The 43,794-nt window shown below is 63.5% G+C and carries 39 protein-coding genes; 23 read left to right on the top strand and 16 right to left on the bottom strand.

The window, feature by feature from the left end; all coding sequences use genetic code 11:
* Nucleotides 1-23: 23 nt before the first annotated feature.
* Complete coding sequence (locus ACTOZL_RS04540) at nt 24-1,544, bottom strand: YifB family Mg chelatase-like AAA ATPase (RefSeq protein WP_482476921.1); 1,521 nt, start codon at nt 1,542-1,544, stop codon at nt 24-26.
* 254 nt (nt 1,545-1,798) lie between these two features.
* Here ACTOZL_RS04540 and ACTOZL_RS04545 point away from each other — a divergent pair, with 254 nt between their 5' ends.
* Nucleotides 1,799-2,647 (top strand): patatin-like phospholipase family protein, encoded by an 849-nt coding sequence (locus tag ACTOZL_RS04545; protein WP_482476922.1) that lies wholly within the window; start codon nt 1,799-1,801, stop codon nt 2,645-2,647.
* A 13-nt stretch (nt 2,648-2,660) separates the two neighbouring features.
* A complete protein-coding gene (locus tag ACTOZL_RS04550) occupies nt 2,661-3,542 on the top strand; it encodes a MaoC/PaaZ C-terminal domain-containing protein (protein WP_482476923.1) in 882 nt (293 codons plus the stop codon).
* Nucleotides 3,543-3,624: 82 nt separating this feature from the next.
* Here the strand turns inward: ACTOZL_RS04550 and lexA are convergent, their stop codons facing one another.
* From lexA to rlmB, 3 genes are all read right to left on the bottom strand, one after another.
* Nucleotides 3,625-4,218 carry a transcriptional repressor LexA gene (gene lexA, locus ACTOZL_RS04555; RefSeq protein WP_482476924.1) on the bottom strand — a complete coding sequence of 198 codons (594 nt, stop codon included), beginning with the start codon at nt 4,216-4,218 and terminating at the stop codon, nt 3,625-3,627.
* Between the two features lie 182 nt (nt 4,219-4,400).
* On the bottom strand, nt 4,401-6,872 hold the full coding sequence (locus ACTOZL_RS04560; protein ID WP_482476925.1) for a hypothetical protein: 2,472 nt from the start codon (nt 6,870-6,872) through the stop codon (nt 4,401-4,403).
* 22 nt (nt 6,873-6,894) lie between these two features.
* A complete protein-coding gene (gene rlmB / locus ACTOZL_RS04565) occupies nt 6,895-7,653 on the bottom strand; it encodes a 23S rRNA (guanosine(2251)-2'-O)-methyltransferase RlmB (protein WP_482476926.1) in 759 nt (252 codons plus the stop codon).
* Nucleotides 7,654-7,821: 168 nt separating this feature from the next.
* Here rlmB and ACTOZL_RS04570 point away from each other — a divergent pair, with 168 nt between their 5' ends.
* The 3 genes from ACTOZL_RS04570 (at nt 7,822) to ACTOZL_RS04580 (ending at nt 10,852) form a co-directional block, all read left to right on the top strand.
* Complete coding sequence (locus ACTOZL_RS04570) at nt 7,822-8,964, top strand: DEAD/DEAH box helicase (RefSeq protein WP_482476927.1); 1,143 nt, start codon at nt 7,822-7,824, stop codon at nt 8,962-8,964.
* Between the two features lie 21 nt (nt 8,965-8,985).
* On the top strand, nt 8,986-9,897 hold the full coding sequence (locus ACTOZL_RS04575) for a DUF2156 domain-containing protein (protein WP_482476928.1): 912 nt from the start codon (nt 8,986-8,988) through the stop codon (nt 9,895-9,897).
* 79 nt (nt 9,898-9,976) lie between these two features.
* Nucleotides 9,977-10,852, top strand: a complete 876-nt coding sequence (locus tag ACTOZL_RS04580; protein ID WP_482476929.1) for a GNAT family N-acetyltransferase — start codon at nt 9,977-9,979, stop codon at nt 10,850-10,852.
* Between the two features lie 92 nt (nt 10,853-10,944).
* On the opposite strand, the gene ACTOZL_RS04585 is transcribed toward ACTOZL_RS04580, so the two are convergent.
* The 8 genes from ACTOZL_RS04585 to rpmH all read right to left on the bottom strand — a co-directional run bounded on the left by ACTOZL_RS04585 (nt 10,945) and on the right by rpmH (nt 17,219).
* The gene (locus tag ACTOZL_RS04585; protein WP_482476930.1) at nt 10,945-12,090 is read right to left on the bottom strand and encodes a PSP1 domain-containing protein; all 1,146 of its coding nucleotides are present in this window, start codon (nt 12,088-12,090) and stop codon (nt 10,945-10,947) included.
* A 58-nt stretch (nt 12,091-12,148) separates the two neighbouring features.
* A complete protein-coding gene (locus ACTOZL_RS04590) occupies nt 12,149-12,877 on the bottom strand; it encodes a hypothetical protein (RefSeq protein ID WP_482476931.1) in 729 nt (242 codons plus the stop codon).
* Nucleotides 12,874-13,821 carry an alpha/beta hydrolase gene (locus ACTOZL_RS04595; protein ID WP_482476932.1) on the bottom strand — a complete coding sequence of 316 codons (948 nt, stop codon included), beginning with the start codon at nt 13,819-13,821 and terminating at the stop codon, nt 12,874-12,876. Before ACTOZL_RS04595 ends, ACTOZL_RS04590 begins: the two co-directional genes overlap by 4 nt.
* Before the next feature lie 266 nt (nt 13,822-14,087).
* On the bottom strand, nt 14,088-14,978 hold the full coding sequence (gene jag, locus ACTOZL_RS04600) for an RNA-binding cell elongation regulator Jag/EloR (RefSeq protein WP_482476934.1): 891 nt from the start codon (nt 14,976-14,978) through the stop codon (nt 14,088-14,090).
* 14 nt (nt 14,979-14,992) lie between these two features.
* A complete protein-coding gene (locus ACTOZL_RS04605) occupies nt 14,993-16,303 on the bottom strand; it encodes a YidC/Oxa1 family membrane protein insertase (protein ID WP_482476936.1) in 1,311 nt (436 codons plus the stop codon).
* A 58-nt stretch (nt 16,304-16,361) separates the two neighbouring features.
* Nucleotides 16,362-16,580 (bottom strand): membrane protein insertion efficiency factor YidD, encoded by a 219-nt coding sequence (gene yidD / locus ACTOZL_RS04610; RefSeq protein ID WP_482476937.1) that lies wholly within the window; start codon nt 16,578-16,580, stop codon nt 16,362-16,364.
* Entirely contained in the window at nt 16,577-16,954 is a 378-nt protein-coding gene (rnpA, locus tag ACTOZL_RS04615; RefSeq protein WP_482476938.1) for a ribonuclease P protein component, read from the bottom strand. The genes yidD and rnpA overlap by 4 nt, the downstream gene beginning before the upstream one ends.
* A 130-nt stretch (nt 16,955-17,084) precedes the next feature.
* Entirely contained in the window at nt 17,085-17,219 is a 135-nt protein-coding gene (gene rpmH / locus ACTOZL_RS04620; RefSeq protein WP_482476940.1) for a 50S ribosomal protein L34, read from the bottom strand.
* Nucleotides 17,220-17,499: 280 nt separating this feature from the next.
* On the opposite strand from rpmH, the gene dnaA reads away from it, so the two are divergent.
* The 15 genes from dnaA (at nt 17,500) to ACTOZL_RS04695 (ending at nt 33,448) form a co-directional block, all read left to right on the top strand.
* Entirely contained in the window at nt 17,500-18,816 is a 1,317-nt protein-coding gene (dnaA, locus tag ACTOZL_RS04625) for a chromosomal replication initiator protein DnaA (protein ID WP_482476942.1), read from the top strand.
* 18 nt (nt 18,817-18,834) lie between these two features.
* Nucleotides 18,835-20,814, top strand: coding sequence for a DNA mismatch repair endonuclease MutL (gene mutL, locus ACTOZL_RS04630; protein WP_482476943.1), 1,980 nt, complete (start codon nt 18,835-18,837; stop codon nt 20,812-20,814).
* Nucleotides 20,815-20,898: 84 nt separating this feature from the next.
* On the top strand, nt 20,899-21,840 hold the full coding sequence (miaA, locus tag ACTOZL_RS04635) for a tRNA (adenosine(37)-N6)-dimethylallyltransferase MiaA (protein ID WP_482476945.1): 942 nt from the start codon (nt 20,899-20,901) through the stop codon (nt 21,838-21,840).
* 31 nt (nt 21,841-21,871) lie between these two features.
* A complete protein-coding gene (gene hfq / locus ACTOZL_RS04640; RefSeq protein WP_482476946.1) occupies nt 21,872-22,126 on the top strand; it encodes an RNA chaperone Hfq in 255 nt (84 codons plus the stop codon).
* 33 nt (nt 22,127-22,159) lie between these two features.
* The gene (locus ACTOZL_RS04645; protein WP_482476947.1) at nt 22,160-23,389 is read left to right on the top strand and encodes a biotin/lipoyl attachment domain-containing protein; all 1,230 of its coding nucleotides are present in this window, start codon (nt 22,160-22,162) and stop codon (nt 23,387-23,389) included.
* A gap of 2 nt (nt 23,390-23,391) precedes the next feature.
* A complete protein-coding gene (locus ACTOZL_RS04650) occupies nt 23,392-24,123 on the top strand; it encodes a YggS family pyridoxal phosphate-dependent enzyme (protein WP_482476949.1) in 732 nt (243 codons plus the stop codon).
* A 52-nt stretch (nt 24,124-24,175) separates the two neighbouring features.
* Nucleotides 24,176-24,691 (top strand): cell division protein SepF, encoded by a 516-nt coding sequence (locus ACTOZL_RS04655; RefSeq protein ID WP_482476951.1) that lies wholly within the window; start codon nt 24,176-24,178, stop codon nt 24,689-24,691.
* Between the two features lie 83 nt (nt 24,692-24,774).
* Entirely contained in the window at nt 24,775-25,485 is a 711-nt protein-coding gene (locus ACTOZL_RS04660; RefSeq protein WP_482476952.1) for a DivIVA domain-containing protein, read from the top strand.
* 166 nt (nt 25,486-25,651) lie between these two features.
* Complete coding sequence (ileS, locus tag ACTOZL_RS04665; protein WP_482476953.1) at nt 25,652-28,408, top strand: isoleucine--tRNA ligase; 2,757 nt, start codon at nt 25,652-25,654, stop codon at nt 28,406-28,408.
* Nucleotides 28,409-28,480: 72 nt separating this feature from the next.
* The gene (lspA, locus tag ACTOZL_RS04670; protein ID WP_482476954.1) at nt 28,481-28,993 is read left to right on the top strand and encodes a signal peptidase II; all 513 of its coding nucleotides are present in this window, start codon (nt 28,481-28,483) and stop codon (nt 28,991-28,993) included.
* Nucleotides 28,990-29,907, top strand: a complete 918-nt coding sequence (locus ACTOZL_RS04675) for an RluA family pseudouridine synthase (protein WP_482476956.1) — start codon at nt 28,990-28,992, stop codon at nt 29,905-29,907. Before lspA ends, ACTOZL_RS04675 begins: the two co-directional genes overlap by 4 nt.
* 95 nt (nt 29,908-30,002) lie before the next feature.
* Entirely contained in the window at nt 30,003-30,812 is an 810-nt protein-coding gene (locus tag ACTOZL_RS04680; protein WP_482476957.1) for an HAD-IIB family hydrolase, read from the top strand.
* Between the two features lie 282 nt (nt 30,813-31,094).
* On the top strand, nt 31,095-32,351 hold the full coding sequence (locus tag ACTOZL_RS04685; RefSeq protein WP_482476958.1) for an acetyl-CoA C-acetyltransferase: 1,257 nt from the start codon (nt 31,095-31,097) through the stop codon (nt 32,349-32,351).
* Between the two features lie 181 nt (nt 32,352-32,532).
* Complete coding sequence (locus tag ACTOZL_RS04690) at nt 32,533-32,718, top strand: hypothetical protein (RefSeq protein ID WP_482476959.1); 186 nt, start codon at nt 32,533-32,535, stop codon at nt 32,716-32,718.
* Nucleotides 32,719-32,740: 22 nt separating this feature from the next.
* The gene (locus ACTOZL_RS04695; RefSeq protein ID WP_482476960.1) at nt 32,741-33,448 is read left to right on the top strand and encodes a carboxymuconolactone decarboxylase family protein; all 708 of its coding nucleotides are present in this window, start codon (nt 32,741-32,743) and stop codon (nt 33,446-33,448) included.
* 69 nt (nt 33,449-33,517) lie between these two features.
* On the opposite strand, the gene ACTOZL_RS04700 is transcribed toward ACTOZL_RS04695, so the two are convergent.
* Both ACTOZL_RS04700 and ACTOZL_RS04705 read right to left on the bottom strand, forming a co-directional pair.
* Entirely contained in the window at nt 33,518-34,867 is a 1,350-nt protein-coding gene (locus ACTOZL_RS04700) for a glycosyltransferase family 2 protein (RefSeq protein ID WP_482476961.1), read from the bottom strand.
* A gap of 167 nt (nt 34,868-35,034) precedes the next feature.
* Nucleotides 35,035-36,261, bottom strand: a complete 1,227-nt coding sequence (locus ACTOZL_RS04705) for a class I SAM-dependent rRNA methyltransferase (protein WP_482476962.1) — start codon at nt 36,259-36,261, stop codon at nt 35,035-35,037.
* Nucleotides 36,262-36,633: 372 nt separating this feature from the next.
* Here ACTOZL_RS04705 and rny point away from each other — a divergent pair, with 372 nt between their 5' ends.
* Complete coding sequence (gene rny / locus ACTOZL_RS04710) at nt 36,634-38,181, top strand: ribonuclease Y (protein WP_482476963.1); 1,548 nt, start codon at nt 36,634-36,636, stop codon at nt 38,179-38,181.
* A gap of 460 nt (nt 38,182-38,641) precedes the next feature.
* On the opposite strand, the gene ACTOZL_RS04715 is transcribed toward rny, so the two are convergent.
* Both ACTOZL_RS04715 and ACTOZL_RS04720 read right to left on the bottom strand, forming a co-directional pair.
* On the bottom strand, nt 38,642-39,448 hold the full coding sequence (locus tag ACTOZL_RS04715) for an S-layer homology domain-containing protein (RefSeq protein ID WP_482476965.1): 807 nt from the start codon (nt 39,446-39,448) through the stop codon (nt 38,642-38,644).
* A gap of 940 nt (nt 39,449-40,388) precedes the next feature.
* Nucleotides 40,389-41,957, bottom strand: a complete 1,569-nt coding sequence (locus tag ACTOZL_RS04720) for a cellulase family glycosylhydrolase (protein WP_482476967.1) — start codon at nt 41,955-41,957, stop codon at nt 40,389-40,391.
* 397 nt (nt 41,958-42,354) lie between these two features.
* Between ACTOZL_RS04720 and ACTOZL_RS04725 the strand changes: the two genes are divergently transcribed.
* Both ACTOZL_RS04725 and ACTOZL_RS04730 read left to right on the top strand, forming a co-directional pair.
* On the top strand, nt 42,355-42,651 hold the full coding sequence (locus ACTOZL_RS04725) for a hypothetical protein (protein ID WP_482476968.1): 297 nt from the start codon (nt 42,355-42,357) through the stop codon (nt 42,649-42,651).
* A gap of 1 nt (nt 42,652) precedes the next feature.
* Nucleotides 42,653-43,794: V-type ATP synthase subunit I (locus ACTOZL_RS04730; RefSeq protein WP_482476969.1), on the top strand; the 1,142-nt coding region annotated here is incomplete at its 3' end.

Here is a 43,794-nt window from a genome sequence, read left to right on the forward strand (position 1 = left end):
GCCTTTTTCCACGCACTGAGCGATTACCGCTGGAAATACTCTGATTCCCGATATTGGATGGCCTCCGCCAGGTGGGCGGCCTGGATGGCCTGGGCCCCGTCCAGGTCGGCGATGGTCCGGGCCACCCGGAGGATGCGGTCATAGCTCCGGGCGGTGAGGCCCATGTGGGTATAGGCCCCCTTCATCACAGCCTGCCCCGCCTGGTCCAGGGCGCAGAACTGCCGGAGCGCCTCCTGGCCCATCTCCGCGTTGCAGGCGGGGCCGTCGGGGCCGAAGCGGGCGGCCTGCCGTCCCCTGGCCGCCGCCACCCGGGCCCCCACAGCGGCGGAGGACTCCCCAGGGCTGCGGTCGGCCAGGTTGGCGAACTCCAAGGGGGGCACCTGCGCAAAGAGGTCGATGCGGTCCAGCAGGGGGCCGGAGAGCTTGCCCAGGTATTTTTTAACCTCCCCCGGCGAGCAGCGGCAGCGTCCCGAGGGATGGCCATACCAGCCGCACTTACAGGGGTTCATGGCGCACACCAGCATGAAGCGGCTGGGGTAGCGCTCCGTCCCGGCGGAACGGACCACGGAGATGGCCCCCTCCTCCATGGGCTGGCGGAGCACCTCCAGCACGTCCTTGTGGAACTCCGGCAGCTCGTCCAAAAAGAGAACCCCGTGATGGGCCAGGGAGATTTCCCCCGGCTTGGGGTAGGGGTTCCCACCCCCGGCCATCCCCGCGGAGGAAATGGTGTGGTGGGGGGCACGGAAGGGCCGGGCGGTAAGTAAGGGCCGCTCCTGGGAGGTCAGGCCCATGACAGAGTGGACCTGGGTGGCCTCCAACGCCTCCCGCCGGTTCAGGGGCGGCAGGATGGAGGGCAAACGCCGGGCCAACATGCTTTTCCCAGAGCCCGGCGGGCCAATCATGGCCACGTTATGCCCCCCGGCGGCGGCGATTTCCAGGGCCCGCTTCACCTGCTCCTGGCCCCGGACCTCGGAAAAGTCCGGCAGGGGCTGCTCCGCCGCTGTCCCCTGCCAGGGGGGCGCGGGGGAAATGGGGGCCTCCCCAGCCAGATGGGCGGCCAGCTGCGCCACGGTTTCCACCGGGTAGACCGCTAGCTCTCCGGCGATGGTGGCCTCCGCCGCGCTGCTCTGGGGCACATACAGCCGCTTCACCCCCGCCGCCTTGGCCGCCAGGGCCATGGGCAGCATCCCCACCACCGGGCGCAGGGCGCCCCCCAGGGAGAGTTCCCCCACAAAGGCACAGTCCGGGTCCTCCCAACACAGCTGCCCACTGGCAGAGAGGATGCCCACCAGGATGGGCAGGTCATACACCGTGCCGGATTTGCGCAGGTTGGCCGGGGCCAGGTTTACCGTAATCCGCCCCACGGGGAAGCTGAAGCCGCTGTTCTTGATGGCCGAGCGCACCCGTTCCCTGGCCTCCTTCACCGCCGCGTCCGGCAGGCCTACAATGTCGAAGTTGGGCAGGCCCCCGGCCAGGTCGCATTCGGCGGTGACCTCGTAGCCATAGATGCCCTGGAGGCCCAGGGAGCGAATCTTGTGGAGCATGGTACGCCCTCCCCTCTTGTGGTTTGTTCTATCATGCCACAAATCGGGCTGTGTGGCAAGGCAAAGGGGAAAGTTTTCCCGCCCCCAGGCAGAAAAAGGGCCGGCTCCATGGCGAGCCAGCCCTTTCGTCCCCCTCCTCTGCCCCCATTATACCCGATGCCTCCGCCCTTCCGCAAGCCCCGCTTTTCTCAGCTTTACAAATTGCCCATGAGGTGGTAGGATAGTACAAAAATCCCACAGAGGAGGGACTGGCAATGAAGCGTGGTCTGGTGTTAGAAGGCGGCGCCATGCGGGGGATGTTCTCCGCCGGGGCGATGGATGTGATGATGGAGCGGGGCATCTCCTTTGACGGGATCATGGGGGTCTCCGCCGGGGCGGTGTTTGGCTGCAACTACAAATCCAACCAGCCGGGGCGGGTGCTGCGGTATAACCTGCGCTTTTGCCAGGACCCCCGCTATTGCAGCTTCCGCTCCTTCCTGAAAACCGGGGACCTCTACGGGGGGGAATTTTGCTACCGGGAGATCCCCAACAAGCTGGACCCCTTCGACCGGGCGGCCTACCGGGCCTCCCCCATGGACTTCTACGTGGTAGCCGCCGACGTGGAGACCGGGCAGGCGGTGTACCGCAACTGCCTAGAGGGCGGGGAGGAGGACTTGCAGTGGTTCCGGGCCTCCGCCTCCATGCCCCTGGCTGCCCGGGTGGTGGAGGTGGGGGGCCTGCGCCTGCTGGACGGGGGCATGGCGGACTCCATCCCCATCCAAAAGATGGAGTCCTTGGGCTATGACCGGAATGTGGTCATCCTCACCCAGCCCCTGGGCTTCGTGAAGGAGAAAAATTCCGCCCTGCCCCTGATGCGCCTGGCCCTGCGCAAGTACCCCAAGCTGCTGGACACCATGGCCCGCCGCCACCAGCGCTACAACGAGACCACCGCCTACATCCGGGAGAAAGAGCGCCGGGGGGAGCTGTTCGTCCTCCGGCCGGAGGCCCCCTTGGACATCGGCAAGGTGGAGCATAACCGGGAGAAAATCCAGGCGGTGTACGACATGGGGCGGCGGGTGATGGAAAAGCGGCTGGACGCGCTGCGGGCCTATTTGGAACAGTAAAAGGAGCTAGTTTATGTCGACACAATACAACGATCTCATCGGCCTGTCCACCGGCTGGCGGACCATGGCCTACACCTGGCGGGATGCCGTCCTCTACGCCCTGGCGGTGGGGGCAGGCTGGGAGGAACCCCAGTACACCTACGAAAAGGACTTGCAGTGCATCCCCACCTTTGGGGTTACCCCCTATTGGAGCACCCTCAACGTCAGCCCCAAGCCCCCGCGCCCCTGGTCCATCCCCGCCATCCTCACGGACAAGCTCCAACCGGAGCGGCCCTTTGTGAACTACGACTATGAATTCCTCTACCACCGCCCCATCCCGCCGATGAAGGGCAGCTTCCTCTCCCGGGACGTGCTCACCCACCTCTTCGACCGGGGGGAAGGCCGGGGTATGGTGGCCCGCTCCCAGGTGGAGGTCTTTGACGAGGGGGGCAACCTGCTGTGTACCAACCGCTGCGCCACCCTCTTCCCCTCCCTGGGGGGCTACGGCGGGGAACCCCTGCCCCGGCGGGAGAGCCGCATCCCTGACCGGACCCCGGACTTCACCGCCGACGGCCAGATCGCCGGCAACCAGCACCTGCTCTACCGCCTCACCGGGGACACCAACCTGGTCCACATCGACCGGGACACCATCCAGCGCCAGGGCTTAGCGGGGCCGGTGGTCCATGACCTGTGCGCCTTTGGTTTCGCCTGCCGCCTGGCGGTGGAAACCCTCTTCCCCGGTCAGCCGGAGCGCCTCACGCGGATGTACGCCGCCATGAAAACCGTCCTCTACCCCGACACCCCCATCCAGCTGCAGCTTTGGACGCTGGACGCGGGAAAAGCCGCCTTCCGGCTCCTCAACCGGGACAGCGGCAAGGCCATCCTGGACCGGGGGGAGCTGGACTGGCGGGTCTGAGCCCATGAAAAAAGCTGGGAGCCTGTTGCCAGGTTCCCAGCTTTATACTATCTGTCCCCAGCGGGACACAAAAGGCGCCCATTCAATACCGCCGTACCAACCCCACCACCTTCCCGATGATCTGGGCCATCCGGCCGTCGATGGGCTCGTAGTCCGGGTTCTCCGGCAGCAGCCAGAGGCCGCCGTCCCGGTAGGACAGGGTCTTGACTGTGGCCTCGTCCTCGAAGAGGGCCACCACGATCTCCCCCCGGCGAGCCTCCTGTTGGCTGTGAACCACCACCAGGTCCCCGGGTAAAATCCCTGCCCCCAGCATGGACTCCCCCCGCACCCGCAGGGCAAAATACTCCTCTGGGCGGCCCCCGGTGTCAAAGGGGATGTATTCCTCAATGCACTCCTCCGCCAGGATGGGGGACCCGGCGGCTACGTTGCCCAGCAGGGGGATCTGCCCCTCTGGGGGCAAGGCCTCCTCCACCAGGGTGATGGAGCGGGTCTTTCCCGGCTCCATGTAGACAATGCCCGCGTCCAGGAGCTTTTTCAGGTGGAAGTGGACGCTGGAAGTGGAACGCAAGCCCAGGTGCTCCCCGATCTCCCGGACAGTGGGGGGATAGCCCCGCTCCTGGGTGAACTGGCGCAGGAAGTCACACAGCGCCTGCTGTTTGGGGGTCAGTCTGTCCATGCTCTCACCCTCCTTGGGGAACGGCGTTTGCTTTGCCCGTAGTATACCACACTTTTCCTAGGAAATCAAACAGATGTTCGTCAAACAACCCCCGGTCTTTGGGACCGGGGGTTGTTTTTGGGCCTGGATTTTTCTTTGTATTACTGGGGTTCTGGAAAAAACGCCGTCCTCCATCTTGCCCTTCAATACTGCGTCACCCAGAGGGACAGGAACAGCAGCGGCACGAACCACAGCAGCAGGTACATAGACAGGGTCCAGGCGGTGAGGGCCACGGTGGCCCCGCCGCTGGACAGGGTGGCGGTGAGGAACACCCCCACGCAGGCGCTGGCACACACCAGGATGGTGTTCAGCCAGTGGGCCCTCCGGATGCGGCGGGCGCTGATGAGGGCATCGGAGAAGGGCGGCAAGCCCTCCCGGCACAGCACCGCCACCAAGGTGTTGTCGTGCTTCTGGTTGGGGCCAGAGAGCAGGAAGCGCTTTTGCAGGTCCGGGAAGTTGATTTTATTGGCCGGGAGCTGCCCACTCAGCCGCAGCCGGTGGGGGCTGAGGTTGAAGTCCCGGGTCACCAGCAGGGGGTTGAGCCGATGGGCAAACATGGCCCGCAGGGCGGGTAGGATGGTGGGATGGAGGGTATAGCGCAGGGTAAAGGCCCCGGCTAAGTCCCCGTCCACGGCACAGAAAATGGCGTCCTTGGCCTTGATCTCCGGGGGGATGGTGTGGCCCAGGCGGCTCATAAAGCCGCTGTTGCCCACGTGGACCTGCAGCCCGCCGATCTGCCCCGCCAGGCCCCCGGGCTGCATCAGCAGCCGTTCCACGGCGGAGTAGTTGCCGTGGTATTCCTGAAGGAGGCGGTCGAAGGGGTAGGCCAGCCCGGAGGCGGACACCCGAACCACCGAGGCGGCCAGGGACACCACCCGCTCGGCAGAGAAGGCCCCCAGGGGGGTGGCCTTGGTGATGACCACGGAACCAGGGGGGTAGAGGTCGTAGTCCCCCAGGGCGGCGGTGCGGCAGCCCCGGCTGTTGTCGATCCCAGGCCAGCCTGCCAGGGCCACCCCCAGGCGGGAGAGCTTCTTGCTCAGGAGCTTTGCCGGCAAGCTCAGCATCATAGGCGCCCCCAGGGTGGCGGCGGCGGTGAACAGGGCCGACAGGGACCAGAACACCAGCTTGGGCTGGTGGTGGGCCACGGTGGTCAGCAGGCCTAAGCCCAGGCAGGCCGCCAGCAGCACAATGGTCAGCCGCTGGAAGCGCAGGGCCCCCTGGCTGGTGCTGCGGATTTGGCTGCCGAAGCCAGCGGGGGTGCCAATCCACTTGCGAAACGCGCTCTGGCTGCCGTAGATTTCCGGGTCCTTGGTGACCACGTAGGGTTGGGCCACGGTGGCGGCTGTCTTGCAGGCCTCCCAGCGGGTGGAGATGGTGAAATAATGCCCCAACAGGTGGAAGGCCAGCACCAGGGCGCAGGGGGCCAAAAACGGCACCGTAAAGGGCCGGAACTCCATGGTCATCATGGTGGCGGTGTCCACCACGGTAAAGAGGGTGGCAAACAGCGCCAGGCTGTCCTCATTGGGCCGCAGGTGGATCAGGTGCATCACACCCTCCTCCAACACCTCTAAGGCCAGCACAGCGCACACCCCAAAGAGCACCAGCCCCACCGGCAAGAGCAGCTTGTCCGGGATCAGGCCGTTTAACATGGGGAACAGGCCGCTGACCTTGGTGTAAGTGATGGCCAGCAGCACCACCGCCACCACCATGGAGAAGATGCAGCGGGGCTGCAAGCCCCCCAACACCTCCTCATACTCCTTGGCCAACTGCCCTGGGGGGGCGTCTGGCGGCGGCTCCACGGGGGCCTTGGCCTGGCGCTCCCAGGGGAAGTGGAATTTACGTCCGGCCTCCGCCCCCTCGGCCTGGGCGGTTTCGCCCCCCTCTGGCGGCGGGGACGCCTTAGGCGGTGGCGGGCCCTGGACCTGCCCGGCCTCCCCCGGCTCCTTCTCGCCAAAGACCAACAAGTCCGGCCCGTCAGAGGTGGGGACTTCTTGGGGTTCCCCTTCCTCCTCCTCATCCTCCTCGTCGCTGTCCTGGGGGGCGTTGGATGCCGGGGCTGCCTGCCCCTCCTCCTGCTGGGGGGCGGCCCCCTCCGCCGGGGCTTCTGCCTCTGGCGGGGCAGGGGAGGTATCCCCCTCCTCTGGGCCGCTTTCCGGGGCAGCCTGGGACGGCCCCGGGGCAGCGCTGGGCTGGCCCCCCCCTTGGGGGGCCGCAGGGGCCTGCTGCTGCGCCGCCTGGACTGTCTTGGCAATCTCCTCCACCACGGGCCCCCCTTGGGCCGGTACGGTGGCCTGGGAGGCGGCCCCTGCCTGGGAGGCAGCCCCTGCCTGGGGGGTGGCCTGAGGCGGCGCGGGGGGTGGGGCCTGGACTGGTGGGGGGCTCCCCGCTGGGGGCTTGGAGCCAGGGGTAAAGCGCCGGGTGGCCTCCATGGCCTGCCCCTCGGGCTGGGAGGCCTCCCCCTTTGGAGGCTGGGCCGCCGGGGCCTTCTCCGCCGGGGGCTTGGCCACCGACAGCTCCGGCGCCTGGGGCGCCAGGGGGGCAGGGCCTTTGCCTGGGGGGGGGAAGTCGGAATACTCCCACAGTATGTCCTTTAAGCTGTAGTTATCATCTGCCATAGGATAGCCTCATCAATCAAAGTCACAGCCGCTGCCGCACGGCTTCGTAAAGCAGCACCGCCGCCGCCGCGCTGGCATTGAGGGAGTTCAGCTTCCCCCGCAGGGGAATGCTCACCAGCACGTCGCAGCGCTCCGCCACCAGGCGGCTCATGCCGCTGCCCTCGGAGCCAATGACAATGGCGGCAGGGCCTTTCAAGTCCGCGTCATACAGGGGGGTGGCAGCCTCGGCGGCGGCGCCGAAAATCCACAGCCCCTCCTTCTTCAAGCGCTCCAACAGGGAGGCCAGGTTGGCCACCCGGGCCACCGGCAGGTGGCTCACCGCCCCGGCGGAGGTCTTGGCCACCACCGCGGTGAGCCCCGCGGAGCGGCGCTTGGGAATGACCACCCCGTGGGCCCCGGCACACTCGGCGGTGCGGATCACCGCCCCCAGGTTGTGGGGGTCGGTGAGCTCGTCGCAGATCACCACCAGGGGGGCCTCCCCCTTGGCCTTGGCGGCGGCCAGGATGTCCTCCACACTGGCGTATTCCCGCACCGCCGCCACGGCAATGACCCCCTGGTGGGCATGGGTGCGGCTCATGGCGTCCAGCTTGCGCCGGTCGGCGTGGGACACCACAATCCCCCGCTCCCGGGCGGCGGAGGCAATGTGGCCCAGGGCGCTGTCCCCCTCGCCTTTGAGCAGGTATATCTTATCTATGGCCGTCCCCGCCCGCAGGGCCTCGGTGACGGCGTTGCGGCCCTCGATGATCCCATCGGGGGCGGACGCTGGAAGGTTCTCTTTCATCACAATGCTTCGTTCCTATATCTATAAATTTTGAAAGTACATTATACCATAAAGCCACGGGAAGAAAAAGTACTTTTTGTTACCGTTTTCACTCTCTCAAACCCAGAGCTTGATTCCCCCACCCGCTTGTGGTAAGATAGAGAAAATGGAAAAAAGGACGTTATTTGCATGGAAATCAACGGCACCACAGTGGAACTCGATTTACGATACAGCGAAATGAACCTCTCCCCTGGCCTGCTGCGGGCCCTGGATGAAAAGGGCTTCACCCTGGCCACCCCGGTCCAGGCCGGGGCCATCCCCTGCTTCAAGGACTGGAAGGACGTCATTGCCAAGGCCCCCACCGGCTCCGGCAAGACCTTTGCCTTTGGCATCCCCATGGTGGAGCACACCAACCCCCAGGGCCTGGACGTCACCGGCCTGATCCTAGCCCCCACCCGGGAGCTGGCCATGCAGATTCAGGACGAGCTGCGCCAGCTGTGCGCCTTCCTCCCCGGCATCCGGGTGGCCTGCCTCTACGGCGGGCAGCCCATTGAACGGCAGATCAACCTCTTGAAAAAACGCCCGCAAATCGTGGTGGCCACCCCGGGGCGGCTGATGGACCACATGAAGCGCCGCACCGTGCGCCTGCATAAGGTGGAAACCGTGGTGCTGGACGAGGCCGACCGGATGCTGGACATGGGCTTCATCAAGGATGTCACCCACATCCTCAAGCAAATCCCCAACCGCCGGAACCTGGGGATGTTCTCCGCCACCATCTCCCGGGAGGTCATGGATATCTCCTGGGTCTACCAGCGCGACCCTGTGGAAATCGTGGTGCGCCCCCTCCAAGAGAACCGCCCCAAAATCAGCCAGTACCGCCTAAAAGTGGACCTGGGGGGCAAGGTGGACCTGCTCACCACCATCCTGGAAACCCAAAAGCTGGACCGGGTGATTGTGTTCTGCAACACCAAGAACAACACCGACCGCATCACCGGCCTGTTGCGCATGCGGCAGATCTCCGCCCAGTGCATCCACGGGGACCTGGGGCAGAAGGTCCGGGAGCAGGTGCTCACCGCCTTCCGCAAGGGGGAGCTGCGGGTGCTGGTGGCCACCGACGTGGCCGCCCGGGGCCTGGACATCGACGATGTGGACGCAGTGATCAACTATGACATCCCCGAAGAGGGGGAATACTATGTCCACCGCATCGGCCGCACCGGCCGGGCCAAGCACCAGGGGGCGGCTTACAACCTCCTCTCCTCCATCACCGAGGAAATCCGCCTGGACGAGATTGCCCGGAACAACAAGTACGAAATCAAACCCATTACACTATAAGAGGAACCGGTTGCAACGATTATGATACGCTTTCAAGCACCCACCCCCGCCCAGCGCGGTTGGGCCCAGCCCCTGCTGATGGCGGAGGGGCTGCCCCTGTGCGACTACAGCTTCCCCCTGCTGTGCTGCTGGCGGGACGCCTATTCCACCGAGATTGCCCCCCTGGAACAGCGCCTGCTGGTGCGCCTGCACAACAGCCAGGGGACGGTCTATCTCTGGCCTGCCGGCCGGGGGGACCCCCGCCCCGCCCTGGACGCCATCCTCCAAGACGCCCACCGTCTGGACGAACCCCTGCGTTTGGCCTCCCTGACGGCGGAGCACCAGGCCTGCCTGGAAGAACACTACCCCGGCCGCTTCTCCTTCCAGCCCCTGCGGGACGGCTTTGACTACCTCTATGAGGTCCAGCGCCTGGCGCAGCTGCCGGGGAAGAAGCTCCACGCCAAGCGCAACCACATCCACCGCCTGGACGAGAACTGCCCCGGCTGGACCTGGGCCCCCATGACCGACGCGGACCTCCCCCTGTGCCAGGCGCTGGACCGGAACTGGCTGAAGGCCGCCAAGGAGCGGGAGACCGCCCAGGGCCTGCGCTCCTTAGACCGGGAGCACCGGGCCCTGCAGCGGGCCCTCCAAGACCGGGCCCTGCTGGGCATCCACGGCTTGGTCCTGCGCTGGCAGGACCAGCTTTTGGGCTTCACCCTGGGGGCGCCCCTGAGCCCCACGGTGTTCGACGTGAGCTTTGAACGGGCCCGGGAGGATATCCAGGGGGCCTACCCCGCCGTCACCCGCTCCTTCGCCCGCTGGGTCCGGGAACACTACCCCGACATCCGCTACCTCAACCGGGAGGAGGACATGGGCCTGCCCGGCCTGCGCAAAGCAAAACAGTCCTACTACCCAGACTTGATGGGGGAAAAAATTTACGCGGTGGAACAATAAGCACAGCGGGAAACCCGCTGTATCTCATGGATTCTCCACTATGATTGTATATTTTGTATATCTATAGGAGGTATGCTCTATGATAACCATTCGCAGCTCCACCCAGGCAGACGTCCCCCTGCAAAAAGAGCTCTGGAAAAAGTGTTTCGGGGACGCCAGCGCCTATATCGACGTATTCTACCAAAAATTCTGCACCCCGGATCAAGTCCTGGTGGTGGACGAGGACGGGGAAATCAACTCCATGGCCGCCATGCTCCCCAGCACCCTGGCCTTCCCCGACGGCACAGAAGTCCCCGTGGGCTACGTCTACGCCCTGGCCACCAACCCCTACGTCCAGGGGAAGGGCCACGCCCGGCAGCTCCTCAGCTACGGCGACCAATACCTAAAGGAAAAGGGCATGAAGGCCATGGTCCTGGTGCCCGCCTCCCCCTCCCTCCACCGCTTCTTCGAGGCCATCGGGATGCAGGAGTGCTTCGCCACCCGGAAGGTGGAGGTACTCACCTCCAACCTCACCGGGAACACCGGCGGCGGCACCATGGCCCCCATCTCCCCCAAGGAGTACAATGAGATTCGGGAGACTTATTTGAAAGGCACCTTCCACATGACCTACACCGACCACATGGTCCAGTTCCAGCAGATTGGCAGCCACCTCTTCGGCGGCGACCTGTTCAAGCTGGAGTTTGGGGACACGGTGGGCTGTGCGGCCATTGAGTATGTCCAGCAGCGCCGCCTTTTGGTGAAGGAGCTGATGCTCCCCCAGGAGAAGATGCTCCAGGCGGTGGAGGTCATCAGCCAGGAGCTGGACGCCATCCGCTACCACATCCGCACCCCAGCCTTCTGGGACGGCATCAACGGCAGCTATGTCCAGCCCTTCGGCATGATTACCTGGTATGACCAGGAGCTGAAAGCCAAGTACCACAAGCAGGAGGGGTACTTGGGTCTGGCCTTTGATTGATTTGTAAGCCTATGAAAAACGACACGGGACCGCCACCAGCTTACGCTGGGGCGGTCCCGTGCCTTTTCTCTCTCTATATATGGGGCGGCGGCTCAGTCCATAGGCGGCTTTCGCCGTCCGCCGCCCCGGCGGCGCCAATGGGAACGGCCTTTCTTGCCGTCCCGGCGCTCTGGTGGCTTGTCTCCCTTGCCGCCGCGGCTGCGGCTGCTGCGGTGGTGGCGGCGGCGGTTGCCCTCGCCCCCACGCTCGTGGGTGCCAGCAGGCTGGGCAGGGCTGCCTGCCTCCTCAAGTGCCTGGTAGGTAGACATATACTGGTCCAGGGCAGAGGCCAACTGGCTGGTGCTGGGCTCTGTCCCCGGGTCGGGGGGCCGGCGGAGCTTTTCCAGCTCTGCCTTGGGGGGCTCCACGTAGCCCTCGGGGCGCTTGCCCTTGCCGTTGCGGACAACCCGCAGCTCACTGTTGTGATAGGTGCTCAGGCTGTCCGGGGCGCTGTCCAGGCGGACCCGGCAGGTCTCCCGGAGGGTGTTGACGCTGATGATGGTCCCCGCCCCGTCGGGGGTCTCCACGAAGGAATCCGCCCGGGGACAGGTTTTGGCCAAATCCTCATAGGCATGCTGCTCATAGTTCAGGCAGCACATCAAACGGCCACAGGTGCCGGAAATTTTGGTGGGATTCAGGGACAGGTTCTGGGTTTTCGCCATCTTGATGGACACCGGCTGGAAGTCCTTCAAAAAGGAGGCGCAGCAGAAGGGGCGGCCGCACACACCCAGCCCCCCCAGGAGCTTGGCCTCGTCCCGGATGCCAATCTGCCGCAGCTCAATGCGGGTGTGGAACACGGCGGCCAGGCTCTTCACCAGGCCCCGGAAGTCCACCCGCCCCTCGGAGGTGAAGAAGAAGAGGATTTTCGTGCCCTCAAAGGCGCACTCCACCCCCACCAGCTTCATTTCCAGCTTGTGTTCCAAAATCTTTTCCTGGCAGACCCGGAAGGCGTACTTCTCCTTCTCCCGGTTGCGCTCCACGATGAGCAGGTCCGCCTGGTTGGCCAGGCGCAGCACCGGGCGCAGGGGGTTGACCAGGGTTTCCGTGGGGTGCTCAAAGTTCCCCCGGACGCAGGTGGCATACTCCATGCCGGCGGCAGTTTCCACCATCACCCCGTCCCCTGGCCGGTAGGTGGCACCCTGGGGGTCAAAATAGTATTGCTTCCCTTCACTGCGGAAGCGAACGCTGATGATTTCCATAAAATTTAGTTACTCCTTAGGTTGAAAAGACCCGATGGCTTCTTTTCAACTGCGGCGGCTATAACACCGCCATGATCCACCCCGCCAGATGGCCGGGGCTGATGTTGAAGGCACTGGCGGCCCGGATGGGTTCCAGGCGGTCCACCGCTTCCAGCAGCTTGGGCTGGCGGCTGGCCTCCTCCACCAGGCGGTTGTGGGCCTCCTCCAGGAGCAGGGCCAGCTCTTCCCGGCTCTTCTTCTCCAAGGAGACCAGGAAGGGCAGGGCTTCCAGGGTGGAGGCCGCCCCCATAAAGCAGGAGGCCAACACGGCCCCCTGGGCGCTGGCCTCCGCCTCCGCCTCCCCCCCGGCCCGGAGGGTCTCGCAGCGGGAGCGGATGGTGGGCAGCAACAGGTCCGGGTTGGGGGTCAGGAAGAGGAAGCGGGCGTAGGCCGGCCCCTCCTCCACCAGCTTTAGGAGGATATTCTGCCCTGTGGGGTTGAGCAAATGGGCGTGGGGGAGGACATACACCTTGGCGGGGGCCTCGTTGGGGCGGATATAGGCGTCGGACCGCAGGGCCCGGACCTGCTCCGCCTTGAGCCCCTCCCCTTCCGGGTCTGCCAGGATGATATCCGGGTGGATGCCCTGGGCGGCTTTCCGGCAGCCGGAACAGCCCCCGCAGGGGGGCGTGGCCCCGGTACAGACCCAGGCGGCGGCCAACTGCCCCGCCAGGGCCTCCCGTGCCTCCCCGGTGACCAGGTAGGCATGGCTCAGCCTCCGCCGGGCCATGCGCTGTTCCAGGGGGGTCATGGCTGGGCCCCGAAGGCCCGCCGCAGGGCGGCGTAGCTCAGAGCATAGGCCACTTGGCTGGGGTCCGCGTCGGGGACGCTGAGCTCAAAGCAGTGGTAGCAGCCAGGGAATACGTGGTACTCCACGGGGACCCCCGCCGCCATCAGCCGGCTCCAATACTGGATGTTCTCGTCCCGGCCTGGGTCCAACTGGCCGATATAGGAGAAGAGGGGGGGCAGGCCCGTCAGGTCCTTGGCCAAGGCGGGGGAGACATACTGGCTGGGCAGCCCCCCCGGCCCCAGGAGCTTCTCCCAGGATACTTGGCAGTTGTCCAGGCACCAGACCTTTTTGTCGGTGATCTCCTGGGCGGAGGGGGTATCCAAACGGTAATCCAGCTCCGCGTACAGGGGCATTTGCAGGCAGAGGGCGGGGCCCTTCTTATCCCGGGCGTACAGGGCCACCGCCGCCGCCAGGTTCCCCCCGGCGGAGAGGCCGGACACCGCCAGCCGTTCCGGGTCCACCCCCAGCGCCTGGCCGTGGGCGTGGACCCACAGCAGGGCTTCGTAGCAGTCCAGCAGGGCGGCGGGGGCGGTCCACTTGGGGGAGAGGCGGTACTCCACAGAGATCACCACACAGCCCACGTTTTTCACATAGCGCTGGCACAGAGCCTCCTGGCGGTAGACGCTGCCAAAGAGGAAGCCACCCCCGTGGAAGAACAGCAGGCCGGGGAGGGTGTCACCGGGGCGCTCTTTGGGCTCATAGATGCGCAATTTCACCTCCGGGGCCCCTTCCGGGCCGGGGATCCTCTGGTCCCGGACGCTGACGGCGGGGTCCTCCTTGAGGTTTTCCAGCTCTTGGGCGTTGCAGCGGGCCACGAAGTCCTCCAAGTGGTCGAAGTCGAAGCCAGGGGAGGCGTCGTACCAGGCTTGCAGCTGGGGGTGGATGCGCGGGCGCAGATCAGACATGTGGGTCATCTCCTTCGTTCAAACGACGGTTAGGTTGGGCTCCGCCCAAACCCGGCAGGGGCGCTGCCCCTGCACCCTGCCACCTTTTGGTGTCACGCTACGCCTATTCGCGACGCGGTTCTAAGCCCCTCCGACTCCGGCGAACCCATCCGGGGCCTATGGCCCCTCCTTGGGCTTCGCCTGCGCTCCGGGGCTTAGCCCGCTGCTCATGACGGCTTCGCGCTTCGACTGAAAAAGGTGGACGAAAACTTTAATCTACATTCATCTTAATAGGCATGTTTTCCACGGGAGAATGCGATAACTGTGCGGCGGTTGGGTTCTGCGCCGGTGGAATAGGTGACGATGTCGGGGTAGTCCTGCAAGGTCTCGTGGATTACGTGGCGCTCGTAGGCGTTCATGGGCTCTAAGGTGATGTTGCGGCGGTATTTGACCACCTTCCCTGCCACCTTGGTGGCCAGGCGTTGGAGGGATTCCTCCCGCCGGGCCCGGTAGTTCTCCGCGTCCACGTGGATGCGCACCCGGTGGCTGCGGCCCCGGTTCACGGCGTAGTTGGTCAGCTGCTGGATGGCGTCCAGGGTATCCCCCCGGTGGCCGATGAGGGAGCCCAGCTTTTCCCCTTCCAGGGTAACCTGCACCCCCCGCTCTCCCTGGGGCTGGACCTTCACCTGGGCGCTGACGCCCATGTGTTCCAGCAAGCCCAGAAGGAAGCCCTGGACCCGCTGTTCCAGCTCTGCCCCCTCCAACGGGGGGTCCTGGATGGCAGCGGCGGGTTGGGCGGCCTCTGGGGCAGCTTCCTCAGCGGGGTGGGGTGCCGGGGGGGCTTCCGGGACGGGTTTTTCGGCGGGGGGCGCTGTCTGGGCCTCTTGCTCCGGCTGGCGGCTGCCCTTGGGGGCCCGCCGTTTGGGGGCGGCGGGTGTCTCCGGCTGGGGGGCGGCAGGGGCAGGCTGGGGGACGGGTTCCTGGGCCGGGGGGGCTTCGTCGGGGGCCTCGTAGGTCACTTTCACCTTAGCGGGGTTGCCGCCAAGGCCAAAAAAGCCGCTCTTGGCCCGCTCCAAGACCTCCACGGAAACACTGTCCCGGTCCAGCCCCAGTTGTTCCAGGGCGTTTTGGATGGCGGCATCTTCGTTCTTGCCGGTGGCTTCTATCCATTTCAACATAAGGCCATCTCTCCTTATTCTTCTTCCTGTTCAGCCTGGATATTCTCCAAGGTCTGGGCCTCCAGCTCCTGGGTGGTCAGGGGTGCCGGGATGGCCTCCTCCTCCGCCGGGGCGGTGTCCACGGGGGCGGGATCGGCGGGGGCGGCAGGTGGGGGCGGCATGGCGGCGTCCTTCTTGCCCTTCCCGGCGGCCTTTTCCGCCATCATACGCTCCCGCTGCGCCTCCTGCTCCTGGACGATCTCGGCGATCTCCCGATAGGGGTAGCTGGGGTAGCGGTCGGGGTCATAGCTGCGGCCGCGGGCATAGGTGCGCATGCCCACCCGGCTGGCGGCGGCAAGGCTCTTGTTGACCTTGCGCTCCATCTGGATGCGGCGCATCTCCTCGGCGGCCTTTTTCTTGGCCTCGGCCTGGGCCTTCTTCTCCTGCTTGACCCGTTCCTTTTCCTCTTCCCTCCGCTTGACCTTGTCCTCTTCCAGCTTCTTCTGGTGCTTGCGCAGGAAGGGGATGTTCATGTACTCCTGGAGGATAGCAAAGACGCTGTTGGCAATCCAGTAGATGCCCAGGGCGGCGGGGAGGGTGAAGCAGATCCACAGGGAGAACAGGGGCATCATGAACATGGTCATTTTGGTGTTCTGGTCCATGGTGCGGCTGGCCCCGGTGATCTTGGCGTTGACGCTGGTGGACACCCGGGTGGTGACGATGTTCAGCACCGCGGAGACCACGGGGATCATGAACAGCACAAAGGCTGGCAGCAGGTCCTCCTGTTTCCAGAACATGAAATGAGGGGTGCTGCTGAGGTTTGCGCCCAGGAAGGAGAAGTCGATCATGGGCATATCCGACAGCTCCGGCACGGCGGAGGTGATGCGGTCGTGGTTCAAGAACACATCCTGGGCCATTTGCAGCTGCTGGTTCTTGTAGTCCAGCACCTCGCCATAGAGCAGGTTGGACACGGAGTTGAACATATCCTCCGACATCCCCATCAGGTAGGTCAGGGGGCGGCGGATGACCAGGTAGAGCAGCATGAGGAAGGGCATGGGCAGGAACGACCACAGGCAGCCCCCGGAGGGCTTGACCCCCTCCTCCTCGTAGAGCTTTTGCAGCTCGATGCTGTAGCGCTGTCTATCGCGCATGTACTTTTGTTGCAGGACCTTTTGCTTTTCCGCCAGGCCGCTCATGGCCAGCATACTCTTGCGCCCTTTCAGAAAGACGGGGAAGAGGATCATACGCACCACCAGGCCGAAGAGGACCAGGGCGATGGCGTAGCTGCCGGTGATCTCGTAGAACCACAGGATCAGCTTGGCGAATGGGGTGAGAATCATGGTCATGGAATCATTGCCTCCAAGTTTCTTGGGTCCCGGCGAACCGGGCAGGCGCGCCGCCCCCTCAGGGCACAGGGTCGTAGGCGATGCTGTCCTGTTTGTGGAAGGGGTGGCAGCGCAGGATGCGCCGCAAAGCCAGCCACCCGCCTTTTAAGGCCCCGTATTTTTCAATGGCCTCCAGGGCGTAGGCGGAGCAGGTGGGGATGAAGCGGCAGCAAGGGGGGCGCAGAGGGGAGATGCCGCGCTGGTAGAAGCGGATCAGGGCCAGGAGCAGGGCTTTCATGGGGCGCCCTCCTTTTTGGGGGCCTTGCCCCCCGTCTCCTCCCGGGTCAGGCGCAGCTTTTTGGCCAGGCGCAGGAACTGCTCCTCCATCTGGGCATAGGGCCGCTGCACCGCCTGCATCCGGGCCACAATGACGATGTCGAAGCCCGGGCGCAGCAGGGCCTCGTGGGTGCGGTAGATGGCCCGCAGGCGGCGGCGGACCTTGTTGCGCACCACGGCATTGCCCAGCTTGGTGCCGGTGGTGAGCCCCAGGCGGTTTTCCCCCCTGCCGTTGGGGCGGCAATAGAGGACCATGGTGGGGGCCACGGCGCTGCGGCCACGGGCGTAGAGCCGGCGGAAGAGCCTGTTTTCTTTTAAGGAGACGGTATACTTCACGGTGTTTCTCCCCTGGGAGTACGGCGGGCAAGGGCATACCGGCGGCGGGTTTCCCGCCAAGCCAATAAGGGCGGTGGAAGCTGTTTCCCCGCCCTTTCTGGTGATCTGTCGATATGCGATTGCCCTGGCATCAGTGGGTCAGGCGGGCACGGCCTTTGGCGCGGCGACGGGCCAGGACCTTGCGGCCATTGGCAGTGTGCATCCGCTTGCGGAAGCCGTGCTCCTTGGAGCGCTGACGCTTTTTGGGCTGATAGGTACGAACCATTCCGATACACCTCCTGTATCTATTTCCAGCGGGACAGGCCCGCCCACCACAACGGCCGAGGGCAGCCCGGCCGCGGTTGTCAAAAGAAATGCGCAATTACATGAACGCTATTATAAGGGAAGGGGGGGCGCTATGTCAAGAGAAAATTTGCGATGGGGGCGGGTGCCCCAAGACAACCCCGCCAAATACCTTGCTATACCGCGAAAAATCTGGTATACTGAACTACTCAATAGAATTGTGGCAGAAAAAAGAGGCCCAGGGGCCAAAGGAGAGCAAGTATATGAATCCCGCCATCGGAGTATGGGAAAAAATCCTGGATATGTTACGCAACCACCTCACGGAGACCGCCGTGAACACCTGGTTTTCCGAAGTGGAGCCTGTGGCTCTGGAAGAGACCCGCTTCGTGCTGTACATCCCCTCCCCTATCATCCAAAACATCGTGCAAAACCGCTATGTGCCCGACATCCAAAAGGCGCTCTATGAGCTCTTCGCCTCGGAGATGGACGTGCTGATCCTGGGGGAAGGGCAGCGGGAGAAGTACACCCACAAGGACTCCTCCTCCCGCTTCCTCCCCGGCACGGAGGACTACACCTTCGAGCGCTTCGTGGTGGGCAGCTCCAACAAGTTCGCCCACGCCGCCGCCCTGGCGGTGTCCCAAAAGCCCGGGGAGAGCTATAACCCCCTGTTCATCCACGGGGAGTCCGGCTTGGGCAAAACCCACCTGCTCTACGCCATCGCCCACGCCATCCACAACGCCCACCCCGACTACCGCATCGTCTACATCCGGGGGGACGCCTTCACCAACGAGCTCATCCGGGCCATCCAGAAGGGCAAGAACCAGGAGTTCCGGAACAAGTACCGCTCGGCGGACGTGTTCCTCATGGACGACGTGCAGTTCATCGCCGGCCGGGACTCCACCCAAGAGGAGATGTTCCACACCTTCAACACCCTCTTTGAGGAAAAAAAGCAGATCGTCTTTACCGCCGACCGTCCCCCCAAGGAGATGCTGCGCCTAGAGGACCGCTTGAAAACCCGCTTTGAATGGGGCCTGCTGGCGGACATCCAGCCCCCGGACTACGAAACCCGTATGGCCATCATCAAGAACAAGTCCATCCGCATGGGGGTGGAGCTGCCGGAAGAGGTTTTGCAATATGTGGCGGAGAACATCACCGCCAACGTGCGGCAGATCGAGGGCACCGTGAACAAAATCCTGGCCTACCGGGACCTGCTGGACAGCAAGGTGGACGCCACCTCCGTGACCCGGGCGGTGCGGGACATGCTCAAGGACACCACGGACATCCTCCCCACCCCCGACGTGATCATCGACGAGGTGAGCAAGTTCTTCAACATGACCGAGACGGCCCTCCGGGGCCAGGCCCGGGCCAAGGACACCACCTTCCCCCGGCACATCGCCATGTACCTGATCCGGGAGATGACCAAGCTCTCCCTCACGGACATCGGCAAGGAGTTCCAAGGCCGGGACCACTCCACCGTCATCAACTCCATCCGCCGGGTGGAGAAAAAATGCAAGGAAGACCCCGCCACGGCGGAGATCATCAAGGACATCCGAACCAACATCAACGACCGCTACGGCTAACAGATCGGAGGCACGCCCATGGCAGACATCCAGGTATTAGACCCCCATGTGGCGGACCTCATCGCCGCCGGGGAAGTGGTAGAGCGCCCCGCCTCGGTGGTGAAGGAGCTGTGTGAAAACGCCATCGACGCCGGGGCTACCAGCCTCACCGTGGAAATCCAGCGGGGGGGCATGGCCCTGATCCGGGTGACGGACAACGGCTGCGGCATCCCCGAGGGCCAATGCCAAACCGCCTTCCTGCGCCACGCCACCAGTAAGCTGCGCGCCGCCCAGGACTTGGAGGCCATCGGCACCTTGGGCTTCCGGGGGGAAGCCCTGGCGGCCATCGCCGCCGTGGCCCGGGTGGAGCTGTTCACCTGCCCCCAAGGGGCCACCCTGGGCACCAGCCTGGTCTTGGAGGGGGGGCAAGTCCTCTCCCAGGAGCAGGCTGGCTGCCCCCCCGGCACCACCCTGGTGGTGCGGGACCTGTTTTTCAACACCCCCGCCCGGCTGAAATTCGTGAAGCGGGACGCCTCCGAAGGGGCCGCGGTACACACCCTGGTCCAGCGCTTGGCCCTGTCCCACCCGGAGGTCACGGTCAAATTCCTCCGGGAGGGAAAGCAGGAGTTCATCACCCCCGGGGACGGGCAAATCCGCTCCGCCCTCTATGCCGTCCTGGGCCGGGACCTGGCCCTGGGCTTCCTCCCTGTGAAGGGGGAGGGGGAAGGGGTCACTGTGGAGGGCTTCGTCTCCCTCCCCGCCTGCTGCCGGGGGAACCGGAACTATCAACACTTCTTCGTCAACGGCCGCCAGGTGAAGTCCAAGCTCCTGATGGCCGCCCTGGAACGGGCCTATGAAAACCAGAAGATGGTGGGGAAATTCCCCGGCTGCGTCCTCCACCTGACGGTAAAGCCCAACGAGGTGGATGTGAACGTCCACCCCGCCAAGACGGAGGTAAAATTCCTCTTTGAAAACAAGGTCTTTCAGGGCCTTTACTATGCCGTCCTCTCCGCCCTCAGCGGCGACACCCCCCACCCCACCGCCAGCTTTTCCGCCCCCAAGGCCGCCAAGCCCGCAGGCACTTCCCGCCCGGCGCAGGCCGTCCAAACCCTGACCCCCACCCCGGCCCCCCTGGTTCGGACGCCCACCGTCGATCTCCTGCGGCCGGAGGCCAAGGCAGACCTGCCCCCCGCCCCGCCGGAACCGGCACAAGGGAGGGAACCCGCCGGGGAAGCCCCGGCTCCCAAGGCATCCCCGGCGCAGGGGGCACAGCCCAAGCCGGAGCATTCCAGCCCCCAATCCCCACCGGCCCCCAAACAGGCGGAACCGGCGGAAGAGGCAGGCCCCCCCATCCAGGAACGCCTTCCCGTCCCCCCGCCAGAGCCGGTGGTGGAACCCCTGCCGGAGGCCCCCCCTGGGGACCAAAGCGCCCAGGACCCCCCCACCCCAGAGCCCGCCCCCTGGCGATTGGCCGGGGAGGTCCTGCAAACCTACCTCATTGTGGAGCTGGACGGCGAGGTCCTCTTCATCGACAAGCACGCCGCCCATGAACGGCTGAACTTCGACCGCATGAAGGCCCAGGGCTACACCCCCATGTCCCAGGCCCTGCTGGAACCCCTGGTCCTCACCCCGCCCCCCCAGGAGGCGGCGGTGCTGCTGGAACAGCAGGATTTGCTGTCCAGCTTCGGCTTTGCCTGCGCCCCCTTTGGGGGGGATTCCCTGGTCATCCGGGAAATCCCGGACTATCTCAGCCCCGGCCAGGTGGAGGGCACCCTGGGGGAGCTGGCGGAGCAGCTTCTCAGCGGCGCCGGGGCGGACCCCGCCGCCGCCCGGGACGCCGTCCTCCACACCATGGCCTGCAAGGCCGCCATCAAGGGCGGCCAGCGCAACAGCCCGGAAGAGCTCCGGGTGGTGGCCCAGGCGGTGGTCAGCGGCCAGGTGAAATACTGCCCCCACGGCAGGCCCGTGGCCATCCGGCTGGGCAAGGGGGAGTTGGAGCGGCAATTCAAGCGGACATAACGCCGTTCACAATTTATTCTTTTTTTCGTCATGTCTCATCTGCATTTTTCTGCTACATTTTCTGGAATAGAAAGGAGCTCTGCCATGGCCCCCCCAATTATCGTGGTCTGCGGCCCCACCGCCACAGGGAAAACCAAGCTGGGGGTGGCCCTGGCCCAGCGCTTCCACGGGGAAGTGGTCTCCGCCGACTCCATGCAGCTCTACCGGGGCATGGCCATCGGCACGGCGCAGCCCACCCCGGAGGAGATGGGGGGCATCCCCCACCATATGCTGGCGGTGGCCGACCCCAGGGAGCCCTACAGCGTGGGGCGCTATGTGGAGGAGGCCGGGCGCTGCCTGGAGGACATCCTCCGCCGGGGGAAGCAGCCCATCCTGGTGGGGGGCACAGGGCTGTATATTGACAGCCTCCTCTCCGGCCGGGACTTCTCCCCCAAGCCCCCGGGAAACAGCCGGGCCCGGCTACAGGCCCGGGCCGCCCAGGAGGGCTTGCAGGCCCTTTGGGCTGAGCTCCAAGGCATCGACCCGGCGGCGGCAGCCCGGGTCCACCCCAACGACGAAAAGCGCATCCTCCGGGCCCTGGAAGTCTGGTACGACACCGGGGAGACCATCTCCCAGCACAACCAGCGCACCCAGGCCGTGCCCCCCCGCTACCAGGCGGTGACCCTCCTGCTCAACTACCGGGAGCGCCAAGACCTCTATGCCCGCATCGACCAGCGGGTGGACGAGATGATGGCCCGGGGGCTGCTGGACGAGGCCAAGGCCCTCCTGGCCAACCGGGTCCCCCAGGACGCCACCGCCATGCAGGCCATCGGCTACAAGGAGCTCCTCCCCGCCCTGGCGGGGCAGTGCCCCCTAGAGGACGCGGTGGCCCTGGTGAAGCTGCGCTCCCGGCAATACGCCAAGCGCCAGCTGAGCTGGTTTCGCCGGAACCAGGGCGGCAAGTGGTTTTATTTGGAAAAAATACCCAATTTTCCCGCCCTCCTCCAAGATTCGACCGATTTCGTCAGGGAAAAAGGGGTAGGATAGACGCATCCCAAAGAAAAAGGAGTGCGTCACCATGCAGACAGCAACACAAGTTAAGAAACGGAACCTACAGGACAACCTTCTCGCCAAGCTCCGCCGCAGCCGGATGGGGGTGACCATGTTTTTGGTCAACGGCTTCCAAATCCGGGGGGAAATCCGGGGCTACGACGCCTTTGTGGTCATCATCGACAGCGACGGCAAGCAGCAGATGGTGTACAAGCACGCCATCTCCACCATCATCCCGGAGCGGCCCCTGAGCTGGGACAGTGAGGAGGGCGACGCCGAGTAAGGGGCCTGTATCCAGAAGAGGAAACTTACATCTATGGAAGAAAAAAAGCCGGGCGAACTGTATACCCGCATCCTCATCCCCGCGGTGATCGTGGCTTTCGTGCTCTACCTGATCTTCTCCGTGTGGATTGGCCTGCGCAACCCCTATACCTTCACCGCCGCCTATACCGACACCATGGAGAGCAGCGCCCTGGCCCAGGGCTGGGTGGTGCGCTCGGAAATCCCGGTGGCCTCCGGGGAGGGCCTGGTGCAGCGCAACCGGGAGGAGAACGAACGGGTGGCCAAGGACTCCACCATCGCCGTGGTCTACCAGGACGAGGAGTACGAAAAGCACCAGGCGGAGCTGCTGGAAACCGGCAAAAAGCTCACCGCCCTGCAATATGCCATCCACAATGAGTCTCCCTCCGGCGTGGCCCTGGAAAACCAGATGCGCGGGGCCATGGTGGCCCTGCGCACCTCCGCGTCCAGCGGCAACTACACCGACCTGGCCCAGCAGACGGAGACCTACCGCAAGCTGGTGCTGCGCCGGGAATACCTGGTGTCCAGCGAAGGGGCCGGGGCCATGAACCAGGCGGCGGGGGAGCTGGGGGCCCAGTACCGCGCCCTGCAAAGCAGCAACAGCGGCGTCACCACCATCACCGCCGCCGCCGCCGGGGTGTTCTCCACCCAGCTGGACGGCTATGAAAGCCTGCTCAACCCCGACAGCCTGGACGGCATCAGCGTCCAGGGCCTGGCGGAGCTGGCAAACCTGACGCCCCTGGACAACAGCGGCTACCTGGGCAAAATCATCACCAACACCACCTGGTATTACGCCGTGGCCATGGACGGCACCTCCGCCCAGAACTTCTACGCCGGCAAGCAGGTGCAGGTCTACTTCGACGCCCTGGCCACCACCCTCACCATGACCGTGGCCTCCGTGGGCGAAACCGTGGAGGACCAGGCCCTGGTGCTGCTGCGCTCCTCCCAAAACGCGGAGGAGGCCGCCGGGCTGCGCCAGGAGAGCTGCCGGGTGGTCTTTCGTACCAACGAAGGGATCCGGGTCTCCAAAAAGGCCCTGTATATCAACGAAGAGGGGGAGACGGGGGTCTATGTGGCCGTGGGCTACACCGCCCGCTTCCGGCCGGTGCGCATCCTCGCCGAGGACGACGACTTCTACCTGGTCCGGGCCGCCCCCAAGGACGTGGACGACAAACGGGTCCTGAAAACCGGGGACGATGTGATCGTCTCCTCGGTGGAACTCTATAACGGAAAGGTGGTACGTTAGCTATGCCAGAAACCAAGAGCTATGAGAGCATTGCCGCCAACGTGGCAGCGGTGCGGGAAACCATGCAGCAGGCCGCCCAGCGCGCCGGACGGGACGTCTCCGAAATCACCCTGGTGGCCGCCACCAAGGTCCAGACCTCCGACACCATCCGCAACGCCATCCAGGCGGGGATCACCGTGTGCGGAGAGAACCGGGTCCAGGAGCTGGTGGCCCATTTGGAGGACAACGCCTATGAGGGGGCCCGGGTCCACTTCATCGGCCATCTCCAAACCAACAAGGTGAAATTCGTGGTGGGTAAGGTGGACATGATCGAGTCCATCGACTCCACCCGCCTGATGGACGCCGTGGAAAAGCAGGCCGCCAAGCTGGACATCGTCCAGGACATCCTCCTAGAGGTGAACATCGGCGACGAGGAGAGCAAGGGCGGCGCAGGCATCGATGAGGTGCTCCCCCTGGCCCAGCACGCCCTCTCCTGCCCCCACCTGCGCCTGCGGGGATTGATGTGTATCCCCCCCGCCACGGCGTCAGAGGAGGAAAATCGCGGCTTTTTCCAAGAAACTTATCAGCTTTTTGTTGACATGAAGGACAAATTAGAGGATAATAACTCTACGATTGACTGCCTCTCCATGGGTATGAGTGGAGATTATCCGCTGGCAATTGAGGGCGGCTCCACCATGGTGCGTGTGGGCACGGCCCTCTTCGGCGCCCGTCCCCCCTGGCATCCCCAGGGCTGAGGCCGCGGCCCCGCGGGCGCCGCCAGGAGAGTATAGGGGGTTACCAGATACCATGGGATTTTTTGACGAGATCAAACGCCTGGCCCATCCGTATGACGACGAGATGGAGGACGACGAGGAATATGAAGACGACGAATATGACGACCGGGAGGAGGACGTGGAAGAGGACGAGCCCGCCCCTCCGCCTCCCCCCCGAGATGAGCCGCCCCGGCGGCAGAATTACGCCACCAACGACTTCCCCGGCGCTGCCCAGCCCCGGGGCAACGGCAAGGTGGTGAACATCCACACCACCGCCCAGCTCCAAGTGGTCCTGGTGAAGCCCGAGCGCTTTGAAAACGCCTCGGACATCGCCGACCACCTGCGGGACAAGCGCACGGTGGTGCTCAACCTGGAAAAAGCCGACCCGGCCATCGCCCGGCGGCTGCTGGACTTCCTCTCCGGCGTGGCCTACGCCCAGGAGGGGCAGATCAAAAAGGTGGCCATGCAGACATACATCGTCACCCCCTATAATGTGGACATCATGGGGGATCTGATCGACGAATTGGAAAACAACGGGCTGTATTTCTAAGCTAAGGCCCGTTGGGCTGGTGGGTGTTCCCATATTGCAGGTTAGGCCCACAAAGACAGACAGGGATAGGAGTGACCCAAGATATGATGACACCCCAGGAAGCGGAAGGCCATGTCTTCCCGAAAGCCTCCTTTGGCGGCTATAACATGCCCCAGGTGGATGCCTTTCTGGATAACCTCATTGCCAACTACCGGGAGCTTTTCCAGGAGAACGCATCCTTAAAGGGGAAGCTGAAGGTGCTGGTGGATAAGGTGGAGGAATACCGCGCCACGGAGGAAGCCATGCGCCGGGCGCTGCACTCCGCCCAGAAAATGGCCGAGGAGCTCATCCGGGAGGGTGAGGCCCGGAAACAGGCCACCATCAACGAAGCCGTGGTGGAGCTCCAGCGGCGCAGCCAGGAGACCCGCAGCGCCCTGGCCCAGGAGGAAGCGGCCATCCGCGCCCGGATTGAGGACGCCAAGGCCGCCCTGGCCAACGAGGAGCTGCGCCTGGAAACCGCCCGCAGCTCAACCACCACCTTTGTGGACCGGCTCAAGGAGCTCTACGCCAAGGAGCTGACCTTCATCGGCAACCTCTCCGAGCTCCAAGCCCAGGTGGCCCCGCCCCCCACACCGGCCGCCCCGGCTGCCCCAGCCACCGCCGGGGGCGAACAGCGCATGGCCCAGGACATCCAGGCCAACATGGCCAAAATTTTGGACGAACCCGCCCCGGTTCCCGACGCCGCCCCAGACGGCCCAGGGGACACCCGGGTGTTCGACCAGATTGAATTTGGCAAGGACTATGAAATAGAGTGACGCAAAAAATGCAAGCATTTTTTGCCGGACTGGGTGTACCCTCCGGGGGCGCCCTCAGCGAGGCTGAAAATAAACGATGTTCATGCTTCTTACATTCGGCGGCGGGATGACCGCCGCCGAATGTCTTTCCAGCGGGAGAGGAAGCAGAGAGGAAGGATACACAGTTATGGCACAGGATTACAACGCCACCATCAACCTGCCAAAAACCGACTTCCCCATGCGGGCAGGCCTGCCCCAGCGGGAGCCGGACATGCTGGCACATTGGAAGAAGATCGACGTCTATGGGGAGCTGCTGAAGAAGAACAAGGGCAAGCCCCTCTACTCCCTCCACGACGGCCCCCCCTTCTCCAACGGGGCCCTGCACATGGGCCACGCCCTGAACAAGTCCATCAAGGACTTCATCGTCCGCACCGCCGCCATGCGGGGGTACTACACCCCCTACATCCCCGGCTGGGACAACCACGGCATGCCCATTGAGTCCGCCATCATCAAGCAGAACAAGCTCAACCGCAAGGCCATGAGCGTGCCGGAGTTCCGCACCGCCTGCCGCGACTTCGCCCAGCACTACATCGACGTGCAGATGGAGGGCTTCCAGCGCATGGGGGTCATCGGGGATTGGGACCACCCCTACAAGACCATGGACCCCGGCTTTGAGGCCGAGGAGGTCAAGGTCTTTGGGGAGATGTACAAGAAAGGCTACATTTACAAGGGCCTAAAACCTGTGTACTGGTGCCCCAGCGATGAAACCGCCCTGGCGGAGGCGGAGATCGAGTATCAGGACGACCCCTGCACCACCGCCTATGTGAAGTTCCAGGTGAAGGACGACCAGGGCAAGCTGGGGCAGTATGGCGACCTGTCCAAAATGTACTTCCTCATCTGGACCACCACCATCTGGACCCTGCCGGGGAACCTGGCCATTGCCGTCCACCCCCGGGAGACCTACCTGCTGGTGAAGGCCAGCAACGGGGAGCAGTATATCCTGGCGGAAGCCCTGTGCAAAAAGGTCATGGAGGCCGGCGGCTTTGCCGACTACGAGACGGTGGCCAGCTTCCAGGGCCAGGACTTTGAATACATGCAGGCCCAGCACCCCTTCCTGCCCAAAACCTCCCAGCTGTGTACCGCCGAGTACGTCACCATGGACTCCGGTACCGGCTGCGTCCACACCGCCCCCGGCTTTGGCGCCGACGACTACGAGACCTGCAAGCGCTACAAAATCGACATGGTGGTGCCCGTGGACGACCGGGGCCGCCACACAGACTATGCCGGCCCCTACGCCGGCCTGAAAACCGAAGAGAGCAACCCCATCATCCTAGAGGATATGAAGAAGAGCGGGGCCCTCTTTGCCAGCGAGGAGATCGTCCACAGCTATCCCCACTGCTGGCGCTGCAAGAAGCCCATCATCTTCCGGGCCACCCCCCAGTGGTTCTGCTCCGTGGAGTCCTTCAAGGAGGAGGCCGTGGCCGCCTGCGACGACGTGCGCTGGGTCCCCGGCTGGGGCATTGAGCGCATCAAGTCCATGATCCGGGAGCGGGCGGACTGGTGCATCAGCCGCCAGCGCCGCTGGGGCCTGCCCATCCCCGTGTTCTACTGCGCCCACTGCGGCAAGCCCATCTGCACCGACGAGACCATCGCCGCCGTCAGCAAGCTCTTTGGGGAGAAGGGCTCCAACGCCTGGTATGAGATGGAGGCCGCCGATATCCTCCCCGCCGGTTTCTCCTGCCCCCACTGCGGCAAGTCCGCCGGCTTCACCAAGGAGGAGGATACCCTGGACGGTTGGTTCGACTCCGGCTCCTCCCACTTTGCCTCCATGCAGAAGGACCAAAACTTCTGGCCCTCCACCGTCTACATGGAGGGCTTGGACCAGTACCGGGGCTGGTTCCAGTCCAGCCTGCTCACCGCTGTGGGCGCCCTGGGCAAGGGGGCTCCCTTCCAGGTGTGCATCACCCACGGCTGGACCGTGGACGGCAACGGCAAGGCCATGCACAAGTCCCTGGGCAACGGCGTGGACCCCGCCGACATTTTTAACAAATACGGCGCGGACATGATCCGCCTCTGGGCCGGCTCCGCCGACTACCATGTGGACGTGCGCTGCTCCGATAAGATTTTCAAACAGCTCTCCCAGAACTACCTGAAATTCCGCAACACCGCCCGGTACTGCCTGGGCAACCTGGACGGCTTCGACCCCAACAAGCTGGTGCAGCCGGAGGAGATGGTGGGGCTGGACCGCTGGGCCATCACCAAGCTAAACCAGCTCATCCAACGCTGCTTCACCGCATACGATAACTTTGAATATCATGTGGTATCCCACGCCATCAACGACTTCTGCGTGGTGGAGCTGTCCAGCTTCTATCTGGACATCATCAAGGACCGGCTCTACTGCGAGGAAAAGGACGGCCTGGGCCGGCGCAGCGCCCAGACGGCCCTGTGGCTGATTTTGGACAGCCTGACCAAGCTCTTCGCCCCCATCCTGGCCTTTACCTGCGACGAAATCTGGCTGGCCATGCCCCACCGCAGCCAGGACGACGGGCGCAACGTGCTCTTCAACGAGATGAACCAGCCCTTCACCGCCTACGCCCTGGACGACGCCGCCATGGGCCGCTGGGCGGAGGTGATCCGGGTGCGGGACACCGTCAACGGTGTGCTGGAAACCGCCCGGAAGGAGAAGAAGCTGGGCAAGAGCCTAGAGGCCAAGGTGACCCTCACTGTGGCCGACCCAGACAGCTTCCTGCTGCCGGAGATGGACGAGGATGCCTTGGCGGATATCCTCATCGTCTCCCAGGTGGCCCTGGCCAAGGGCCAGGGGGCGCTGGAAGTCCAGGCGGAGAACGCCCAGGGGGAGAAGTGCCAGCGCTGCTGGAAGGTGCTGCCCTCAGTCAGCGGCGACCTCTGCCCCCGCTGTGCCCGTGTGATTGGGCGCGGCTGATATCCCTACCATACCCCATCTATGCGGCCGGCCCTGCGCCGGCCGCATGGCCATATAGAGAGGAGGAGTTCCATGGACAAACAAAAGCAGCCCAAATTCCGCGCCCCCAGGCGCTATCTGATCCTGGCCATCGCCTGGGTGGTGGTGGACCAGCTGGTAAAACTCCTGGTGCGCCACACCATCTTATACCGGGACCTCCACCCCTTCCTGCCAGGGCTGGACCTGACCTACGTGCGCAACACCGGCGCGGCCTTCTCCATGCTCAGCAGCCACACCTGGTTCCTGGCCCTGCTCTCTGCCGTAGTGGGGGCGGCGCTGGCGGTGGCCCTGGCCCGGGACTTCCTGCCCCACTGGCGGGGCCGCCTGGCCCTGGCCCTGATGCTGGGGGGGGCTGTGGGGAACCTCATCGACCGGGCCCTGCTGGGCTTCGTCACAGACATGTTTGCCACCAGCTTTATCAACTTTGCCGTGTTCAACGTGGCGGACATCGGGGTGGTAGGAGGCGGCATCCTCCTGAGCATCCACCTGATCTTCCTCTGGAAGGATGAGCCCTCCACCAAGGCGAAGAAGGGGGCGAAGAGATGACTGTCACCCTCACCGTCCCCACCTCCGGCCTCCGGGCAGACCAGTTCCTGTCCCAGGCCCTGGACCAGCTCACCCGCTCCGCCGCCCAGCGCCTGCTGGAGGAGGGGCGGGTCTTTCTGGATGGAAAGGCCCTGAAAAAGAACCACCGGCTGCAAGCGGGGGAGCAAATCCAGGTCCACATCCCCGACCCGGAGCCGGTGGCCAACCTGCGGCCCCAGGACATCCCCTTAGACGTGGTGTATGAGGACGACGACGTGATTGTGGTGAACAAGCCTGTGGGGCTGGTGGTCCACCCCGCCCCCGGCCACCCTGACGGCACCCTGGTAAACGCCCTGCTCCACCACTGCGGGGACAGCCTTTCCGGCATCAACGGGGCCCTGCGGCCAGGGATTGTCCACCGCATCGACCGGGACACCAGCGGCCTGCTCATCGCCGCCAAACACGATGCCGCCCACCTGGGCCTCACCGCCCAGCTCCAAGACCACTCCCTCTACCGGGGGTATGAGGCCGTGGTGGTAGGGGGCTTCCGGGAGGACCAGGGGACCATTGCCCTGCCCATCGCCCGCCACCCCACGCAGCGGAAGAAAATGGCCGTGAACCACTACAACGGCCGGGAGGCGGTCACCCACTGGCAGGTGTTGGAGCGCTTCCCCGGCTACACCCATCTGGCCTGCCGCCTGGAAACCGGGCGCACCCATCAAATCCGGGTCCACCTCTCCGCCCAGGGGCACCCGGTGCTGGGGGACCCGGTGTATGGCGGGGTGCGCCGGGGCTTCCCGGAGCTGGCGGGGCAATGCCTCCACGCCCGGACCCTCAGCTTCCGCCACCCCCGCAGCGGGGAGGCGATCACCCTGGAATGTCCCCTGCCCCCCTACTTTGCCGCGGTCTTGACAAGGTGCCGCCATATCCGTTAAAATACGTAATATCTCCTTTATTTTATGGAGATATTACCCGTTTACGAGCAAATATAAGGGGCTGCCGGCCCCGGACAGGTGAGGAGGGAGCCCCCATGTGTAAATTTTCCGGCGTGCTGCTGGCCAGCGACTACGACGACACCCTATACGACCAAAGCATTTCCCGGGAAAACCGCGCCGCCATCCGCCACTTTGTGGAGCAGGGGGGGCTGTTTACCATCTCCACCGGGCGGTCCTACCGCAACTTCGCCATCCAGATGGAGCAGGAGGACCTGCCAGTAAACGCCCCGGTGGTGCTGGCCAACGGGGCCACCATCTACGACTTCCAGGCGGAAAAGCTCCTTTGGCAGCGGCCCCTGCCCCTAGAGGCCTCGGAACACCTGGCCGCCCTGTGCCGGGCCTATCCTGAGGTGGGGGTGGAGGCCTACCACGGGGACCGGATCTACACCTACCGGGCCAATGACGTCACCCGGCGGCACCTAAAGCGGTGCAGCCTCATGGCCCAACCCTGTGAACTCCAAGAGATGCCCCTGCCCTGGATCAAGGTGATCCTCCAACACCCGGAGAGCGCTTATCTGCAACGCATCCAGGCAGAGCTGTTGGCCACCTGGGGGGAACTCTATGAGGTCACCTTCTCCAACCCCATGCTCCTAGAGGTCACCGCCAAGGGGGCCAACAAGGGCACCTCGGTGCTGCGCCTGGCGCAGCATTTGGGCATCCAGGGGGAGAACCTCTACTGCGTGGGCAACGGCCTCAACGACCTGCCCATGCTAGAGGTGGCCGCCGTGCCCTTCGCCCCGGCGGACTGCTACGCGGAGCTGAAGGACTGGGGGGCGGTGATCCTGCCCCCCAGCAGCGAGCACTGTATTGCCAGCTTGATTGCACACTTGGAGGCGCGGTATTGAGACATGCCAAAGTTTTCCCCGTTGACAACTCTGCTGTGAAAACTCGATATCTTCTGAAGAACGTGCCCCGGCGTAGGTCAGGGCACGTTCTTATCTTTCATACTGCAAAATCCAACGGATTCCGTATACTTGACTGCCGGGAAATCACGAAGCGAAGAAAGTTCCGGGAATTTAGAAAAAGCGGTTGATTTTTGTGGACTTGCCCGGTATAATATTTCGGTAAATGTATCGTCCATTGTGCGGTCCCAGCGGCCGCAAATATTGTTTGGAGGTTCGATTCACATGAGAGAAGTATATGTCATCAGCTCCTGCCGTACCGCAGTGGGTAAGTTCGGCGGCAGCCTGAAGGATATCCCCGCCGCTGACCTGGGCGCCACCGTGATCGCCGAGGCCCTCAAGCGCGGCAACGTCAAGGGTGAGTGGTTAGACGAAGTCATGTTCGGCAACGTCCTCTCCGCCGCCCAGGGCCAGAACGTGGCCCGCCAGTGCATGGTCAAGGCCGGCGTGCCCCTGAAGGTCCCCGCCTACACCGTGAGCATGGTCTGCGGCTCCGGCCTCAAGACCGTCATTGAGGGCGCCCGCGCCATCCAGGCTGGCGACGCTGACCTCATCATGTGCGGCGGCACCGAGAACATGTCCGCTGCCCCCTACGCCATCCCCTCCGCCCGCTGGGGCGCCCGCATGAACAACACCACCCTGATCGACACCATGATCAAGGACGGCCTGTGGGACGCTTACAACAACTACCACATGGGCACCACCGCCGAGAACATCTGCGACATCTGGGGCATCACCCGGGAGGAGCTGGACGCCTTCGGCCTGAACTCCCAGCAGAAGGCCGTGGCCGCTGTCCAGTCCGGCCGCTTCAAGGACGAGATCGTCCCCGTCACCGTGAAGCAGAAGAAGAAGGAATTCGTCTTTGACACCGACGAGGACCCCCGTGACACCACCCTGGAAAAGCTGGCTTCCCTGAAGGGCGCGTTTGCCAACTCCGACGACAACACCAAGGACAAGGTGGACATGACCTTCGAGGCCACCCACATGACCCCCTCCGCTGACAACATCGGCGTCAAGCGCGTCACCGCCGGCAATGCCTCCGGCATCAACGACGGCGCTGCCGCCATCATCCTGGCTTCCAAGGAAGCTGTGGACAAGTACGGCCTGAAGCCCCTGTTCAAGGTCATCTCCTGGGGCCAGGGCGGCGTGGACCCCAAGATCATGGGCACCGGCCCCATCCCCGCTTCCCGCCAGGCCATGGAGAAGGCCGGCCTGACCATCAAGGATATGGACCTCATCGAGGCCAACGAGGCTTTTGCCGCCCAGTCCATCGCGGTTGCCCGTGAGCTGGAATTCGACATGTCCAAGGTCAACGTCAACGGCGGCGCCATCGCCATCGGCCACCCTGTGGGCTGCTCCGGCGCCCGTATCATCGTCACCCTGCTCCACGAGATGATGAAGCGTCCCGACGCCAAGAAGGGCCTGGCTACCCTGTGCATCGGCGGCGGCCTGGGCGTGGCTGCCATCTTTGAGAAGTGCTAAGGCACACCCGTAAGGGATTCGTCCATTAAACTGCGGCAAGGCCGCCTTTCCAAGCTGGAAAGGCGGCCTTGTTTTTTCTACCCATGCGTTTTTACCATAGGAGCCCATAAAAAATAAGTATTAGACATTTCCCCAGCCCTTCAGTATACTGATTACAACCAAACAAAAGGAGCGATGGAGCATGAAAACCACAGATGGCGCAGCCTTTGCCCGGGAGAACGTCTTTGGCCTGGGTCAGGAGAACAGCGCATATGCGCAGTATTTCACCGGCAAGTCTTACCTAAACCCCCTCACCGTCCCCGGGGAGGAGACCTCCAATGAGTGGCTAGAGCCGGTGGACGACGAGACCTACGGCACGCTGTCTTGATACATGGAAAGGAGCACATACCATGGACCTTTACAAAACTGACCCGGAATTTATGGCCCGCCTGGACCACTTCCGCTTAGAGGAAGTCCCCCAGGAGCCCAGCCAGCAGCTTCCAGAGGATACCCGCCAGTTGGCCATCCTGGCCACCCTCCTGGGCTGCCAGGGGCAAGAGGTATACCGGGACCAGCTCCCCCAGGCCTTAGCGGCAGGCCTCACCCCGGTGATGGTAAAAGAGCTGGTGTACCAGGCGGTGGACTACCTGGGCTGGGGACGGGTCAAGCCCTTCCTCCTGGCCACCAACGAGGTTTTGGCGGCTCTCGGCGCAGCGCTCCCCCTGCCGGGACAGGCCACCACCACCTTGGAGAACCGCCTCCAACGAGGGGCGGAGACCCAGGCGGCCATTTTCGGCCCCCATATGCTGGAGGCCTGGAAGGAAAACCACATCAACCGCTGGCTGGCGGCCAACTGCTTTGGGGACTACTACACCCGCACAGGGCTAACGCTAAAACAGCGGGAGCTGATTACCTTCTGCCTCCTGTCCGCCCAGGGGGGATGTGACCCCCAGCTCACCACCCACGCCAGGGCAAACATGAACCTGGGGCAGGACAAGGACTTCCTCCTCAAGGTGGTCTCCCAGTGCCTGCCCTACATCGGCTACCCCCGGAGCCTGAACGCCATTGCCTGCGTGGAGCGGGCAGCGGAGCTATGGGCCCAGCAGCAGACGAAGTGAAAGGAGCAACCCCCAAAGTGGACAGGACAAAGGGCCACCCTACCCAGGGTGGCCCTTTTGTGGATTGGATCACTTGCTGATTGCCTGCCGGTCTGCCGGCAGCACCCGGCGGGGGACAGCCCAGTTGTTGCTGGCCACCCGCTCCTCGCTGGCCACAGGGGCGGCGGGGGTGCTGGGGGCCAGGTCGTTGATGGTCACATTCACCTTGTGCTCCACCGGCAGCCACTGGACCCGGCGCTGGAACAGGGCACACAGGGCGATGGGGATATAGGTGAGCATAAACAGGGGGAAGGTAAAGGTGTAGGCCACCTTCTTCCAGGTGGGGGTATTGATGTTGCCGCGCTGGGTGATGGTGGTCACCACGCCGATGAAGAACAGCAGCAGATACGACTGCCCCAGCCCCAGCAGGGACGCCACCAGGGCCTCGCTGCCGCCATACACCCCCGTGAGGGCAAACACGGTGTTGAGCCCGATGCACACCACCGCCAGCAGCAGGGCGGGCATGATGGTCATGAGCATGTCGAAGCAGGCGAAATTCCCCGCGCCCTTGCGGAAAATGTTGCGCAGGAGCTTGGTGCCGTAGTGGGCAAAGACCTGCAGGTAGCCCTTGGCCCAGCGCATCCGCTGCCGCCAGGACTGGCGGAAGGTGATGGGCTGCTCGTCAAAGAGCATGGCCCCGCTGCAATAGCCAATGCGCACCCCGGAGGTGACGCTGTGGATGGTGAACTCGATGTCCTCGGTGAGCAGGTAGAAGTTCCAGCCGCCGTAGCGCCGCAAAATCTCCCGGCTGAAGAGGAAGCCGGTGCCGGAGATGGCACAGCTGGTGCCCAGGAGCATCCGGGCGTGGTTCAGGTACTCCGCCTCCCGGAGGAACCACAGGGAGTACCCGGCGGTGATCCAGTTGTCGCCATAGTTCTTGGAGTTGCGATAGCTGGTGAGGACGTCATAGCCGTCGGAGAAGGTCCGGTTCATCTGGCTGATGTAGTCCTTCTTCAGGAGGTTGTCAGCGTCAAAGACGAAAAAGCCGTCGAAGCTGTCCAAGCTATAGTCCTGGTCGATGTGGTCCAGGAGGAAGTTCAGGGCGTAGCCCTTGCCCACCTGTTCCTTGTTCTGGCGCTCATACACCACTGCCCCGGCGTGCCGTGCCGTGGCGGCGGTGGTGTCTGTGCAGTTGTCTGCCACCACGAATACTGTCACCAGCTCCGTGGGGTAGTCCTGGGCCTTGATGCTGTCCACCAGGTTCCCAATCACCGCCTCCTCGTTTCGTGCCGCGATGAGGACGCCATAGCGGTGCAGGGTCTCTGGCTTGTGGGGCTGGTCCTTCTTTAGGAAGGGGACGGCCAGGTAGACAAACTGGTAGGCGTAACACATGAAAAAGATAATGGATAGGACAATATTGACAAGTTGTACAATTTCCATTTTTAACACCTTCTTTTGCTTGGCAGGGCCGGAGGGCCCTTATTTTTCTATATGGACTATTTTACATTATAGGCATTATACCAGTACAATTATTAAAATGAAACAGGGGTAAGATTAAGCTTTCTTTAAGAACTCTTAAGAAATCAGAAAGAAATCTTAAAATTTCATTAAATTACCTGGAACAGCCAAAACTTCAAATACTCCGTCTCCGGCACGCCCCACAGGATGGGGTGGTCCGGGGCCTGGCGGCGCTCCTCAATCTGCCGCAGCTGCACCGCCGCGTCCGCCGCCGCCTCCTGGAGCATTTGGCGCAACAGCGCCGCCGTCATGAAGTGGGAGCAGGAGCAGGTGGCCAGGTAGCCGCCCCGGGGCAAAATCTGCATGGCCCGGCGGTTGATCTCCTTATACCCCCGGAAGGCATTCTTTACCGTAGTGCCGCTTTTGGTAAAGGCCGGGGGGTCCAGGATGATATAGTCAAAGGGCCGCTGCTTGCCCTCCCCCAGCTGGGTGAGGAGTTGGAACACGTCTGCCTGCTGCACCGTCACCTTGCCCTCCAAGCCGTTGAGGGCGGCGTTGCGCCGGGTCTGTTCCACGGCGGTTTGGGACACATCCACTGCCGTCACCTCTGCCGCCCCCCCTTGGGCGCAGTTCAGGGCGAACGCCCCGGTGTGGGTGAAGCAGTCCAGCACCCGCCGCCCAGGGGCCAGGGCCGCCGCTGCCCGGCGGTTGTATTTCTGGTCCAGGAAGAAGCCAGTCTTCTGGCCGTTGATGTAGTCCACGTCATAGACAATGCCGTTCTCCCGGATGGTCACATGGCCGTCCAGGTCCGTGGCAAGGCCTGGAAGTGGGTAGAAGCCCACCTGGCGGGGGAGGCCCTCCTTCTCCCGCAGGGGGGCGTCGCTGCGCTCATAGATGGCCCGGATGGGCTGGCCCATGGCCGCTAAGCACTCCACCAGCAGGGGATACAGCAGGTCCCGGCGCTGTTCCATCCCCAGGGAGAGCACCTCCGTCACCAGGATGTCCTGGAAGAGGTCCACCGTCAGCCCAGGGAAGGCGTCCGCCTCCCCGAAGATCAGGCGGCAGGCGGGGAAGTCCGGCCCCATGACTGCTTTCCGGTAGTCCAGGGCATACTGGACCCGCCGCCGCCAAAAGGCCTGGTCGAAACGGTCGTTGGTGTTCCGGGAGAGGATGCGCACCCGGATTTTGGAATGGTCGTTGAGAAACCCCGTCCCCAGCCAGCGGCCCTTGGGGGAGACCACATCCACCAGGTCCCCGTTCTCATAGGGAGTCCCGGGCCCGCTGGTCTCCGCGCCGTACACCCAGGGGTGGCCGCTGCGCAGGGCGCGCTCCCCCTTGGCGTTGACCCGGAGGACAGGATAGGGGCGTTGTGTCATGGCGTCAGCCTCCTTTGCTCATCAGGGGCGATGATATATCAAAACACTTGAAAACAACCTTTTCAAGCGCGCCTTGATTATAGCCCCTTTTCGCCAGTATTTCAAGCCGAAAAACGACGAGTTTTGATCCGGGGCCCCTTTCCGCCTTTTCCCGCCGGATTTCCCCTGCATTTGTGCGCAAATTCTCTTGACAGAGAGCGCTTTGGGACGTAAAATAAATTCAGTATAAATATACGAACAGTGGGCCAGGCCCCCAGCCTGGTTCCGGGTCATTTGTTCGTTTCCTCCGGCGGGCTGGTCCTCGCTGCCCCCGCCGTCGTGAGTTTATGTTTATGCGAAATTTTAGAGAAATGGAGGTGTGTCCCGACTGTTATGCCGCAGTACATTTTAATTGGCGTGATCGCTTTCCTGGTCGCGCTTGTGATAGGCATCCCCGTGGGGATCCTCTACCGCAAGAAGGTTGCGGAAAAGGAGATCATCAGCGCGGAGGAAGAAGCCCGGCGTATCATCAACGAGGCCATCAAAAGTGCCGAGAACAAAAAGCGGGAAGCCCTGCTGGAAGCCAAGGAAGAAATCCTGGCGGAGCGCACCAATCACGAGCGAGAGGTGAAAGAGCACCGCAACCAGTTCCAAGAACAGGAGCGGCGGCTCCAGCAAAAGGAGGAGACCCTAGAACGCAAGCTGGAAAACGTGGAGCGCAAGGAGGAATCCTACAACGCCCGCCTCGCCAACCTGGAAGAGGCCCGGGCGGAGACCGCCCGGCTCCAAGCCGAGCAGATGGAGACCTTGGAACGGATTTCCGGCTTCACCGCCGAGGAGGCCAAGGCCTACCTCATCAACAAGCTAGAGACCGAGGTGACCCATGAGGCCGCCATGAAGCTCAAGGAACTCGAGGCCCACTACAAAGAGGAGGCCGACAACAAGGCCAAGGAAATCGTGGGCTTGGCCATCCAGCGCTGCGCCGCGGACCACGTGGCGGAGGCCACCGTCTCGGTGGTGCCCCTGCCCAACGACGAGATGAAAGGCCGTATCATCGGCCGGGAGGGGCGGAATATCCGCACCTTGGAGACCCTCACCGGCGTGGACCTGATCATCGACGACACCCCGGAGGCAATTACTGTCTCCTGCTTCGACCCGGTGCGCCGGGAGATTGCCCGGCTGGCCCTGGAAAAACTGATCCTGGACGGCCGGATTCACCCTGCCCGCATCGAGGAGATGGTGGAGTCCGCCAAGCGAGAGGTGGACGCTACCATCAAGGCCGAGGGGGAACGGGCCGTGCTGGAAACCAACGTCATGGGCCTGCACCCGGAGCTCATCAAGCTCCTGGGCCGCATGAAGTACCGCACCAGCTATGGCCAAAATGTGTACAACCATTCCATCGAGGTGGCCCAGCTGGCTGGCCTCATGGCCGCCGAGATCGGCGAGGACGTAGCCACCGCCAAACGGGCGGGGCTGCTCCACGACCTGGGCAAGGCTGTGGACCACGAGGTGGAGGGCTCCCATGTGACCATCGGCGTGGAGCTGGCCCGGAAGTACCGGGAGAGCAAGGATGTGATCCACGCCATCCACGCCCACCACAACGATGTGGAACCCCAGACGGTGATCGCCTGCCTGGTCCAGGCCGCCGACGCCATCTCCGCCGCCCGACCCGGCGCCCGGCGGGAGAATTTGGAGAACTATATCAAGCGTTTGGAAAAATTGGAGGGGGTTACCGCCTCCTTCCGGGGCGTGGAGAAGTCCTACGCCATCCAGGCCGGCCGTGAGGTGCGCATCATCGTGAAGCCCGAGGTGGTCAGCGAGGATGAAATGACCCTCCTGGCCCGGGACATCGCCAAGCAGATCGAGGACGAGCTGGAATACCCCGGCCAGATCAAGGTGCATCTCCTCCGGGAGGTCAAAGTGGTGGAGTACGCCAAGTAACGCAAACAACACAGACAAAGCGGTATCCAGAGGGTTCTGGATACCGCTTTTATGATACAGGGGCTGTGGTTGACTGTGTGCAGGTTTTCCTTGACAAATGGGGCCAACGCGGTATAATAGACGCAGAAGGGCACTGCCGGTTGCGGTACAGCCCTACATGGGTTTAAGGTTTACTCGGAAACCGTCACCGTGCAGGGTGGCGGTTTCTGCCTTTTATCTTAATCGTTACGGTATATCCGAAGATATGTAACGTAAGCGTTATTGGCATGTGCCTCACCTCCTTTCGGAGGATTGGCTGTACCGCCCACCGTTTATGGCAGCGCCTCTTCTGCCCAAACCCCTACCAATGGGCTTGGCTGTTTTATTATACAACAGCCAAGCCCGATGTGGCAAGAGTATTCGACAATTTTTCATCAATTTGGCCCCCAGGCGCTTTGCCTGGGGGCCATTTGTCAAGGCTTTATTTCAAGTTCTGGAACATCCGCAGGGCGATGGCCAGGGCCTGTTCGCCGGTGGTGTTCCCCTGGGGGTCGAAGCGGTTATTGCCTACGCCGCCTACGATGCCCTTGCCGGACATAAAGGCCACAGCATCCTTGGACCAGCTGGAAATGGAGGCGTCGTCGGCAAAGCTGGTGCTGCCGCTGCTAGGGATGCTGTCGTGGACTTTTTCGTAGACACGGGCCAGGATCACCGCCGCCTGCTCCCGGGTCAGGGGGGCGTTGGGGGCGAACTTGCCCTCGCCCACGCCGTTGATGAAGCCCAGGGCGTAGGCCTGGCGGATGATGATGTCGCTGGCATCCTCAAAGGGGTCTACCTGGGTCACATCGGGGGCACTCTGGCCGGACATGGCCTCGTAGAGCTTTACGGAGGCTCCGGCAAAATCACTACGGGTGGCGTTCTGGGTGAGGTCTGCGCCCCAGAGGTAGTCGGGGACCAAGTTGGCGGTCTCGGCGGCGTTGATGGTGCCCACCGCCCAGGCGCTCACCACTGCGCCGGCATTGGAGAGGGATACGTTGTCCTTATCCAGGTCGGCGGGGTCAATCTTCTCGTCGGTGAGGAAGAAGTAGTAGGTGAAATATTCTACCGGGTCAACAGAGACCACATAAGAAAGCTCAATGAGTGTGTCGGAGCCAAAAGTTTTGGCAAGATAGGCGGAGCTTATCTTGGCGTTGTTCCCAGGTTGGGGGTTCGTATAGGTAAAGTCAACACTGTTGTGCCCGGCCACGGGCCAATGATCCAAATAAGTCACGTATTCTTGGTCCATCATCAATGGCCCGGTGTGAGAATCGGGGAAAAGGAGAGATGTTACACCCAGGGTCTCCTCATCCAAAACACTATATTCGATTTCATTGACACGTCTGTCATAAACGCCGTCACCATCTGAGTCCGACCAGGCAGAGATGTAGAACGAATCGTCGACTCCCCCAGTGGCGAGGCGTAGGCTTACACCAAGAGGGAGACGGTAAACGAACTCAGGGGAAAAGCTTTCCTCTGGCAATTTTGTAACAGAAATTTCCTCTGAGTATAAATCCCAATTTCTCACTTGGAAGCTGGGCTCGCTGAGCAACAGAGCTTCTGAGTTCTTTACATTGAACTCTACGCTGGGGGTATCTGCCGCAGACGCCACGGGAACTGCCAGGGAAAGGGAAAGTGCCAGGGCAAAGGTAGTTGCTAAGACTCTTTTCTTCATGGTTGGTTCCTCCTATAAAGATATTGGTTTTCTACGGTAGGGCTCACCGGAGAAAACCTGCGCTGCACCCTTGACAAATGGGGCCAGTGGGGTATAATAGACGCAGAAGGGCACTGCCGGTTGCGGTACAGCCCCAACTAGTTTAGCGTTTCATTGCAATGAAACCGTCACCGGCCAGGGTGGCGGTTTCTGCCTTTTATCTTAATCGTTACGGTATATCCGAAGATATGTAACGTAAGCGTTATTGGCATGTGCCTCACCTCCTTTCGGAGGATTGGCTGTACCGCCCACCGTTTATGGCAGCGCCTCTTCTGCCCAAACCCCTACCAATGGGCTTGGCTGTTTCATTATACAACAGCCAAGCCCGGTGTGGCAAGGGATTTTGACAAGTTTTTCATCCAGCAAACAAGCGGTATCCAGTGGCGTTCTGGATACCGCTTGTTGTTTATGTGGCTTAGATAAGCCGTCAACCTTGGCAGCCTGAAACCTTCCGGCTTTGCCGGAGGGCAGCACCCCCTCACTTGCCAAACCGGGAGAACACAAACTGTCCCGACTCCGTCAAGTCCCCCAGCCCCCACAGGGCGTTGGGGCTGGTGCCCGGGCGCAGGGCGGCGGAGGTCTCGTCCTTGTCACACAGGGACCAGTTGCACCAGCTGATCCCCCGCTGGTCCAGGAAATCCAGCCACTGGGCGGATTCGTTCAAGAACACCCCGCCGTTGCCGTCGGCCCGGCTGGTGCCCCACTCGGAGACGAACACCGCTAGGCCCTGGGCCCGTACCGCGTCGATGCGCTCACGCAATGCCTGGCCGTGGGTGCCGGCGTAGAAGTGGAGGGTATACATCAAATTCTCCCCCACCACCGGGTCTGCCGCCGCCTGGTGGATATCCTGGCTCCAAGTGGGGCTGCCGATGAGGATGACCCCCTTGGGGGACTGGGCCCGGATGGCGTTGACCACCTGCTGGGCATAGGGCTTCACGTTGCCGCTCCAACTGATGCCCCCGTTGGGCTCGTTGCATATCTCATAGAGGACAGCGGGGCAGTCCTTGTAGCGCTGGGCCAGCTCCGTGAAGAACGCCACCGCCTCCTGGGTGTGGGCGCTGGGGTCCCCGTCGGAGAGGATGTGCCAGTCCAGAATCACGTACATGTCCTGGGCGATGGCGGCGTCCGCGGCGGCGATGAGCTGTTGCTTCACCTGGGCGGGCTGGGAGAGATAGCCCCCCTCCCCGGTGTACATGGCCACCCGGAATACATTGGCCCCATAGCGGGCGGTGTTTTGGATGCTCTGGGCGCTGGTGAACTGGCCGAACCAGTGCAGGCCGTGGGAGCTCATCCCCCGCAGGGCCACAGGCTGCCCCGCCTGGTTGCAGAGCTGGGCCCCCTTCACCTGCAGCCAGCCGTTCTCCGACACGCCCCCCCGGATGGCAGGCCCCGGCTCCGGAGGCTGGGGGGCTGGGGGCGTGGGCTCCTCCGGCTGCCCTGGCCCCTCGCCCTGGTTGGACAGGGCTTGCGCCCGCTGGATGAGGATGCAGGCCTCCGCCCGGCTCAGGCCGCTGGTGGGACGGAAGGCGCCGTTGGCGTCCCCCTGGACCACACCGCAGGCGTAGGCGGCCAACACCGCCTCATAGTAACGGCCGTTGAGCTGGGAAAAGTCGCTGATTTTGGCGCTCTCGGTGTTGTAGTCCCCCCGGACTTCCGGGAGCAGGGCTTTCATCAGGACTTTTACCGCCAGCTGCCGGGGGATGGGCTGGTCAAAGGTCTCCCCGGTGGGGGGGAGCTCATCCCAGTCGTACCACCCCCCTTGGAGGGCGCTTTGGAGATACCCCGCCGCCCAATGGCCCCCCTGGCCCTGGCCGGGGGCGGCACCGGCGGTGCGGGCGGTGATGGTGACAAACTCCGCGGCGGAGATGGTCTGGTTGGGCCGGAAGCTGCCGTCGGCGTAGCCAGTGAGGAGCTGCTTTCCCGCCATCTCTGTGACGGCGCTTTCATACCAGCTCCCCGCCTCCACATCGGTGAAGGCGGCGCCGGCGCTGGCACAGCCCAGGAGCAGGCAGAGGCAGAGGGATAGAACGGCTTTGTATGCTCTCATGCTGAGGGCCTCCTTCCAGGAGATGATTTCCCCTCCATTTTAGCAGATACAAAAGAGAAAAGAAAGGGCTTCCTCCCCCGGAAAACGCCTGTTAACAGCCCTTTGTGTGGGTTTTTTGTGCTGTAAATCACCAAAACAGAGAGACCGGGATTGACTTTCCCATGATAAAAGGTATAATGGTACAATAGGTAGAAATAGCATTCTTTCCCATAGCACTGCCAGGTACGTCCTTCCCAAAGGAAGAAAGGGGGGCGCATCTCGCGCTGATTTGCGGGGTTTCCCCCCCATCCTGTGCTATAGTGGATATGTTATTAGGAAAACGCGAAACATGCCCAACCATGGGCGTCCCCCCACCGGGGGGAGAGAGAAAGAGGGTGAAGCAATGTCGTTGGAAGCCATGGAACAGGTGACAAAGGTGGAAGAGGCGCTGCGGCAGCGCAAAAGCGAAGCCGCCGCCCAGGCAAAGCAGCTGGTGGCCCAGGCGGAGCGGGAGGGCAAGCAAGCCCTGGAATCCATCCGCGCCCAGGTGGAGGCCCAGGCCAAGGAACAGATGGCCCAGGCAGAGGAACGGGCCAACCGCCGGGCTGTCCAGCTCCAAGAGGAGAGCCAGGAGGCCTGCGCGGCCCTCCGGGCGGCAGCCCGGGAGCGCTTGGACCAGGCCGCCAGGGAGATCGTGAGAAGGGTCGTGAACTGAGATGGCCATTGCAAAAATGAAACGGCTGCGGGTGATCAGCCTGGCCCGGCAGCGGGACGAGCTCTTAGCCCGGCTCCTCAGTGCCGGCTGTGTGGAGATCACCGAACCGGCCACGGAGCTGGCGGACCCCGCCTGGACGGCCCTGCTCCACCGGGACGGGGCCTCCCTGAACCAGCTGCGCAGCCAGCAGGGGTCGGTGGCCAGCGCCTTGGAGGCCTTGCAGCAATACGCGGGGCTGAAAAAGGGCCTCTTCCTCCGCCGCCGGGGGGTGGAAGAGCGGGTGTTCCTCCGGGACAGCACCCTCACCAAGGCCCTGAAAAAGGCCGGGGAAATCAACAGCTATGTGGAAAAGCTCCGCCAGAGCCAGGCCCAGAGCAGCCACTTGCAGGCCCAGCGCCTGAGCCTGGGCCCCTGGGCCTCCCTGGACCTGCCCCTGGAAACCGGGGAGACGGCCTATGCCCAACTGAACTTTGGCGTGTGCCCCGCGGGGGTTGTGCTGGCAGAGCTGGAAGCGGCCCTGGCCCAGGCCGCCCCCACCGCCACCCTGACAGAAGTTTCCACAGACAAGGAGCTGCACTACCTGCTCCTGCTGTGCCACAAGGAGGAGGGGGAGGCGGCGGTGGCCGCCCTGCGCCGCCACGGCTTCAGCCTCCACAGCTTCAAGGAGTTCACCGGCACGGCAGGGGAGAACATCGCCCGTATTGACGCCCAGCTCTCCGCCCTGGAAGCGGAGCAGCAGGAATTGAAAGAAAGCCTGGGGAAGATGGGCAGCGCCGGGTGGAGCCTGCGCCTGTGCGCCGACCGGCTCAACGGGGAGCTGGCCAAGGCCGCCGCCACGGAGCGGCTGCTCACTGACGGTACGGTGGTGTTCCTCCAAGGCTGGGTGCCCTCCCGGGAGCGGATGCGGGTGCTGGCGATTTTGGAGGAGCAGGGCTGTGCCTGGGAGCTCACCAATCCCCCGGAGGGGGAGGTGCCCCCGGTGCTGCTGCGCAACAACCGGCTCATCGCCTCCATGAACATGGTTACGGAGATGTACTCCCTCCCCGCCTACGGGGGCATTGACCCCAACCCCCTGATTTTCCCCTTCTTCGCCCTGTTCTACGGCTTCATGTTCGCGGACATGGGCTATGGGCTGGTGATGTT

The sequence above is a fragment of the Evtepia sp. genome, from assembly GCF_056797215.1.

Bases quoted from the DNA above. Each gene is read 5' to 3' on its own strand.
- ACTOZL_RS04570 (WP_482476927.1), top strand. From the start codon at position 7,822: ATGGAAATCAACGGCACCACAGTGGAACTCGATTTACGATACAGCGAA.
- ACTOZL_RS04575 (WP_482476928.1), top strand. From the start codon at position 8,986: ATGATACGCTTTCAAGCACCCACCCCCGCCCAGCGCGGTTGGGCCCAG.
- ACTOZL_RS04705 (WP_482476962.1), bottom strand. From the start codon at position 36,261: ATGACACAACGCCCCTATCCTGTCCTCCGGGTCAACGCCAAGGGGGAG.
- ACTOZL_RS04540 (WP_482476921.1), bottom strand. From the start codon at position 1,544: ATGCTCCACAAGATTCGCTCCCTGGGCCTCCAGGGCATCTATGGCTAC.
- ACTOZL_RS04550 (WP_482476923.1), top strand. From the start codon at position 2,661: ATGTCGACACAATACAACGATCTCATCGGCCTGTCCACCGGCTGGCGG.
- jag (WP_482476934.1), bottom strand. From the start codon at position 14,978: ATGTTGAAATGGATAGAAGCCACCGGCAAGAACGAAGATGCCGCCATC.
- ileS (WP_482476953.1), top strand. From the start codon at position 25,652: ATGGCACAGGATTACAACGCCACCATCAACCTGCCAAAAACCGACTTC.
- rpmH (WP_482476940.1), bottom strand. From the start codon at position 17,219: ATGGTTCGTACCTATCAGCCCAAAAAGCGTCAGCGCTCCAAGGAGCAC.
- ACTOZL_RS04725 (WP_482476968.1), top strand. From the start codon at position 42,355: ATGGAACAGGTGACAAAGGTGGAAGAGGCGCTGCGGCAGCGCAAAAGC.
- ACTOZL_RS04685 (WP_482476958.1), top strand. From the start codon at position 31,095: ATGAGAGAAGTATATGTCATCAGCTCCTGCCGTACCGCAGTGGGTAAG.
- ACTOZL_RS04560 (WP_482476925.1), bottom strand. From the start codon at position 6,872: ATGGCAGATGATAACTACAGCTTAAAGGACATACTGTGGGAGTATTCC.
- ACTOZL_RS04590 (WP_482476931.1), bottom strand. From the start codon at position 12,877: ATGACCCCCCTGGAACAGCGCATGGCCCGGCGGAGGCTGAGCCATGCC.
- ACTOZL_RS04675 (WP_482476956.1), top strand. From the start codon at position 28,990: ATGACTGTCACCCTCACCGTCCCCACCTCCGGCCTCCGGGCAGACCAG.
- ACTOZL_RS04645 (WP_482476947.1), top strand. From the start codon at position 22,160: ATGGAAGAAAAAAAGCCGGGCGAACTGTATACCCGCATCCTCATCCCC.
- rlmB (WP_482476926.1), bottom strand. From the start codon at position 7,653: ATGAAAGAGAACCTTCCAGCGTCCGCCCCCGATGGGATCATCGAGGGC.
- ACTOZL_RS04720 (WP_482476967.1), bottom strand. From the start codon at position 41,957: ATGAGAGCATACAAAGCCGTTCTATCCCTCTGCCTCTGCCTGCTCCTG.
- ACTOZL_RS04605 (WP_482476936.1), bottom strand. From the start codon at position 16,303: ATGACCATGATTCTCACCCCATTCGCCAAGCTGATCCTGTGGTTCTAC.
- ACTOZL_RS04695 (WP_482476960.1), top strand. From the start codon at position 32,741: ATGGACCTTTACAAAACTGACCCGGAATTTATGGCCCGCCTGGACCAC.
- ACTOZL_RS04715 (WP_482476965.1), bottom strand. From the start codon at position 39,448: ATGATGGACCAAGAATACGTGACTTATTTGGATCATTGGCCCGTGGCC.
- ACTOZL_RS04650 (WP_482476949.1), top strand. From the start codon at position 23,392: ATGCCAGAAACCAAGAGCTATGAGAGCATTGCCGCCAACGTGGCAGCG.
- lexA (WP_482476924.1), bottom strand. From the start codon at position 4,218: ATGGACAGACTGACCCCCAAACAGCAGGCGCTGTGTGACTTCCTGCGC.
- lspA (WP_482476954.1), top strand. From the start codon at position 28,481: ATGGACAAACAAAAGCAGCCCAAATTCCGCGCCCCCAGGCGCTATCTG.
- ACTOZL_RS04660 (WP_482476952.1), top strand. From the start codon at position 24,775: ATGATGACACCCCAGGAAGCGGAAGGCCATGTCTTCCCGAAAGCCTCC.
- rny (WP_482476963.1), top strand. From the start codon at position 36,634: ATGCCGCAGTACATTTTAATTGGCGTGATCGCTTTCCTGGTCGCGCTT.
- mutL (WP_482476943.1), top strand. From the start codon at position 18,835: ATGGCAGACATCCAGGTATTAGACCCCCATGTGGCGGACCTCATCGCC.
- dnaA (WP_482476942.1), top strand. From the start codon at position 17,500: ATGAATCCCGCCATCGGAGTATGGGAAAAAATCCTGGATATGTTACGC.
- ACTOZL_RS04680 (WP_482476957.1), top strand. From the start codon at position 30,003: ATGTGTAAATTTTCCGGCGTGCTGCTGGCCAGCGACTACGACGACACC.
- yidD (WP_482476937.1), bottom strand. From the start codon at position 16,580: ATGAAAGCCCTGCTCCTGGCCCTGATCCGCTTCTACCAGCGCGGCATC.
- ACTOZL_RS04585 (WP_482476930.1), bottom strand. From the start codon at position 12,090: ATGGAAATCATCAGCGTTCGCTTCCGCAGTGAAGGGAAGCAATACTAT.
- ACTOZL_RS04655 (WP_482476951.1), top strand. From the start codon at position 24,176: ATGGGATTTTTTGACGAGATCAAACGCCTGGCCCATCCGTATGACGAC.
- ACTOZL_RS04580 (WP_482476929.1), top strand. From the start codon at position 9,977: ATGATAACCATTCGCAGCTCCACCCAGGCAGACGTCCCCCTGCAAAAA.
- ACTOZL_RS04545 (WP_482476922.1), top strand. From the start codon at position 1,799: ATGAAGCGTGGTCTGGTGTTAGAAGGCGGCGCCATGCGGGGGATGTTC.
- ACTOZL_RS04700 (WP_482476961.1), bottom strand. From the start codon at position 34,867: ATGGAAATTGTACAACTTGTCAATATTGTCCTATCCATTATCTTTTTC.
- hfq (WP_482476946.1), top strand. From the start codon at position 21,872: ATGCAGACAGCAACACAAGTTAAGAAACGGAACCTACAGGACAACCTT.
- ACTOZL_RS04690 (WP_482476959.1), top strand. From the start codon at position 32,533: ATGAAAACCACAGATGGCGCAGCCTTTGCCCGGGAGAACGTCTTTGGC.
- ACTOZL_RS04595 (WP_482476932.1), bottom strand. From the start codon at position 13,821: ATGTCTGATCTGCGCCCGCGCATCCACCCCCAGCTGCAAGCCTGGTAC.
- miaA (WP_482476945.1), top strand. From the start codon at position 20,899: ATGGCCCCCCCAATTATCGTGGTCTGCGGCCCCACCGCCACAGGGAAA.